Origin of the sequence: Tardiphaga sp. 841_E9_N1_2 (genome assembly GCF_051811065.1) — a bacterium.
In the GTDB taxonomy this organism is placed as follows: domain Bacteria; phylum Pseudomonadota; class Alphaproteobacteria; order Rhizobiales; family Xanthobacteraceae; genus Tardiphaga; species Tardiphaga robiniae.
Genome location: NZ_JBPWQC010000001.1, coordinates 6,201,335 through 6,259,005, shown reverse-complemented (window position 1 = coordinate 6,259,005; position 57,671 = coordinate 6,201,335). Strand labels below are relative to the sequence as shown.

Sequence of the window (57,671 nt, the reverse complement as noted above, 5' to 3'; positions counted from 1 at the left end):
AAATGAGCGTCGACCAGCTCAAGAACAAGACCACCAGCCAGCTCGCCGAACTCGGCAAGAAGTCCGACGCCATCAACCGCATGAAGCTTGAGCTCGGCGAAAAGAACGCCACGATCTTCGCGCTGGAAGCCCGTGAAGCCGCCGTGAAGGAAAAGCTTGGCCTCACCGAGGCCGACTTCACCAGCAAGACGGAAGCGTTGCGCGCCGCCGAAAAGGCCCTGAGCGACAAGCAAAGCGAGCTCGCCAAGCTGAACCACGACCTCTCGGACCGCTCCATGGTGGCCGACACCCGCCAGGTCGAGCTCATCGCCCTGCGCGCGCAGGTCGAGGAATTGAAGGGCCGCGTCGGCGATGCCGAAAAGGAATTCGCCAATACGCAGCACCGACTAGAGCTGCAGCGCGGCGAGTCCGACACCGCAACGCGTGAACTCACTGAGGCGCGCGCGCGCGTCGAGAATCTCAGCCAGCGCGTGACTGATCTCGATCAGCAGCTCACCATTCAGGTCCGCGAAGCCGAACAGCTCGGCGCCCGCGTCACCGATCTCGAGAGCCAGCTCTCGACCCAGACCAAGATCCTGGCCGAACGCGATTTCGAGAACAGCCAGTTGCGTCAGGCCAATGAGGCCGCCGAACAGATCGCGCGCGACCTGCGCGTCGAGCTCGCCGCCATGAACGGCGCCAAGGGATCGCCCGTCATCGAGAAGCTGCGCGCCGAGAAGGCCGCGGTGGAGACCGAGCTCGCCGCCGCCCGCGAGGAGCGCGCCAAGCTGCAGCGCGACCTCAACGGCGTCCATCAGCAGGCCGAGAGCGCATGGGCCACCGAGCGCATGGAAAACGCGCTGCTGCGCGAGCGCATCAACGACATCGCCGCCGAAGTGGCCAAAATGGCGATGACACTGGAAGGGCCGAATTCGCCCATCGAGGCAATTTTGGCCGCCGCTCCGGCGCCCGCGGCCCAGCCGCGCCCGGCCAATGACGCAGGTTTCGCCCCCAACAGCACCCTCGCCGACCGGATCCGGGCGCTGCAGTCCCATGCCTCCCGCGCCACGCAGCCGGGCTAAATCACGGGCCAGGAACCCAAATCGCCCGCATGGCCGGATGGGGAGACTTATTGTGCGGAGTTGCGGCAGGGTTTGCTTGACACCCCCGCCCCCTATTCCCTAAATCGCGCCACTGACGTCAGTCCCCGCCGGGCCATTACCGCCCGGCCTTTTGGTCTGTACGGCATCCCGGGCGCATAGCTCAGCGGGAGAGCGTTCCCTTCACACGGGAGAGGTCCAAGGTTCGATCCCTTGTGCGCCCACCATTATTCCATCACATTCAAGTACTTAGCGGCCTTATTCCCTCAAAGTGTGCCCCGGAAAAGCTGGGGCACAGCAGGGGCACACTCGTTTCGGCGCTTGATCATCGTCATGGATTGCCGGCGCAGCTCTCTAGCCGCCAAGTTAGACTTTCGTGAAATCGGGCTTTCGCTTCTCTGCAAAGGCAGAGAAGGCCTCGCGAGCTTCCGCGCTCTGAAGCCGCTCTTTGAAAAGAGCGCTCTCTTCAGCGATCCTTTCAACCATTTCCTGCTGCTCCCGCATCAAAAGCTTTGTATGGCGAAGTGCGCCTGTCGGACGCTGCGTCAAAGTCAGGGCGGCGGTCGCCGCCCTCGCACGAACATCGCCGATAGGGACGACGGCATTGGCAAGTCCGCATTGAAGTGCGGTTACCGCATCCATCGGCTCTCCCAACGCGAACATGGCATACGCCCTCACGTGCCCGATCCGCGAAGGGAGCAACCAACTCGACGCGGCTTCGGGCACCAGCGCCAAGTTGACGAAAGGCGTGATCAGGCGCGCATTCTCCGCCAGGTAGACCAGATCGCAATGCAGGAGCATCGTGGTTCCGACACCAACGGCGTTTCCCTGGACGGCCGCGACGAGCGGCTTGGTCGCCTTTGCTAAATTGCCGATAAAGCGAAACGCGGGACTGTCAGTGGTTTCGTTTGCCGTGGACTGGGCGGCAAAGTCCGCCAAGTCGTTGCCGGAGGTGAAGCTGTCGCCGTCGCCCTGAAACAGAACGACCTTGACGGCAGGATCCCTTTCGGCGCGTTCGAGGCCTTCCGACATCGCGTCGTACATCGCTCCGGTCAGCGCGTTCTTCTTCTCGGGACGCGAGATCGTGAGCGTCATCACGCCATCGACGACATCCGTCTTCAAATGATCCGTCATGCCATCGTCCTCAGCTTGCGGCGCGCAGGGGTTCGCAGGCAGAGGCGTTAAGAAAACCGGTCAAGCGCTGGCGGATGATGCGTTCGGCGTCCGCCATGATGCGATCGATCAGTTCCTTGACGGTCGGGATGTCGTTGATGAGGCCCGCAACCATGCCGCAGCTCCAGGCGCCGGCGTCCATGTCACCGTCGACCATGACTTTCGGATACACGCCCGCCACTTCATTGATGATGTCGCCGATGACCAATGAGTCGCCCTTAGCTTGTTCGGTTGCGATCAGCCGCTCGACTCCGGCGTTATTGAGAACGCGCTCGGTATTCCTCAGCGAGCGCATCACTAGACGCGTATCGAGTTCCGACGCCTTGACGATCGCATCCTTGACGTTCTGATGGACGGGCGCCTCTTTGGTTGCCACGAACCGGGTGCCCATGTTCATGCCCGCAGCGCCCATCGCGAGCGCCGCAACCAGACTACGCGCGTCGGCCATCCCTCCCGATGCAACGAACGGGATCTTCAGTTCTTCGGCAGCGCGCGGCAGCAGAATCATGTTTGGCATGTCGTCTTCGCCGGGATGACCACCGCATTCGAATCCGTCGACGCTGACGGCGTCGCAACCGATCTTCTCCGCCTTCAACGAATGGCGGACGGATGTGCATTTGTGGATAACTTTGATGCCCGCCTCCTTCAGGGCCGGCATGTACTGCTCAGGACTTCGGCCAGCGGTTTCGACGGCCTTGATGCCACCTTCCTTGATCGCGGCGATGTATTCCGGATATGGCGGGGCGTCGAACGTCGGCAGAAACGTGAGGTTCACGCCGAACGGTTTGTCGGTCATGTCGTGACAGCGCGCGATTTCCTTCGCGAGGTTCTCGGGCGTCCGCTGGGTCAATCCAGTGATGATGCCGAGGCCACCGGCGTTCGAGACGGCCGCGGCGAGTTCGGCAAAGCCCACATAGTGCATGCCGCCTTGAATGATGGGATGTTCGATCCCGAACAGGTCTGTGATCGCGGTTCTCATGATCGTCTCCGACTCTCGCTGTTTAGGTTTCTGATTATCAGTGAACGATTTCGAGCAGGCCGGCCGCACCCATGCCGCCGCCTACGCACATCGTGACCACCGCGTACTTCGCCTTGCGACGACGCCCCTCGATCAGCGCATGACCCGTCAGCCGCGCGCCGGTCATGCCATAGGGGTGACCGACAGCGATGGAGCCGCCGTTGACGTTGAGCTTCTCGGGATCAATGCCGAGCGTGTCGCGGCAGTAGATAACCTGGACCGCGAATGCCTCGTTCAATTCCCAAAGGTCGATGTCGTCGATCGTGAGACCATGGCGCTTGAGAAGGCGAGGCACTGCGAAGATCGGGCCGATTCCCATCTCGTCGGGCTCGCAGCCCGCCGACACAAAGCCGCGGAAGATGCCAAGCGGCTTTAGGCCCTTTTGGGCGGCGAGCTTGTCGCTCATGATAACGGTGGCGCTGGCACCGTCCGATAGCTGGCTCGCGTTGCCGCCAGTGATGGAGTAGCCCGGCCCTTTCGCCGGCTTGACTTTGGCCAGTCCCTCGGCGGTCGTGTCAGGACGCGGGCCCTCGTCCGCCGAGAGCGTGATCTCGTTGTAGGAGATGGCGCCGGTCTCCTTGTTAGTCACGACCATCGTCGTCTTGATCGGCGCCAGTTCGTCATTGAAGCGGCCGGCCTGCTGCGCGGCTGCGGTGCGGCGCTGACTTTCGAGACTGTATTCGTCCTGCGCGTCCCGAGAGATGTTGTAGCGTTTTGCGACGTTTTCGGCCGTATCCAGCATTGCGATGTAAGCGTCGCCTTTGATCGCCAGCAGCTCTGGGTCAACCGCGTGCCACTGGTTCATATGTTCGTTCTGGACGAGGCTAATGGATTCACCGCCTCCGCCGACCGCGACCTCTACGCCGTCGAAGATCACCGACCGGGCGGCAAGCGCGATCGCCTGGAGCCCCGACGCACACTGTCTGTCGATGGTGGTGCCGGCGACCGTGACAGAAAGACCGGCGCGAAGCAGAGCCTTGCGGGCGATGTTCGATCCCGTCGTGCCCTGCTGCATGGCGCACCCCATCACCACGTCCTCCACCTCTCCGCCTATGATGTTCGCGCGGATGAGCGCCGCCGAAATGGCGTGTCCCATCATGGTCGCACCTTCGGTATTGTTGAGCGCGCCCTTATAGGCCTTTCCTATCGGGGTGCGGGCGGTCGATACGATTACGGCTTCGGTCATTTATTATTTCCTTGGCTGGATGGGACGGGCGTGACCGCGCGTCATGCGGCGTGGGCGAATCGCATCAGATGGAAAGCGGGGTCGCCGAACTGGATGTCGATGGCGCCGATACGTTTGAAATAGTGACCGACCTTGAGCTCGTCGCTCATGCCCATGCCACCGTGCAGTTGGATCGCCTGTTCGCCGATGAAGCGCGCAGCATATCCGACCTTTGTCTTCGCACCGGAGGCGAGCTTCGTGACATGGGCGTCGTTGGACGCCAGCGTCAGGGTCAGATGCTGCATCAACGAGACGGCTTCCTGCAGCGCGATAAACATGTCGACCATTCTGTGCTGCAGCACCTGAAACGATCCGAGGGTCACGCCGAATTGCTTGCGGGTCTTGCTGTAGTCTAGCGTCGCCGCATTCAGCTCGGTCATTGCGCCTATAGCCTCGGCACACAGTCCGCCGATGCCGCGGTCGCGACAGCTCTCGAGCGCGACGACTCCCTGGCCTTCGCGTCCGAGCAGGTTGACCGCCGGGATGCGAACATCCTTCAGCGTGACCTCGGCGGCGCGCCTGCCGTCGACCGTCCGGTAGCTTTGCATGTGTAGACCGGCCGCCCGGCTGTCGACGATGAACAGGGACACGCCGTCACGATCGCCATCTCGGCCGGACGTTCTCGCGGAGACGATCAGCCGGTCGGCCCACGGAGCACCGATCACGGCGGCTTTCGTTCCCGACAGGACGTAGTCATCACCACTTCGGTCCGCAGACACCGATACCTTGTTGAGGTTGTACCGAGATCCCGGTTCGGCCCAGGCCAACGCCCACGTCGCCTCGCCCGCTGCGATCTCGGCGAGCAATTCCCCGCGTTGGTCGTCGGTCCCCAATGCCTCGATTAGCCCTCCCGCCAGCACGACCGTCTCGAAATATGGCTCGACGACGAGGCTGCGGCCGAACTCCTGCATAACGATCATGGTCGTCAGCGGGCCGTTCCCGAGGCCGCCATATTCCTCCGCGAACGGTGCCGCCAGAAGACCGAGGTCGGCGAACTTTGCCCACACCGCGCGACTCCAACCATCTTCGCCCGCGACGATCTTCGCTCGGTCATCGAAGCCGTATTCATCCTTCAGGAACCGTTGCACGCTGTTGCGGAGCAATTCCTGGTCTTCGGTCAGTTCGATGTCCATGGACGCCTCTCCTGGTGCGGGTCAAAGACCGAGCACGGCTTTCGCGATGATGTTGCGTTGAATCTCGTTGGATCCGCCGTAGATGCTGAGCTTGCGCGAGTTGAGGTATTTTTCCGCCGACGTATGCCCATAGTCAGGCCCGGGCATGAAACGGTTCCCGCTGACGGGATGCTCTCGAAGAGCAACGCCGTAATTGCCCATCGCGCGGTGCGTGAGGTCGGTAATGCGCTGGAAGATCTCGGTGCCTCTGATCTTGAAGAGCGATGCGGCCGGGCCGGGATCGATACCGCGCGACATCTGCGCGACAACCCTCAATTCCGTCGCTTCGAGGGCCAGCACATCCAATTCGACACGGGCGATCTCACGGATGAACTCCGCGAAACTCGGATCGTCCTCGGGAATTTCCGCCCTGACGATGTCCTTGAGCCGCCGCAGGTACCGCGTCGAACGACCAATACCCGCCATGCTGGTGCGTTCGTTGCCGAGGAGGAATTTTGCGTAGGTCCAGCCCTTGTTCTCCTCGCCGATCAGATTCTCGATCGGCACCCGCACGTCCTCAAGGAAGACATCGTTGACCTCATGTGAGCCGTCGATCGTGATGATCGGCCGAACCGTCACACCCGGCGTTTTCATGTCGATCAGCAGGAACGAGATTCCTGCCTGGGGCTTCCCGGACGGATCGGTGCGGACGAGGCAGAAGATCCAGTCCGCGTGCTGCGCGAGAGTGGTCCATGTCTTGTGCCCGTTGACGACATAATGATCGCCATCACGAACCGCCTTGGTCCTGACCGAGGCTAGATCCGACCCCGAACCCGGCTCCGAGTAGCCTTGGCACCACCAGTCCTCGCCCGACAATATGCGTGGCAGGAACCTCGCCTTCTGCGCCTCCTTCCCGAACGTGTAGATGACCGGGCCGACCATCGTCACGCTGAAGGCGAGCGGAGGAAGCGTCCCCGCACGCGAGGTCTCCTGGTCCCAGATGAAGCGCTGGGTGAGAGACCAACCGGGTCCGCCATACTCCTTCGGCCAGAGCGGCGCGATCCAACCCTTCTTATGTAGGATCTTGTGCCAGAGAAGCGATTGCTCCTTGGTCAGGTCGGTCTCCGGGTTGGCGACGCGCATTTCCTTGGGGTAATGCTCCGCGATAAAGGAGCGAACCTCATCGCGGAAGGCTGCATCTTCGGCAGAGAGATTCAGCTCCATGGCAAGCTACCACTTCTCGCCAAATGGCCGGATCTCGTGCTCGAACGTCCATGCGTCACGCGGCTGCTGGTAAAGTGCCCAGTAAGCCTCGGCGACAGCAGCCGGCCGCATCAAACGGTTCGGATCGAGGTTTTCCATCGCCTTCGGCCCTTCGCGGCTGGTGATCAGCTGCCGCACCCATTCCGTATCCACGCTCGAGTCGATGATCAGGTGCGCGACGTGAATGTTCTTTGGGCCGAGCTCCCTGGCCATCGATTGCGCAACGGCTCGGAGACCGAACTTGGCGCTGGCAAAAGCGGCGAAACCGTTGCCGCCCCGCAGGCTTGCCGTCGCGCCCGTGAAGAAGATGTTGCCCTTTCCGCGCGCCAGCATCGCCCGCGCCGCCTCGCGGCCGGCCAGGAAGCCGGAGTAACACGCCATCTCCCAGACCTTGCGGAACACACGTTCGGTCGTCTCCACGATCGGAAAGTTGACGTTAGCACCGATGTTGAAAACACAGATCTCCAACGGCGCATGGGCGTCGGCGTCGGCGATGAATTTCACCATCTCCTCTTCCTTGCGCGCATCGAGAGCACGCCCAAATACGGTGCCCCCCGCGGCCTCGATCTCCTTGATCAGCGGCTCGAGCTTCTCGCCCTGGCGGCGCCCCACGAAGACCGTGAAACCTTCCGCAGCGAATTTCTTGGCGATCTCGCCGCCGATGAAGTCACCTGCGCCAACGACGGCTACTGTTGCATTGCGTTTTTTCAACTGAGTTCTCCCGGATGCGAGTACGCGGCGGCGAACGCCACCGCAATCTGCTTAGCTGCGCAGCGATTCCGCCAGCTTGTGCTTCAGAATCTTGCCCGTGGATGTGGCCGGCAGCGCCGGCAGCACGATGATCTCCGACGGGCGCTTGTAGGATGTGAGCTGAGGGCGGACATGCGCCATCAGATCGGAGGCCGTTGTCTCGGTCCCCTGAAGAAGCTGCACAAAGGCGACGACCTCTTCGTTACCGTCCACCGGGCGCCCCACGACCGCACACTGCACGACCGAGGCATGCGTACTCAACACCGCTTCGATCTCGGCGGGGTAAACGTTGAAGCCCGAGCGGATGATCATTTCCTTGGTGCGGCCGACAATGAAGAGACAATCCCCCTCGAAGCGGGCCAGATCGCCGGTGTTGAACCAGCCATCCGGATCGATCGCCTTCGCGGTCAGATCCGGCGCCCGATAATAGCCGCGCATCACATTCCGCCCGCGGACATGGAGCTCGCCGACCTCGCCGGCAGTCTTGTGCGATCCGTCGAGACCCACAATCCTGGCCTCGACACCAGGCAGCAGCGGGCCAACCGCCTGATCGTCGCGCGGCGCATCAATGCGCACGCCGGATAATCCGGGTGAGCACTCGGTGATGCCATAGCCGTTCAACAGTGAGAGCCCGAGTTCGCGCTCGACGCGCGACTTCAGGTCCAGGTCGAGCGGCGCACCTGCGACCGCAATAAGACGCAACGAGCCTCGATCGAGCTTGCTCAAACCGGTAACCGATTTGTATTCCAGCAATCGCTGATAGGTCCCCGGCACGCCATTCAGGATCGTGATGCCTTCGTCCGAGATCGCCTTTGCCAGTGCGGCCGGATCATACTTGCTTGCCAACCGGACGGGCGCACCCGTCATCAAGGTCATCACCAGCAACGAAATGCCGACGATGTGCGAGATCGGGAGAACGATGTACTGCTTGTCGTCTGGCGTCATGCGACGGATGTCGGCCGTGGTCTTGGCGCTGAACAGCAGATTCTCGTGCGTCAGCATCACGCCTTTGGGCGTGCCGGTCGTACCCGACGTATAAATGAGAACGGCCACCTGATCTTTCGGGCTGTCCTCCACTCGCTCGGGTGACGTGCCCTCGTTGAGAGCGGTAACGGCCACCTCCGATAGCGGGCCGATCCGATGCGTTTGGGCTTCATACCGCGCGGCATGGCTCGCAGCTTCCTTGGACACGCCGACCGTCAGAAGCACACGGCGTGCGCCGCTGTGATCCCTGATCTGATCCAGCTCACGAGCGGAAAGCCGTGGATTGACGACGATCGCCCAGACATCGAGGCGACTTGCCGCGAGCAGCAGACCTGCGAGCGGAATGCTGTTTTCGCTGACGATCATCAGGCGGTCGCCGGGCCTGATGCCGAGCTTGGTGAGGTCAAAGGCAATATCCGCGACGGCCTTATGCAACTGACCATAGGTCATGCTGTCCCCGTCGTCGATCAACGCTATCCGATCGGGTGTTTCGACAGCATGGCAATCAATGACCTGGTCGATGCGGCGCGGCAACGCGGAAAGTATGCGCGCTGCCTCATCGGTTTCCACCGTCTTCAACATCTTCGTCCTCCCGGGAAAAGAGCCGCTTAGTCGCAGCTTCTGGATTGTATGGTCAGGTAACCTAGGCCGTCCTCGTTTTCAGGAAAGAAGCCTGCTCAACGATCGCCTCTTCCACATCCCTGAGACTGTCCTTGCCGAAGAATATCTCGTTGCCGACGAAGAACGTCGGCGACCCGAATGACCCGCGAGCAACCGCGTCATTCGTGTCCTTGATGAGTTTCTGCTTGACGTCGTCCTGCTGCGCCCGCGCGATCAACCTGTCGATGTCGATGCCGGAGGACTTGAAGGCCGCGGCGAAGACTTCGGGGTCGTCCATCTTCTTCGGCTCTTCCCACATATGGTGGTAGGCCGCCCTAAAATACGGATCGAACACACCTTCGAACTTAGCCGCGACAGCGCCGCGCATGAGCATAAGCGTGTTGACCGGGAAGAACGGATTGCTGTTGAACTTGGTGATACCGTGGCGCCGGATGAAGCGCTCGGACTCCAGCCTCTGATATTCAGGCTTGTTCTTGATGCCGCGCAACGACTCCGCAGGCGACATATTACCGGTAGCTTTGTAAATCCCGCCCAGCAGGACCGGAATATATTGAAATTTGACCTTGGTGCGTTGCTCGATACCCGGGAGTGCGGCTTCGGCGAGATAGGCGTTCGGGCTGCCGAAATCGAAATGGAATTCCGGCTGTGATCGATCGGTCAACGGCGCCTCCCCTTTTATCTTGATGGGCACGATCAAATGTCCGCCCCGACCGAACGCTAGAGTTCTATTTTAGAACTGTCAACGGCGAAACCTGCTTTGAAACTGGAACGGCGACAACGGTATTGTTTTGAGGTCCATGCCAAAATAGAATGCGCGGAATGGGAATGCCGGAGACGTGGGATGAAATGGGATTCGCTTGAGGAAGAGCCGTGTTCGCTGGCCCGCACCGTCGCGGTGATTGGCGACCGCTGGACGCTTATGATTTTGCGCGAATGCTTCCTGCGCAAGCGTCGCTTCGACGCTTTCCAGACATCGCTGGGAATTACACGGCACCTGCTCGCCGACCGCCTCAAGAAGCTGGTTCGATTCGGTGTGCTCCGGCGCATTCCCTATATGGATGCACCCAAGCGATACGAGTATATTTTGACTCAGAAGGGACTGGACCTTTACCCGATCATCATGTCGGTCGTTCATTGGGGTAACATCCACATGGTCGACTCGCGGGGGCGACCGATGCTTCACGAGCACAAGTCATGCGGCAAGCACTTCGATCCACTCATGATCTGCTCAGAATGCGGCGAGCCGGTGCTTGCCAAGGAGGTCCACGTCCATCCAGGACCTGGCGCTCGCGAAGCTGTAGCCCCCAAGCCCCACATTTCAAAGGCCCGCACAACCAAAGCCAATACGAGCAAGGCCAGTCGCGCGTAAAGTACCAGGTCCGTGCCGAAGTCGGCGCGGACCTGGTGGCGACCTCATCATTCCGAAGTCGCATCAAGAAGACCGCCGAACTGCTCCCAGGAAGTTCCACTCCAGCGCTGCAACTGAAGCTGGGTATAGGCCATGCTGTTCTGTGGTCCGGTATTGATGGTAATTCCCGGCATCAAGGTCGGCAGGGATAGATCTCGAATATTGCGCGCCTGCTTTACAATATTCTCGCGGGAATAATCGCCAGCGCACTGTTTGAGAATCTGCTCCAATATCTGGCCCTGCTCCGTGCCGTACACATAATTTGCATCACCGATGTCGGCGCCGGGCAGATATTGCGCGAAGTGAGACTTGTACCATTGGATGCCGGCATCATTCTCCCATTTCTTGTCGCTTGGGTCCTTTGCGATGGTCGCCGCGACAATGCCGATTGCCTTTTCGGGCCCCGCCGGCACGATTGTCGAAGCGACCGAGCTTGAAACATAGTTGATCAGGAACAGCGGCTTCCAGCCAATGTCGAACGCTTTCTTGATAGCCTGCGCGGCGAATTTCGGCGTGCCGGCAACAAGGAATGCTCCGGCGCCTGATGCTTTCAGATTCACGACATGCGTATCGACGGTCGGCTCGCTCAGTTCGTAGGCGGACGCCACGACTTTCTTGTCGAAGCTGTCCTTCAAATATCCCTTGAACGCAGCGAGGAAGTCCTTCCCCAAATCGTCATTCTGGTAGAGCAGCGCGATCTTCGCATCCGGCAGCGTCTTCGTGATGTATTTCGCGTAAATCTTCCCCTCGGTGTCGTAGCTCGGCAGGCCGGTCGTCGTCATCGGGAATTCTTTGAAATTCGTGAACTTGTTGACACCGCTCACCACAAACAAATGGGGCACTTTCTTCAAGTTTACGTATTTGATGGTGGCCGCGATTCCCGGAGTGCCCAGCGGACTGAACATGAAGGCAACTTCATCGCTTTCCACCAGCTTACGCGTCTGCTCGACCGTTTTTGGCGGACTATAGGCGTCATCATAGGTAATGAGATTGATCTTCTTGCCGCCAATGCCACCGCGATCGTTGATCGAGTTGACATAGGCAATGAGCCCCTTGCCGGTATTGCTCAACGGCGACGCCGGGCCGCTGAACGGAAAGGTTGCACCGATCTTGATTTCGGTATCCGTGACACCGACAGTCTCGGCTCGCACCTGCAGTCCGAACAGCATCACTGCCATTGCAACGCCAACAAACATTCTTCTCATCATTGTCTGCTCCCTCCTGTACCGCAAGCTTGACTGCCTGCCATTTGAAATTCTCGAATGAGGAGTTCCCCCGGCGCTGCTGCACGAGAAACAGCACTGCTGCGCGGGATCTGTCGATGTCCGCGAGCTGACGTCCCGATCGACGGCCATCTCCGCCGCGCCGTAGCTCGTCAGGGCAGAGACCGGCCAACCCCGGCGCCGCTGCGTCGTTCAAACCGGGCGGCCCTCGAAATGAATTTGGCTGAATCGATCTATCCGATGGGCCGTTGACGCACGATCCCATCGGGACCGATCATCGCGCCACGCCGCGCCGCGCGCGGCCTGCGCCGCCATCGGCATCACAGCCGACCTTCGCAGCCTTGCGAGCAATCCAGACCGTCAACGCTGTCGTGATCCGACGCATCATACCCTCCCCTTGCTCACCGCGATTTTAGCGGCGGCATGCAATCATTTGATCGCAATTATTGGTCAGCGACCTTGGTGATCAAGGTCAGTTCTTTTAAAGAACTTGTCAATCGCAAAATGACCGCCGCGCAAGTGGCGAGCTGACGCGACGTCGCCGCTAGGTTTTTCGATCTGCAATCGCTTGCCTTGCAAGCTCGATCCAGACTGGCGCTTCCCGCGCATAGAGCTCGCGCGTCGCCTGCATCGACATCGGTCCTTCATCGATTCCAAACGTCTGGAACATCGTCCTGACCTTTTCGGTCTGCGCCGCCCGCATGATGAGATCCGACAGGCGTTCGACAATGGCCGTTGGCGTACCGGTGGGCACCGCGCAGCATTGATAGGTCAGCAGACCGAACAGCGGCGAATCCGCCCCCTGCTCGGCAAACGTCCTGACTTCCGGAAAGGTCGTGAGCCGCTTGCGCGGCACAGCGACGACTGCACCCGACCCGCTCTGCAGGACCGGCTGCGCGCCGACGATCGTACCGACACCGCCGTCGACCGTCTGTGCCAGCATATCGGTGAACATCGGTGCCTCACCACGGTAGTGGATCGGCTCGATGTTCAGGCCATATTGCTTGTTGAGCGCGAGGATCGTGAGGTGCGGAGGTGAGCCGACCCCGAACGTTCCGAGCGTCATGCGCCCCGTCGCGCGTGCATGACGAACGACGCCGTCGAGGTCGGTGATGCCCAACTGCTTGCGCATGATGAGCGGCAGTCCACCCGTCGGCATCGCCGAAACCAGCTGAAAATCCTTATCCGTGTCGTAGGCAAGATCTTTGACCAGCACGCGGTTCACAGTCATCGCGCCAGACGTATTGAACAGGATGGTATAGCCGTCCGGCGCTGCCCGCTTGACCTCGGCCCCGGCAATCGAACCGAGCGCGCCGGTCTTGTTCTCGACGATCACTGGCACGCCGGTCTGGCTTCCGATGAACTCGGCATACATCCGCGCATAGACGTCGGTCTGTCCGCCCGGGGCGAAGCCGACGACGATCCTGATCGGTCGCTGCGGCCAGGTGTCCGCCGCCGATCGTGCGATCGACGGGACTGCAACGGTGGACGCCGTTGCGGCCAAGAAAGACCGGCGCGTTATTTTCATTCTTCATCCTCCCTCTGATAGGCGTCGTCATTTTTCCGTCCGCGTCATTGAGGCCTGTTCGGCTGCGGATCGTCGTCTTGAGACCGGCGCAATTTCGCTTACGCGCGGCCAGCGTCGCCGGTGTTACGGCTGCAACGCCGCCCGGTCTTGTCGGAGCGATCAGCCCGGCTTGTTGGCCGCCGAGGCATCCCGATAGGCGGGGCGATTCAGCACACGGTCGAGATAGGGCGTCGCGCTCTCGCAGATCGCTACCTGATAATCGATGGCCCAGGTCAGACACGTGGTCAGCAGGATGTCTGCGGTGGTGAACTGTTCACCCAGGAGATATTCCCGCCCGTCGGACAGCGCCGCATCGACGTGCTTCAACTGCTTCCTGAAATACTCCGCAGCCTGGGCGACAACGCCCGGTGCATCACCATAGATGTGAGACAGTCCCTTGATCTGCCCATGCCGCCTCATGACGTACAGGCTCGTGGAATCCAGCTCGGTGACGATGAAGAAACACCATTCGAGCCACTTCGCGTAAGTCTCGGAGTCTTTCGGAATGAGGGAGGCGGCCTGGTCGGGATAGGTCTTGGCTAGATAGGCGATGATCGCAGCGCTCTCGCCGATGACGAGCGTGTGGTCCTGCAACAGCGGCACCTTTTGCCGGGGATTGAGGGCCGTATATTCCGGCGTTTCGGTCTCCCCCGTCCGCGGCAGGATCGGCTTTCGGGTATAGGGAAGCTTCAATTCATGAAGCGCCCAGTGAGGTCGGATGGTCCGGCTGGTGCCAACGCCCCACAACACGAGTTCCGGGTTCATCACCATTTCTCCGCAGCCGGCCGAAGATCGAGCTCATGCGTCCATCCGTCTCGCTTCTGCGCATGGGCGAACCAATAGGCTTCCGCAATCGACGCCGTCGTGGTGAGGCTGTCGGGCTGACGGGCGGCAGGATCCAGGCCACGGCTCCTCATCCGCTCATGGATCGCCTCACTGTCGACGCCGGCATCGATCAGCAGGTGCACGACGTGGATGTTCTTCGGTCCGAGCTCTCGCGCCATGGCCTGCGCAACGGCCCGCAGACCGAATTTCGCTGCCGAGAAAGCGGCAAAGCCGCTGCCGCCGCGCATGCTGGCCGTCGCGCCGGTGAACAGCATCGTGCCGGCGCCGCGCGGCACCATATGCTTCGCTGCCTCACGTCCCACCAAGAAGCCGGCATAGCAGGCTAGTTCCCAGGCCTTGAAGAACAGCTTCCCGGTCGTTTCGAGGAGTGGCTTCTGCACATTGGATCCGGCATTGAACAGGCACACCGCGATGGGGCCCATCTCATCTTCCACCGTCTGGAACAGCCGCTGCACCTCCTCCTCGTTTCGGGCGTCGATCGATCTGGCGTGGACATCGTGGCCCTGCGCGCGCAGCTCCTCGACCAGGCCCGCAGACTTTTCAGCATCGCGCCGCGCGATACAGACCGCGTATCCCCCCTGTGCAAATCGCCGCGCGACGGCCGCACCAATTGCATCCCCCGCTCCCACCAGGAGCGCCACCTGCTTCTTGTCAGTCATGTCAACGTCCCTCGCCTTCAATTCGGACGACCTTCGACAGGATCATCTCGGTGATTGCCGCATCGTCGAATCCAAGATCACGCAGGATCTCCCGACTATGCTCGCCAATGCGTGGTGCCGGCCCGCCGATGGCCGCCGGGCGCTCTTCGAACCGGGCCGCCGGTTTCGGTTGACGGACGCGGCCGACGGACGGCTGCTCCAACTCTTGGATGATGCCGCGCGCCACCACCTGCTCGTTGGCGACGATCTCGCTACGGCGCAGCACCGGTGCACATGGCACGTCCGCGGCGTCCAGCCTGGCAAGCCATTCGGCCGTGGTCCGGGTGGCGATGTATTCCTGCATCTTGTTGATGCGCGCGGTGGCATTGACCGAGCGCCCCGCAGGCGTCGCGAACCTCTCGTCCTTGACGAGCTCAGGGTCGTCGGTGGCGCGGCAGAAGCCCTGCCACTCGGAATCCGAGATCGTGCCTGCGGTGATATAGCCGTCCACGGTCTTGAAGATCAGATCGGGGCGATCATTAGGATCCGGCGACGAGGCCTCCGCGCCGACGACGGTGTGTTGCATCATGCCTTCGGGCCACAGGAACGACAGCATGGCGTCCAGCATCGCGACCCGAATGTGATCGCCGCGTCCAGTCTTCTCGCGCGCATAGAGCGCCGAGGACACGGCCTGTGCCGTCAGCACAGCCGTCGTCTTGTCTGCGACGATGGTCCGTATCATCTGAGGTCGGTTGGTGCCGGCCTGCGACTGGATGTCGGCGAAACCCGACAGCCCCTGGACGATCGGATCGTAGACGCGTTTCTTGGCGTATGGCCCGGTTTCACCGACCCCGCTGATCGATACGTAGATGAGGCGCGGAAATTGGGCCCGGAGTTCGTCGGCTCCCAACCCGAGACGCTCCATTGTCCCCGGGCGAAAGTTCTGCACGAGGACATCGGACTGGGCGACGAGCTTCTTGACGATCCGCGCACCGGCTTCGCTTTTGATATCGAGCGAGATCGAGCGCTTGCCTCGGTTCGACGAGATGAACAGCGCCGAGAACTGCCCGGCCTTGTCGATGGCGGCCCGGCTGCGGCGCGTGATGTCACCGCCCAGCGGCTCGATCTTGATGACCTCAGCGCCCTGGTCCGCCAAGAACATGGTTGCAAATGGACCCGACACGACGCTGGTCAGATCAAGTACGCGAACTCCCAAAAGAGGCCCTGGCATGCGTTCCATTCCCACTGCATTCGGCGCACGACGCACCGTTGAGTGGATCTGTTAGAAGAACGCGGGCGACCAGGCTTGCCAGATAGTGCCGGATCTACGTGAAAGCGACATTGCTTTCCGACTTTGCTAATGCCGCACCGCGGCGCGAAAGCCCGACGGACAAAGACCAGTGTGCTGTTTGAATTTCGTCGTGAAATGTTGCGAATGGCTGAAGCCAACTGCAAGGCCAACTTCCGTCAGCGAACACTTCTCACTAATAAGAAGGTATTTGGCGCGCTCAATGCGCCGACCGATGACATACTGATGCGGGGTATCGCCGGTACTTTCGGAAAATGCCCTAATGAAATGTCGAGTGCTCAATCCGACCAGCGAAGCCATCTCCATCAATCCGATCGACCGACCGAGGTTTTCCTCGACGAACTCGGAGATCCTTTTAAGATTGCAGTGGGTGAGACCGCCTCGGTTGCCAAGCGGCGTCTTGGTGCCGCTCATCCGCTTTAGAACAGCGAGTGTCTGGGTTGCCCACCCCTCTGCCATCATCGCATAGACATCGTCGTCATGATGCGGCTCGCTGCACAGTTCTTCCAGTCCGAAGGCGATTGCCGGGTTATCGAAGCCCAGTCTCGGCGCTGCCGCAAAGCTCGGAAGTCGTTCCGATATGAACGTCTGGTCGAAGAACACGACTGTATAATCCGACCTTGCCGATGTGACGGTGAATTCGCCATCGATCTCCAAGCCAGCCGGATAGACGGCCAAGTTGCCGGCAAGTTGCTGGTCGAACGACTTACCATCCATCTTGCCGCGCAGCTTCCGCGCACCCCTCCTATAGAAGAAGAGCGCTAGTTCTGGCTGCTTGAAATGCCATTGAACCTGCTTCGACACGTCCCTGCGGAAGCTTTCAATCCGGATTACGGGCGTGCGGACGACGGTGTTAGACAGCACGCGACCGCCGACGATCCTGATGAATTCTCCATTCTCGGATACATTGCTCATGCGACTATCGCCCCTGCGCGTCGATGCACAACTCGCTCGGCAACCGCGACGCCTGGATGGCTCGAGATGAGGATGCTGTTTCCACGCGACCGGGCACAACATCGCTCCGTCGGAAGTCCATCGGACTTCACGGACAGACCGCGCATCTATTTCCTCCCGACGGTCATTCAGCTGACCGTCTTTGACAATCGGCTCAAGCGGAGACGATCCTGCCTTGCAGCCTCTTGCTCGAAGACTATAGTTCTATTTTAGAACTGTCAATTTTCAAACAGTGCTCGACGGGGAGACTCTTCATGACGACCTTGACGCCGGTTTCGGTCGAAACGGGAACGGACGAATTGCTTTGTCATATCGACCGTCGGGTCGCCGTGATCACGCTCAATCGCCCGGCGGCCCGCAATGCGCTGTCGGACAAACTCACACCCGCCCTGCGCCGGATGATCGTATACTGCTCGACCGACAATGGCGTACGCGCGGTGCTGATCACCGGCGCCGGCGAGGCTTTTTGCGCGGGTGGCGATGTGAAAGGCATGGGCGACCGCAGCAGCACAGACGAACTAACCTTTGGTCAGAAAGTAACGCGTCTGATCGAACGTCAACGCACTTTGACCGGCGCGCTGTTCGAGATGCGGAAGCCGACGGTCGCGGCCCTTCCCGGTGCGGCTGCAGGCGCAGGCCTCTCGCTCGCATTGGCCTGCGATATCCGCATCGCAGCTGAGCAAGCATTCGTCAGTACGGCCTATGCCAGAATCGGGCTGAGCGGCGACTACGGCATCGCCTGGCTACTCACGCGAACGGTGGGAGCCGCCCGCGCAAGAGAACTGATGTTGTTGTCCGACAGAGTCGATGCACAACGCTGCGAAACTATGGGATTATTCAATCGGATCGTAGCGGCCGACAGGCTTGCCGAGGAGGCGTTCATGATCGCGTTGAAATTGGCGAATGGACCCACGAAGGCCTACAGCGCCATGAAAGACAACCTGGACGAGGTGCAAAACGTCGGCTTTACCGCATCGCTAGACAAGGAGGCCGAGCGGCTGGTCCGCTCCGCGCAGACCGAGGAGCATCGCGAAGCCGTCAGAGCGTTCGTCGAGAAGCGTCCAGCGGTGTTTCGGTGAGCGCAGATGGCAGACAATACGCATTGCCTGAGATGCCGTTACCAGATGTCTTTAGATCGACACTGCAAATACGACGACGGGGTCGAGGTGAGAGTCTACCTATGCAAGATCTGCACGTATATTCACGTCGAGACCGCAAAACTCGACGACGCTCATAACTGGCACGGCGTGCACTACGTCATTTGACGCCGACCACTTTTCGTTCACCTGTTCACCGCTCTTCCACATCTAACTGTACACCACCGCGAGTTCGACACTGATACCGAGGATGTGCGACGATGTAGACCTACACCAGAACCGCGACCGACGTCGCGAGCAATGAAGTATGGGTCCAGCTTACAATCGCCAAGAATTAATCGCACGGCAGGCTATCGCTAGTTGAAACCAACGTGTTGATGCTGTGCGGCCATCCGAGCGGCAACGATGCTACGAGGGAGATTTCGTGGGTCAACGATGTCCGCATTGCGCCAATTGCTGTCACTCATATGTTCGTCGACGCTTGCAGCATGGCGCGCCTATTGCACTGTCCCCATCCAAATCGGGCGAACCGTCCGATTTGGTACTAGGCGCAACTGGCCGACGCTTTCCAGATCACACCGCGCTCACCCTGGCCTGAGACATAGCTCCCGACATTGCCATGATCGCGCAATTGGATAGATTGCTTGCTCCGCCGGAAAGGGTGAAAGGTGGCATCCAAAGAAGGGCACAACCTATTGGACGATTCCGCGAACCAATGCGCGTATTGCGGGTTCACGATGCAATTGGAGGCACGCTTTTGCGGTGGCTGCGGGCGGCCAAGGGCTGCTCCAACTGCGCTTGGCGTTCATGCACTCTCATTCCTGCAATCGCAAATCCCGCCAGAACTCGCTGAGCGTATCATGCGGTCCGGCACATCCATGCTGGGCGAGCGCAAACGTGTCACCGTCCTGTTTGCCGATATCCAGCGGTCGACCGAACTCATCGACCAGTTGGACCCAGAAGAAGCGCTGGAAGTTATTGGCCCAGTGCTCAAGCGGCTGATGGACGCCGTGCATGAGCACGATGGGTTGGTCAATCAAACGCGCGGTGACGGCATTATGGCGCTCTTCGGCGCCCCCATTGCGAGCGAAGACCACGCCGTCCAGGCCTGCCGCGCAGCACTGGCTGCGAGAAATGCGATCATCGAATTCAATCGTCTGCATCAGCGCTCGATCAGTATCAGAATTGGCCTGAATTCCGGACAGGTCATCATTCATTCGATCGGCAACAATCTGGCGATGAACTATGACGCCGTTGGAAAAACGGTTCACCTCGCCGCCAGAATGGAAGCGCTTGCCTCCCCTGGCTCGATCAAGTTGTCGTCCGACACCTTCCAACTCGCGAAGGGCTTCATCAGCGCATTGCAGCTCGGGCCCGAAAAAGCCAAAGGGGTCGCCGAGCCGGTGGAGACCTATGAACTGGTGTCGATGCGGCCGCGCACGCGCTGGCAGGCTCGCTCCTCCGGCGGCCTCAGTCCGCTGATCGGACGTCGGACAGAATTAGATTTCCTCAAGAAACTGCTGGATAACGCCGCTGCGGGACACGGACGCGCGGTGACCATCGTCGGCCCTGCCGGGATCGGCAAATCGCGTCTGGTCCATGAGTTCATCGCCAGCGTCCCAGAAGAATGGCTCGTCCTGCAGACGACCTGCGCTTCTCAACGCGCGAACTCCAGCTACTATCCCGTCAGCACGTTGATACGTGAGCTCTTCGGCGTACGCGCCGAGGATAGCCCCGCCTCAGCTGCCAGCCGGACCAGCACCCGTATTGCCCGCCTCGATCCAAATCTGCCCCCACATCTTCCGGCCATCCTCTCGCTCCTGGATCTCAACAGCGAGGACGAAGACTGGAAAAAGCTCGAGCCATCCGAAAGACGCAACAAGGTCATCGACGCCATGAAGACGCTCGTCTTCTCGCAGGAACGGTTGACGCCCTTGCTCATCCTGATCGAAGACATCCACTGGGTCGACGCCGAAACCCAGCTCATTCTGAACAGCATCATGGGGATGCTCGATAACGCCCGGGTCCTCGTGGTCGTCACGCAACGCCCGGAACGCATCTGGTCCGGCCGAGCCGTTGAACGCCTTGACATCGCGCCGCTCAGCGAACCGGACGGTGATCAACTGCTTGTATCGCTGTTGGGCGATGACGGAAGTCTGGGCTACATCAGACGACGTGTCCTCGCGAAAGCGCAAGGCAATCCACTCTTCGTGGAGGAACTGGCCCAGGCACTCAAAGATACGAAGGTGCTAGTCGGCGATCCGGGCCGCTACAAAGTCAGCGATGGATCGTCTAATATCAAAATCCCCGAGACCATTCATTCCGTTCTGGCATCGCGTATCGACCTACTCGATCAAGCGACGAAATCGCTTTTGCAAATGTCCGCCGTGATCGGCAAAGACATCTCATTGATCCTGCTGTCCGGCATGGTTGGAACTGATCCCGACGAACTGGCTCCTCGTCTTCTGGCGCTGGAGTCGGGGGATTTTCTCAGAATGGCCACTGCCTCCGGCACCGTCGAATATTCGTTCAAACATGAGCTCACGAGAGAAGTGGCCTACGGCATGATGCTACTCAGCGTCCGTCGCTATCTCCACGCCAAGGCGATCGAAATTATCGAGCTTCGATTCGCCGACCGTCTCGACGAGTATATCGACCGACTTGCCGACCACGCGTTTCTCGCTGAGCTATGGCAAAAGGCAGTTCCGTATCAGTTGCGGAGCTGCCGTCGAGCAATCAAGCGTGGCGCCAATCAGGATGCGATCGCCATTTACGAGCGTGGCCGCGAAACGCTGGCGCATTGGCCGCCGTCATCGAAGAAAACCATCTCTGAAATAGATCTGCATCTGACGGTGATTACGGCGCTCGAACCAATCGGCATGCATCAACGTATTGCCGACGTCTTGCGTGAGGCGCGCCGGCTGGCCGAAGAATCCCGGGAACCATGGCGGATTGCGGCGGTGAATTGTCAGTTGACAGTCGCACTCTGGAGACTTGGCTATCACGTCGAAGCCATGACCGCTGCCCAAACGGCACAGTCGATCGCAGAGAAGATCGGCCAACCCGTCCTAACCTTTGCCGCTCTCCACAATGTGGGCATCATCCACCATGAAACCGGCGACTTCACGCAATCGCTTGCGTATCACGAAAAATGTCTCGCGATCGAAACGCCAGAGGTCGACGAGAAGCGCGCTGGATGGGCCGCGCTTCCCAGCGTGATGCTTCGGACCTTCATGGCCGATTCACTGATCGATCTCGGTGACTTCTCTCGCGCAGAGGCTCTTGCAAAAGAGGCAAGGCTGTTGGCGGTGGCGGCGAACCACTCGTATTCACGCGCCAACATTAATCATGTTTTTGGTCGGCTCCGGATCGCGCAAGGGCGCCCTGTCGAAGCGCTCGCGCTGCTGAATGAGAGCTGGCAGACATGCCTCGATCTTGAGATGAAACAGATGTACCCGGTCTTCGCGTCCCGGATGGGCGAAGCCTATCTCGCATTGGGCGATGTCGAATCTGCACTCAACATCCTCGCAGTGCCTGAAAAGCTGGATATTCCGCTCGCTGAACACGCATTCGGCTGGCGCTTTCTCTTCATCGCTCAAGGTCGTGCTTTCCTTGCCGCCGGCCGCAGCAAGGAAGCCAAAGCCGTAGCTGAAAGAGCGCTAGCACTGGCGGAAGAGCGCGGAGAATTGCCGCAGCAAGTCTACGCCAAGAAGCTTCTGGGCGACATTGCCCATATTCTCGATACGAGCAACACGACCACCGCAGAACGATACTATCGCGAAGCGCTCGGTCTCGCCGAACAGTGCTCCATGCAGCCTTACACGACGCTCTGCAATGATGCGCTTGCCACCTTGGTTGCCTGAATCAGATCCTGGCTGCGAGCTCAATCGGCCAGGGCGCGGATGGCATTGATGCCCGGCAGGAAAAAGTACGCCCCACCGCGCACCGTGACAAAGGGGCGAGGTTTTTCGATATGGAGATTGAACGGTCTCTGCTGAATGACGAGTTCATCTCCGTCATGGGCAACATGGCTAATCGGATCGGTCCCGACGGGCAGTCCTCCGAACTGAGGATTGTTCAGCCACGAATGCTGGATCATCTCGAACTGGCCAGCGATATCGGCGTTCAACGCGATGAACGCCGTCCCGCGCCGAGAACCCTTGCCGGTTGTCTCGTCCTGCTCGCCGCGCCTGGCTCCATACGGCCGGCCGCGCCTGATAATGCGATGCATCTTGGACAGCTTCAGTGCGACATCCGGGTCGGAGCCAATGGCATCGCGCGGATTGGCACGGCGAATATGCGCGCCAATCGGACAGGCCATCCCTGACTCGTCTTCGTAGGCGTAAAGAAAATCATTGCGTTCGGGTGCCGACGGTGAATCGGCGCCGGCACGCACCAGCGGCGCACCGTTGCGGTACCGACCGATCAGCCGTGCCGCAACCTCCTCTGTCGCCTCGACATCGGCTTTGCCATGCATTCGGGTAGCGAGGCTGGCAACAAATTTCTCGAAGGCGTCCACGTCCTGCTCCAGTTGCCGGAACACCAGGTAGGTTCCGTTACGCAGCAGATCGCGCAGATTGGAGCCGGGCTTCACGGATTGGCTGCTGATGCGCTCCCGACGTTCATTGCGATAGCCGAGCACAAATTCGCCTGGCTTGACCAGGGAGATGCGGCGGTCTTTTGCGCTCAGGACCTTGTCTCTTTCGCCACTGCCCGCGGGGGTGTGACAAGACTTGGCTTTTTTCTCGTTCTTGGCGTTTTCCTCGCTTCGGATAGCCAGGGGCGACCCCTCGATGATCGGCTGCGAGATGCCGTCGACGAAGCCGAAATGCTCCTTGGCATCGTCATAGAGGCGGCCATGGACGATGACGGGCCGGCCGTTGCCTTGGTCACCAGTCACAACAACGTCAGCAATGCCGTTCATCGCGCGCTGCTCCGCCTGGACTAGGGCCTGCAACACATGTTCTTCGGATGCATAAAGCAACAGCATGCCGTGCACCTCGGCGGACGGCCCCCATCCACCCCACTCCCATCGGCACGGTGAGCTTTCTCCCGCGTCGCCGAGAAGGCCGGAGCGTCGGGGCATCCGTCTGCCAGACGTCGGCTTCGGCGCCATGCCTTCGAGAAATTCCACGGAGAAGTCCGACAGCTGATGCTCGTCGAGATCTAGCTCCTGGAGGCCGCTGGCAGTGATGGCCAGATTGATCGCCGTCCGATCGCCAACACGCATGGCCTTAAGTGCCCGGATGTTCGTCGGCGGTAACTGCAGATCCGTCGCGCCGTCATCTTCCCCCTCAATCCTGTCCGCGCGCATCAATCGCTCGGCCAGATCGCGCAGCCAGCGCTTGGCAGCATCCCGCTGGCCTGGAAGAAAGTGCCAGGCCACATAGGCGGAGTACGGCAATTGCGGATAGCCGCTTAACAGCAGCCCCTGCACATCATGCCATTCGATTTTTTCCGTGTTCATGGTTTTTCAAAGACGTTGGAGGAATCGATCGATAGCCGGCGAACTCAACGGAGCGAACAGATCTTGTCTGGTATCGGTGTTCGCATTGATGCCGACAACACCGAGCATAGGATAGGCGCCGTACCAGACGATGGTTTCCACTTGGCTCTGCCGCACATAGGCCTTGAACGGCCTCGCATCCTGCGCGCCTTGCCAGAACAGAAAACGCGTGGGCGGAAAACCGTAGCGTTTCCCTGCCGCGTTCACGAACGTATTGGTCCAGATCGCATTCAGCCCCTTCACGGCGGCCAGATCGATGAACTCGTTGAGGTAGCTCTCCCAGGCACCGCCGAAATTGTCGAGAAATAGCAGACGCCGGCCACCATCGATCAGCACCCAGCGCGCCGAGAGGATGGTTGGGATGCCGCCAAGCTCACCCTTGTTGAACCAGAATTTCGCGAGAACATTGACGGCGAACAGGGCCAGTCGAAGGATCCAGTATCGAAGGACACCCGGCTTCACACAGGTGATGCTGGCCAGATGATTCTGGTACCGGTTAATTCCGGCTTCCTCGCGCGCATATTTGCGCGCGTTGTCGCGAGCCCGGATCAAAAGACCCGCGGGATGTTCAAACGTCGTCCTGTCGCGATACTCGAGTGCCCCAACCGCGCACAGAGCCAGCAGTCCGACGAGATAGCCGGCCATCACGCCGCTCCATCCCAGCAGAACCATCAGAAGCCAGCCGTAAGTGAGCGATCTGGCCATTCCAGCCACGTTGCTGATGACCGTTTCCGGCAGCAGCGCTGCAACGAGCAGGACGCCGACCGAGACCAGAAGGAACATGGCGAACTGGATGACGTCCAATGCCATACGCCGCAGATTCTCGCGCGTCTTACTGAGAGGCTGAAGCTCGACCATCAACTGCAGCGATGTCGTGCAATACCAGCCGACGAGCAACAGCCCCCCAATACAGACAAGCTGGAACATGACCACCAGCACCGCACCCAGCGACATCAGGATCCCACTCGGACCATCCACCAATATCCCGGCCCATGTCGGTGATCTGTCAACGCCGGAGATGACCGCGAGCGTGACAACACCGATGAGCACACCGAGCAGCGCGTATCGTGTAACGACCGCCAATTGCAGCGGAAAGCGCCAGAACAGATGCTGGTCGCGGGTATTTTTGCTCGCACTCCGGAGAAGAAGTTCTGCCGCCCGGACCACCAGCCACATTACGCTCAATAGCATCAAGCCGGTCAGCGTTGCCGGCTGTATGACTTCGGTGAGCTGTGAGACCCACGGCAATGCCGATACCTTTTTATCGAGATGCTGCGTTGCGTGACCGACCGTCTCAAGCCATAGCGGCAACACCGCGTAGAGCGCTGATGGTCGATAGCCCAAAGCCCAGCACACGAGTGCGCCCAGAGCGCATGCCAGCAGCGCAACGACGATACCAGCCGCAACGGCGATCTGGGTTCGAAGCGTCATCTGCCATGGCAATTGCGCCGGCTGCTCTGCCCAGCGATTGTCGGCACTGCCGCGAATGCACTCTCGTGTCACGAGATCGAGCAACCCAGCCGGGCGACCGGGCAAGATCGCATCGACGAGAAATCGCGCCGAAAGAAACGACACGATTCCCTTCCGAACGCTGTTCTCGCCTTTGACCTGCACCACCGTGCGGCCGGGACTGCCACTAAAGAAGGTATTCGCACCGACGTCATGGCGCTCCCAATACTCCCGGACCAGATTTGGGGTCGTTGTTCCTGACAAGGGATAGCCGACACACCGGCGGTAGACCTCGTCGAAACCAATTGGTGCATACCTTAACAGCTCATCCAGAAAACCCGCTCTCGGGCCATCGAACGTTGCCTCGAATACGAGACAAGGCCCGCCCCCGTCGGCAGCGTCCAGGATGACAAAACTACAAAAATGCAGACCTGCAATCTTGTCGAATGGAAACAATGGGCGGCACTCAAGAAACGCTGCCTCACCGCCAAACTGCGGGTCGGCATTGTCGCGAAGATAGCCCCTGCACCATTCCACTTTGGACGGTTCGATCGGCGTGATGATCGTTGTGAAATTCGGATTCAATGGACGGGCTCCGATCCATTCGCATTGAACGTCACGCGCAGCGAGCAAGGTGCTGGCCCGTCGTAGCCGACCTGACCGCCCTGTCCGGGCGCGCGCGCCAGACCCGGCAGGCGCATCAGCGCGCGGACGATCTCCAGCATGACCACGTCAGCAATGTATTTGCCGAAACAGTGGCGCGGCCCGAAACCGAAATGAAAGTAACTCTCGATGGGACGATCGCGAAATGTGAGCGGGTCTGGAAATGCTTCGGAATCGAACATGGCCGCCAGCGGCGGTGCCAAGACAAGCGTCCCGGCAGGCACCCGCCGGGCCCGCGGGGTGCCGTTGGCGATGATCGTATCACGCGGGCATGTTCGCACCAGCAAAGGCAGCATCGGACGAAACCGCATGGCTTCATAGATGCAGCCACGTAACGCCTCCCGCGCCGCTGCGAGCTGGCCATTCGGCGCATCAGCAGTGATCGATGTCTGATCGTGGTGGATCGCACGCTCGAGTGCGGCGGACAGCTCCTGGGCATGCGCCAATGCCCCGGTCTGCTCCAGCAGTTGATCCACGGCATGGGTGACACCGCGGATGATAGTGGCTCCACCTGTCGCGACCAGCCCGGTCAGATAGCAGCGAATCCACTCCTCATCAAACCAGGGCGAGTTGCCCGGCTGACCATGGCGGCGCTGCAACCGTGCCAGCAGGCTGTGAGCGGGAATGGATGGGTGCGATGCAGCGGCAGTAGTGGGGCCGCCGGATCCAAGCTGCAGCGTCAGTTGACAGGTCAGATCTGCGATATCGGCGCGAGACCGGCTCCACGGAAGCGAACCAACTGGCGGGTTGACCATAATGATGCCGGCCAGATTCCGCATAACGCCTGCCATTCGCTGCCGGTCTCCATTCAGTGGAGGGACGCCAAAGTATTCGGCTAGGACGGCAACCATCACCGGCTCCGCCAGATCGGCGACAACGTCGATCTGACCCGAGTCCTTCAATGCCTCGATGCAGGACTGGCAATTCTCGGAAGCGATCGTCCGGATGAGCCGGGCATCAGTCTTCTCGACCACGCTCTGCAGCATTTCCCTCTCGCGGGCATGCTGCTCTCGCCCATCGACCGTCATCAGAAACGGTCCCCAGGGCATTCCGGGCTCGATGGTGTCGCCCAGTTCAAAGTCGTCGAAGCGTTCGAGCACGTCGCGTACATCGCTGGCTTTTGTCGCCACAAGGACATTGCCGACGATCGTGATGGGCCGCACGACGCGCAGCACCACGAAGACCGCCTTGAACAACCAAAGATGGGAGAGCACATGGCAGGACAGCCGGTATTTAACGAGCTCGCCCCACATACGGATGCGCCATCCGAAGCGATCCACGGCGCTGACGCCACCTGGATCGAGTCCATTGGGATCAGTCAGCTTCGAGCCGGATGTGCCGGTTGCCGACTGATCCGGCGTATCGTCGCCGACCACCTGATCCCGGAATAGTTTCAATGAATGTTGATCCTGGCCGTCTGCCGGCAGCACCAGATCCTTGGTCTCGCGAATCCCATGCATCGGTGCGCCTATTCGGCTCGGGTTGGAGTGCTCAGCATTAGAACAAGAGCGTTTGTAGTTGTAGAACTATCTATATTCCATCGAAGACAGCTCGCCAAAACTAGGATTGTTGTCAGATTTTGCAAGCCGCAACAACCAGCCGCTGGCCAGCGCCATCATGGCCGACACGTTAGCTGCCGCATTTCCCCGCGTCAGTGAACTAGATCACAGACAGCCGTCCATTCATTCGCATAGTAGCCTTATGGAGGCCAAATGCGACCAACGACAACACAACAACTTGCCATCGAAGCCATGCTCAACAGCCTGCTGGGGCCGCGTGTTTACGACCGCTTGTGCCTGGGTATGAAAGTCGGAGGAATGGATGAGGACGTCCTCTACGTCTTTGTCTCCAATGAAGCCTGCGCAGCGGAGATCGAAGCGGTTCACACGGATGATTTTGCCCTGGCCGCCGAACACGTGCTGAATCAGCCCGTCCGCTGCGTGAACGTCATCCCATACGATTTCTCGGATCTATCGAGCCCATAGCGGGCGCGCCTCACCTTTAGGGGGAACCAACCCTTCGCGTTAGCGAGCTCACTGTCGCCACACGCAGACGAGCCGCCCTTCGGGATGGGAGCTCCCACCTGTCCGGCGTCTAGAAGCTTTTTATCGGGTTGCCGAGCAGCACCGTGACAGCCAACACTACAACGATGCCGTAGAGGATAAACACCCCGAGCGTGAGGCGTCGGTAAATGCGGCGATAGGTTTGCTCCAATTCGTCGACGGATGCCATGCCGAATACCTCCTGATACCCGGCCACTAATGGGCCAAACACCAACGAAGTCATGTGAACCACATCACACCTTGAACGGTCGCCCCGACGCATCAAGGGTTGCAGGCTCGGCTTCGGCAACAGCCGCTAGCGCCTTCGGCTTGAGGATGGCGATGCTGCCGGGCTCAAGGCGGATCCACCCTTTCAAGGACCAGGCACGAAGTTGCTTGTTGATGCTTTCTCTAGTCACTCCGACCATCTCGCCGATCTCTTGTTGAGTGACGATAAAAGGACGGCCGACGTCGGAAGGCTCGTGCTTCGAGGCCAAACCGATCAGCAGGTTCGCTAGCCGCGCAGGCAGGTCCTGCAGAATGACATGCTCGACCTGTTCACTCGTCCAGCGCAGACGAGCGCAAAGCAAGTGAATGAACTTCATGGCCAGCATCGGTTGGGATTCGATAAATGGAAAGAAATCTCGCCGGTCGATCACGATAAGCTCGCAATTGGTGTGAGCGATCGCATCGGCCGTTCGCGAAAGCCCATCGAGCAAGGCGATCTCCCCGAATATCTCACCTTTCGTCACAAGATTGAGGATAGCGCTGCGTCCCTCAGATGAGGCGACGCTCATCTTGACAGCGCCGCTCACCACGACGAAGAGACTATTGCCGGGATCTCCTCTCACAAAGACGGTCGCCCCGCGTTTGAACTTTCGGAAGCTCGCATACTGGCATAGTTGATCTAATGCCTTGGCGTCGAGATCAATGAAAAATGGATGACTGCGTAGTATCGACAATCGGGGATTGATCTGAGAAACGCCTCGCGCCATCACAAGTGCTGCTCCATCCCAGAAAAACTCAAAACAAGGCTAGGCACACTGGTATTGTGAAACGAAGCCCCCTCTCAAGAGTCATAGCCTGCCATGAAGACTTTAAGAAGTAACGCAGGATTTTATGGCGAGCGATGGAAGAAAACGACGAGAATTTTTGCACTGACGCCAATGACTTCTTTGCGCCGAGAAGCTGCTATTCGAAGTCAGCCGGCGAACTGTATAAAAAATGTCTGTTTCTTATGCAGCAGTTCAGTTTACGTCAAAGGTCGCCACCGAATGGACAGGCTAAGAAAGGCCACTTTCACCTGCTTCGCGCTATCTCGCGTCTTGAACCACACTAAGCATGTCTGCTTTGCGGCAGGAGAAGCCATCGGCATAGTTTGGCACGTGGCCGGGCGCCGCTGCCGTTTCGTCTTCGATCTAACGAGACAGCACGAAAGCGAAAAACGCGATCCAACAACGCTTCCAGACTGTCGATATCGTTGCGAAATCGCATCCTAATATATCTCAGCAGCCCGAAAGCGCGGTTACCCCTGGCGTCGCCGTGGCACCCGTGGCATTGGCAGCCGCCATCATGCCGGGAGCGGCAAGGTTCATCGAGACGGTCTCGTTGCAGGCCGTCGCGTTCGGTGTAGGCATCGTCGCCGACGGGGCGATACTGGTGTCGCCGAGGATGGCAGTCGGCGCCTCAAGCGTGCCGGGTAGGACGCTGGAAATCAGCGGAGTCGTGAGCGGCAACGATGAGGGGTCGCTTGGGCTGGTATTCCCGTTCAGAACACAGCTGCTGGAGTCCAGCGGGCTACCAACCGGCGTGGTCGGGGTGGCCGCACCGGTCGCGCTACCGAGATTCGTCGTCGAGATCGTTCCCAGGGCGGCAGCGGGTGTCGCTGCACTTGGCGCTGTGGTTGGCGCGCAATTGATAACGGTGCCCGGCGTTGTTGGGTCCGACGCCAGCGGCACCGGAGCCAAGCTGGTATCTGCCGCCCCCGGAAGCGTCGCCGCGGAGAACGGACTCGGGCCGTTGAGCGGCGAGGAAACCATCGTACCAGGAGTGGTCGGAAGCCCCATCGACGTCGAGCCCATGGTCGAGACCTGCGCCAGAACCGCGTCGCAGCCTAACAGCGATAGGATCAAAACGCCCAGCAGTCGCACCATGGCTACGTTTCCTTTCTTGCTCACGCCGCCTGCTTGTGGGCCTTCACCTTCTGACCTTCGGCCAGATTCACCATGGGATTCAGCACCACCTGGTCGCCGGCCTTGATGCCATTGCGTACTTCGACGGAGGTGCCGAAGTCGCGCGCGATGGTGATCTTGTGCATATGGACGATGCCATTCTCCACAACGGCCACTTGCGTGCCATCGGCGTTGAAGATCACAGCATCTGCGGGCACGATAAAAGCAGACGTCTTGCGAGGAACATGCAGATCCACGGTGCAATAGACGCCCGGCCTGAGCGCCCCGTCCGGGTTGGGGATGTCGACTTCGGTCAACAACGTCCGGCTGCCGGGCTGCAACGCAGAAGCGATCCGCGTGACCGTGCCGTCAAACACCTGATTGGGAATTTCCGGGACGTGGACGCTCGCTTTCACGCCGGGAGTCACACCGAACGCCGCGTCCTGCGGCACGAATAGCTGAACGCGGATGACATTGCTGTGCATCAGCGTATACATAAACGTGGATCCGGACTGAACTAGGCTGCCGTTATCGATATTGCGCTGGGTGATGACGCCGTCAAACGGCGCGATCACGCGCTGATAAGCCTTCTCCTGCGTGAGTATTCGAATTTGCGCCTCTTGCGCGGCGATGTTGGACTGCGCGACTCCGACCGCCGCCTGCTGGGCTGCCAGCGTCAGCCGGTCGTTGTCGCCCTGCTGCAGCGTCAGCCAGCCCTGTTTCACGAGCCTGCTGTCACGGCCGTTGGTGGCGTCCGCCAGATCGCGGCTGGCCTGGGTCTGCTGCAACGCAGCCTGGTTCTGTTTCAGCGTGGCCTGAGCCTGAGTGATCTGGTGATCGAGTTCCGGCGCGGTGATCTCGGCCAAAAGGTCGCCAGCCTTGACCCGATCGCCAATGTCTACATAGCGTTTTTCAACATAGCCGCTGGTTCGGGCAAAGATATTCGCCGCTTCGAACGCCGTGGTGGTGGCCGGCAGTGAGATGTCGTTGCTGCCGGTGCTGTCGCTGATAACCGCGACCTTAACGTCCGGGACCAGATCGCGGAGTTCCTTTGCTGCGTCCGCAACGGCCTGCTGCGCCTGCTCATGCCGCCAGAAGCCGAAGCTGAGACCACTGCCGAGTAACAACAGAACCGCCAGAACCAGCATCAGTCGGGCCTTGGAACGAGGCCGCACCGGCGGCGGATCCGCCTGCCGACTTACCACGGATGGCTCTTCTTGCGTCCGCGCCTCATGCAACCTCTGAATCCCGGTCATGAACTTGCCTCCTCAAAGACGCCGTGTTGCGGCTGGCCGTCGACGCGTTTGCGCAACAGCGAAAACAAATACGGCACGATCAAAAGCGTGGTCGGCGTCGCAAACAGTAATCCGCCGATCACCGCACGGGCGAGCGCTGCATTCTGTTCCTCCCCGGCACTGCCGATCGCCATCGGAATCATGCCGACGATCATCGCCGCCGCGGTCATCAGCACCGGCCGGATCCGGGTGTGGCCAGCGCTGATTGCGGCCTCGAACGCAGAATGGCCTGCGAGTTGCTGCTCGCGCGCGAAGGTAACCAACAGGATCGAATTCGCCGACGCGACGCCGACCGCCATGATCGCGCCCATCATCGACGGCACGTTCAGGGTGGTACCTGTGATGAACAGCATGGTGACGATGCCGGCCAGGGTCGCCGGCAACGCCAACATTACGACGAAGGGATCGCTGAAGTTCTGGTAGTTCACCACCATCAGGAGGTAGACGAACACAGCCGCGAACAGCAAACCGATACCGAGGTTGACGAAGGCATCGTTCATGCTCTGGATCTGCCCCAGTACGACAATGCTGTTTCCGGGCTTCATCTCCTTCTGCAAATCGGCCGTTACCTTGTTGATGTCGGCGGAGATCGCCCCGAGATCGCGGCCCTGTGCGCTGGCATAGACGTCGTAAACCGGCTGCACGTTGGCCTGGTTCAGGTTGGTGGGCAGCGGCTCGCGCTTGAAGGTCGCGACGTTGCTGAGCATTCCCGGCACCGGCTGGCCGCCGACGGTCAGCGTGCTCGACACCGGCGTATTGCCGTAGGCGTTGAGCGAATTGACTCGGTATTCGGGTGTCTGCACGGCGAGATAATAGGGAATGCCAGATGTCGGATCGGTCCAGAAGTTTGGCGACACCTGCGACGAGGAACTCAGGCTGACATTGATATTCGTCGCAATCGTACTGGCATTGAGTCCCAGCTGCGCCGCGCGGGTACGGTCGATCTCGGTATAAAATGACGGCGCGTCAGTTTCCTGCTGAAGATGCGCATCGACAATGCCGGGGATCGCCGCGATGCGCTCCCGCAGCTTCTGCGCGATAGCATGGTCACCAGGATCGTAGCCTACGGTTCGGACGTCGATCTGCGCCGGCAGCCCGAAATTCAAAATCTGCGTTACGATATCGGCAGCCTGGAAGTAGAACACATCGTCGGGGAATGCCGCAGGCAGCACCTCGCGCAGCTTGCGAACGTAGTCAGCGGTCGGCTTGTGACCTTCTTTGAGCTCCACCTGAATAATGCCGTCATTGACACCGATGGTTGAGCCGTCGGTAAAGGCAAGATTATAGGGTCGAGCAGGCAGGCCGATATTGTCGACGATCAGACTACGCTCGCTCTCCGGAACGATCTGGCGGATCTTGTCCTCCACCTGCTGAAAGATTTTTTCGGTGGCGTCGATCCGCGTGCCGGCAGGGGCACGGACGTGGAGCCGGATCTCGCCGCCGTCGATCAGCGGGAAGAAATCGCGGCCGACCGAGACCAGCATGACGCCGCCGAGACCGATGATCAGCACCGCAGCCACCGGCACGGCGACGCGATTCTTGAGCAACTGGGTTAGCAGCGCGACGTAGCCAGTACGCATTCGTTCGAAGCCGCGCTCGAACGCACCCGACAGCCGCGCGAACAGCCCCGTCGGATGGCCATCGTCTGGGCCGTGCTTTTCGTATCGCAGCAGCAGTCCGATCGTGATCGGGGTGAGCGTCCGCGACAGGCCGTAGGATGCCAGCATGGCGAATACGACCGCGAGGCCAAGCGGCGTGAACAGATATTTCGCGGGGCCATCGAGGAACACTACCGAGGTGAAGACGCAACTGATAGCCAGCGTCGAGACCAGCGTCGGGATCGCGATGCCGGCTGCGCCATGCAGAGTCGCATCCGGCAACGCCATGTGCTCCTCAGTCAGAAGCCGATGCGTGTTCTCGATCGTTACCGTGGAATCATCGACCAGAATGCCGACCGCAAGCGCGAGGCCGCCGAGCGTCATCGTGTTGAGCGTTTCGCCGAGGAAATACAACACGACGAGCGACGACAGAATCGCCAGCGGGATCGAGATCATCACCACAAGCGTTGAGCGCCATGATCCCAGGAAGAGCAGGATCATCAGCGCTGTCAGGCCGGCGGCGATCGCGCCTTCGTGCAGCACGCCCGTCACCGATGACTTGACGAATACGGACTGATCGAACAATTCGTTGATCTTTAACCCGGCGGGCGCTGCCGCCCGCGCCTGTTTAAGCACATCCTTGACTGCGTTGACCACAGTCAGCGTCGAGGCGTTACCGTTCTTGATGATACTTAACAGCACCGAACGCCGGCCGTCCTGGCGCACGATATTTTGCTGCACTGCCGACGCGTCACGAACCTGGGCAACGTCCTTCAGAAAGACCGTCGCGCCGTTGACAAACTTGACCGGGATCATGTTGAGGTCAGCGATGCTGGCGGGCGTCGCGTTGGTACGCATCGTATACTGCTTGTCGCCGATCTTGGCGGTTCCGGTCGGCAGCGTCAGGTTCTGAGTGTTGACCGCGTTGACGACATCGAGCGGCGTCAGTCCGCGCGACAGCAGCTTGTCAGGATCGAGATCAACCATAATCTGGCGATACTTGCCGCCAGCCGGGGTAGGTAGCGTCACGCCATGCACCGGCGCCAGCTGTTGCCGGACTCTGTAGATACCGAAATCATACAATTGCTGTTCGTTGAGCGTATCGGAGTTGAGGCTGAGCTGCAGCACCGGAACGCTGGAGGCATTGAACTGCACCACGATTGGCGGCTGGATGCCGGGCGGCATCAGCGCACGGATCGCATTTGTAGCCGAAACGATCTGCGAAATTGCGAGGTCGAGATTGACGTCGGGTTGGAAGTAAATCTTCTGAATCGAGAGCCCGTTCAGAGTTTGTGCTTCGATATTCTTGATGCCGTTAACGTTCGCGCTGATGGAGTACTGGCTGTAGGTCGAGACCCGATCTTCCATCTCAGGTGTCGAGAGACCCGTATAGCTCCAGATCACCGTTACGACGGGAATCCGGATCTCTGGAAAGATGTCGGTCGGCATCGAGCGGATGGCAACGCCGCCGAGAAACAGAATCAGCACCGCCACCACGTAATAGGTATACGGAAATCTCAGTGCAAACCGCACGATGCCCATTGCTCGCTCCAAGATTGTCCGTACGTGGAATAATTCTGCGACTGCCCCTAAGCGCCGCGTGAAGGCAGAACATCAGCACCGGCAGATGTTCAGCGACTTGTCGAGCTGCTCGTCCAGCAGATGCTGCTGCGCATCGAACTTCGAAAGTCGCTGCTGTTCGTCCGCGTTCGCATCTTCGTCTGACAGAAAGCCATTCGGGGTCGGCTGGGCATGCCCCACCGGAGCCGGCAGGGGTTTCGATGCAACGATGGGTTCACGGGCCATCGCGGCATTCGGAGCTGCTGCGATGGCGATCAACGCGATGAAGACTGCCGACACTACTGGCATGAGATTTGAGCGCATTGGATCATTCCTTCCTTGACGCCCGACCGGATTGGCAATCCAGCGGCGCGCGACAGTTGGGTCTTCGGAACACATAATGATGCGATGCGGCGGGCCAACTAAATAACGATTTAGGAAACGGCGCACCGAGCAACGGACAGCGATCTCGCGGCGATGTGATCGCGATCTAGACTTTTGTCTCGGAAGCGTCAGGGAATCCAATTTCGATCACGCACCCCGCCCCCGAAAAGATCGTCAACCGAAAGCCGTGCAATTTGGCAATCGTGGCAACAAGAGTGAGGCCAAGCCCAAGACCTGGTGTCTTGCGAAACGCATCGGAGCGGTAGAACCGCCGCAGCACCGCACTCCGCTCGTGTTCGCTTATCCCCGCGCCGGTGTCCGTGATGCGCAGGATACTCTCGCCGTCGCCGGACACGGTCGTGATCTGGACCTGCCCACCCCGCGGCGTGAACTTGACGGCGTTATCGACCAGATTGGCGATCGCTTCCATCAGCAGATCACGATCGCCCTCGACGATCGGGGCATGAACGATATCGGTGCGCAGCGTGATGCCCTTGTCTTCGGCGATCGGCGCATAGAGATCGCGGACCTCATGCAGCAGTTCCTCCAGTGCGACCTTGCCGAATCCGGTGGAGCGACGGCTGTTCTCGATCTCGGCCAGCCTCAGCAGCGCTGCGGCAATCGCCAGCGACTGGTCCATGCTCAAGATGGCCTTGTCGACCACAGATCGCAGTTCGGGCAGCGTCCTGGCGTTGTTCCGGCCGCGCTCCAGGGCCAGGCGTGCCCGGGTCAACGGGGTCCGCAGGTCGTGCGCGATGTCATTGCCGACTCCGGCAATCGTGTGGATCAACGTTTCGATCTCGTCCAGCATGCTGTTGACCATGGCGGCGAGCTGAGTGAACGGATCGCGGCCGCGATCAACCGGGAGCCGTTCATGCAGACTACCCGCCACGATGCGCTGAATGCGCTCATTAACTCCGGCGATCCGACGTTCGGCACGCAGACTGAGCAGTGCGCCCAGCGCAAGGCATAGCAGCAGAGCCGGAATCAGACCGAGAGCCAGAGCCTGGCTGACAACCATCGACAGCTGAATCGCCTCATCGACATAGCGGCCGATCACCAATATTTCGCCGTCCGGCAACTGCTGGCCGATGGCCTGAACGGTTAGTTGCTCCGGGCCAGCGGGGCGCGGCCTTATGATCTCGACGGTCTGCACCGTGGCGTCCAGCCGCAGCATCGCCGGCGGGCGCTCAAGATTGCCGGCGACCCGGCTTCCATCCGCCCGGAACAGGCCGACGAAATGCACGTCGCGCGAATCCTCGCTGAGTTGCAGATGAAGCGCGTCGAGCCTGCGTTCATTCGGCAATGCGGCCACCGTTTGCAGCTGCAAGGCGATGACATGGTCGGAGCGGGTCACTAGCAGGCGGTCGGTCTTCCAATAGATGAAGCCGAACAGGACCAGCACGAACAAAGAAAGTGCGACAGCCGCGACCGTAGCGGCGCGGAAGGTTGAACTACTCGCAAACTCGGCCAGATTCATCGCGTGAGCGGCCCGTGAGGGATATTTGGGCCGCCAACATAACGGATTTCCCACGCTTGCGCGATTCGTCATCGTCCGCCGGAATGACGCAATTCAATGCGTTGCCAGCGCCGGGGCGCGGGTGTGACGTCGATCGTGCGAAAGCTTGCGCGCCGCCGATTGCACCTTCTCGAACGCCCGCTGCTCGATCTGGCGGATCCGCTCGCGCGACAGCCCATAGTGCTGCGCGAGGTCTTCGAGCGTATCCGGCTCGTCGACGAGATGACGCGCCTCGAAGATGTGCCGCTCGCGCGCATTGAGTACGTCGATCGCGCGCACCAGAACCTGGCGGCGATGATCGATTTCGTCCTGCTCGACCGTCATCAGTTCTGGCGTGGGCGCCTGGTCGATCAGATAGTCCTGCCACTCGGCGGCCCCCTCCTCATCGTGCACCAGCGCGTTGAGCGAAGTATCGCCGCCGAGCCGACGGTTCATGTCGACAACGTCCTTCTCGGGCACGCCCAGATCGGTGGCTATCAGGGTCACCTGGTCGGGCCGCAAGTCGCCGCCTCCCAACGCCGAAATCCTGCTCTTGGCCGAACGTAGCTTGAAGAACAATTTCTTCTGAATCGCGGTGGTGCCGATCTTCACCAACGACCATGAGCGCAGGATGTAGTCCTGGATTGCCGCACGGATCCACCACACCGCATAGGTGGAGAAGCGGAATCCCTTGTCCGGGTCGAACCCGTCAAGGGCCTGCATCAGGCCGAGATTGGCCTCCGACATGATCTCCGACAGCGGCAGGCCGTAACCACGATAGTTCATGGCCATCTTGGCAGCGAGGCGTAAGTGGCTGGTGACAAGTTGCTCGGCTGCAGCACGGTCGCCGCGATCGCGCCAGCGTATCGCCAGCACGTATTCCTGCTCGCGTTCGAGCATCGCAAAACGCCGGATGTCGGTTCGGTAATTCAGGGCGCTGCCGGCTGCCGCGGGCGATCGAAGCCCGATCGGAGCCGCCAGGCCAGACCCCGGTGTGGAATACTCCGTCGACATTCCATCGGTATTCATGTCAGCCCCTCCGCTATGATTGATCTGTTGCTGATCGATGTCCGGGGCCGATGTCACGGCCTTTGCGGACGATCCTGAAAAGATAGCGGCGGCGATCACGGGAACCATTAAATTACAGGTTAAGGATATAAATTCGAATTCAGGTTCGGCTTGCGGCACGAACAAGGCGGGCGTGACGTGGCTTCCGCAACGTCACGCCCGCGATGCCTTGCAGGACGGTTCGTCAGCTGCAGCCGGCGACCCAAGGATAATGGTTGGGATGCAGCGGGCCGTAAACATACGGACAGCTATAGCCGTAATCGTCGTAGTAGCCTGGGAAGCCGAAGCCACGACCGGTATGTCTGACGAGGTGATGTCCGGCAAAAGCGTGCGATCCGAATCCGCCTCCAGCGAAACGCCGGCCGCCGATTCCGCCGAGATGCTCGCCGCCGATTCCACCCACATGACCGGCGGCGATGCCGCCCGCCATGTGCCCCCCACCGAAGCCGCCGCCAAAGCCGCCCATATGGCCACCACCGCCGCCGAAACCACCACCGTGGCCGCCTCCTCCGCCGCCGCCGCGCGCATCAGCGGCGGTAGCCAGCAGGCTCAACGCCAGCGCAGCCGTTGCGAATACCTTGAATGTACGTCCTTTCATGATCTCATCCTTTCCATCGATGCCGTTGTTGCCGTAAGCGCCCATATGGCATCGAGGCAACAGCGCGATCTACGAAACATGGTGAGGGGACACGGCGAGACGATTAAAATGCCCTTTAGACAGATCACCTTTCCGGCAATGGACAGGCGATCTCCGCGACGCAGCCGGGACCGGTCGACAACGTCAGCCGGAATCCATGCAGCTTGACTATCGCGGAAACGAGGCTGAGGCCAAGACCGGTGCCAACAGTCCTACGACTCTTGTCGGAGCGATAGAACCGCCGCAGCACTGCTTCACGCTCGTCTTCTCCAATGCCGGGTCCAGTGTCCGATATTCTGATAATGACATCGCCGGGCCCTCGCACCAGAGCCAACCGGACGCATCCGTGGGGCGGCGTGAACTTGACCGCGTTATCGACCAGGTTGATGATAGCCTCCTGCAGCAGATCGCGGTCGCATCGGACAATGGCATCGTCGTCGACATCGACGCGCAGGCTGACCTGCTTGTCTTCAGCGATCGGTTCGTAGAGGTCGCAGGCCTCACGTAGTAAACCCGCCAGCACCACATCGCCGAATCCCCTGCGGTCGCCATAATGTTCGATCTCCTGGATACGTAGCAGGCTGGTGATGATGGTCAGCACTTCGTCCACGCCAGTGATCGCGCGGTCGGCGACCGCCTGCAGGTCCGCGACCGTCGTGGCATTGGCGCGGCCACGCTCGAGACCAACGCGGACACGGGTCAGCGGCGTGCGCAGATCATGCGCGATCTCGTTGCCAGTCCCCGCCATTTCGGTGACCAGCACCTCGATCTCGTCGAGCATACCGTTGGCGATAATAGCCAGCTTGTCGAAGGGGTGGTCGAGGTTGGCCGTCGGAAGTCGCTCGCGCAGGTCGGCATCGATAATGCGCCTGACCTGTGCATGGAGTTCATCGACACGACGCTGCACCCGCAGGCTGAGCACACCACCGATCGCGAGGCTGAGGGCGCCCGCCACCGGCAGACCGAGCAGCAGGGCGCGGCCGATCGCCGCCGCCAGTTCCTTGAGTTCGCCGCTATGGCGCGCAATGACCAACACTTGGCCGTCAGGCAAGCGACGACCGATGGCACGCACGGACATCGACTCCGGCTTGTGCGGATCGATCCTGACCACCTGCGTCGCATGAATCCGCGCGTCGATCGCCAATTGCGGCGGGATATCGCGCAGATTGCCGGCGATCCGTTTTCCGTCAGCTGTGAACAGACCGGCCAACCGGGTCCGGCGCGGATCGGACGCCAGGCGGTCCTCGATGGCGATGACCCTGCGCTCCGGCACGTCCGCAGCGATCGCCTCGCTCGCCTCCGCGATCGAAGCGTCCATGTCGGCCCGCATCGAACTGCCAGCCTCCCAGTACACGAAGGCCGAGAACAAAAGAATGCAGAGCGCGATCGCGATGGAAGTCCACCGGAACGTCGTTGTGCGGACGAAATCAGGAAGGCGCACGAAGAATAAATCCTGCGCCGCGGACATTGTGGATCATCGGCGGATCGCCCGGCGTGTCTACCTTGTGCCGCAGCCGCCCCATATGAACATCGACAAGATTAGTGTCCGGGACGAATTTATAGTTCCAGACCTCCTCCAGCAACATCGCCCGCGTCAGCAGCTGCTCGTTGCGCTGCATCATGTATTCGAGAAGGCGGAATTCCCGCGGCAGCAATTCGATCTCCCGCTCGCCACGCCGCGCTGTGCGTTCGATCAGGTCGAGTTCGAGCGGTCCTACCCGCAACATGGTCTCTCGCGTTTCGATCGGACGGCGCAACAGGGCCTCGATCCTCGCCACCAGTTCGACGATCGCAAAAGGCTTGGTCAGATAATCATCGCCGCCCATACGCAATCCACGTACGCGATCATCGACCGCTCCGAGCGCGCTCAGGATCAGTACGGGCGTGCGAATCTGGTCATTCCGCAGCGCCTCGACGATGGTGAGGCCGTCCATTCCCGGTAACATGCGATCGACGACCATCAAGTCCGGCTTGATGGAGCGAGCCTTGTCGAGTCCTTCGATACCGCTCGCCGCATGTTCGACCTCGAAGCCGCGCTGCGTCAGTTCGGCCGCGAGTTCCTCGGCGGTCTCAACGTCGTCCTCGATCAGCAGAATCTTGGTCATCTGGAGTATCTCGGGCACCGTTTGATCTGAAGACACGACAAGGTGCGACCGCGCCGTAGCATAGCGGAAAACGTCGTCATCTTGTCGAAACTCGGTCATTTCGTCCATCCGGTCGGTACAAGCCTCACCACTGCGACAGGGACCAAGGATCCCGGGATCGCGTATGGCGTTGCTGCGGCATCGGTATGCCGTATCGCCATGATCTGCCGGGCCAAGCCGCAGAGATTTTCCTCGTGTCCTCTCAGCAGTCATCGGAACGCGCCCAACCGAACAGTAGACCAATGGCTACAACATCTTCGGAAGACCTGTGTTCTTCAATTAAATACGAATTTAACTTGCGACGCAGCGACGTCCCATGCGCGGCGATTGCCGGCCAGACACCTGCCATCGACATCCCCGGCAGCAACCGAAGCAGAGCGTCTGTCCGTTCTTAAATCGCAATTTAATCGCTCCGCGGACTTTCTTCGCTATCTCGACCTTTATCGGCCGGCGCTCATTTCGCCGGAGGCATACGGAGGGATTCCCTTGCCAGCAGTTTATATCAATCGTGTCGCAACGGCTGTGCCGCCTTACGACGTTCATGACACTTTTCGCCGCTTCGCACAGTCTACGCTCCATCTGGCCAACCCGCGTCAGGCGCGGCTGTTCGAACGCATGGCCGACAAGTCCGGTATCGAGCACCGCTTCTCGTGCCTTACGCCGAGCAATCGACCGGAAGGCGACCATTTCGATGCCGGCGGCTTCTATGCCCGTAGTGGTTTTCCCGATACGGCGACGCGGATGGAGCAGTATGAGCGGCACGCGCCCGAACTGGCGCAAGCCGCCGTCGATCGCCTGCATCTCGGAGCAGATCGTGACCGCATCACGCACTTGATCATCACCAGTTGCACAGGTTTCTCCGCGCCCGGCCTCGACCTCGATCTCATCGCGCGTTGCGAGCTTCCAACGACGGTCGAACGTACCGTTATCGGCTTTATGGGCTGCTACGCCGCCATCAACGCCCTGAAGCTGGCCTATCACATCGTCCGCTCCGAGGCGTCGGCGCGCGTACTGGTCGTGAACCTCGAACTCTGTACGCTGCATCTCAAGGAAACCGCCGATCTCGAGCAGATGCTCTCGTTCCTGCTGTTCGCCGACGGTTGTGCGGCAAGCCTTGTGAGCGCCGAGCCGTCCGGCATCGCGCTCGACAGTTTCCGCGCCATGCTGGTCCCCGATACCCACGATCTGATCACATGGAACATCCGCGATGCCGGCTTCGACATGGTTTTGTCGGGACGCGTTCCGGCCGTTATCCAGGACGGCCTACGGCGGAGCGCCGATGAAATCCTGGCTGGAGCGCCCGCGGCGGCGATCGACCTGTGGGCGGTGCATCCCGGCGGCCGGACCGTTCTCGACGCGGTGGAGCGAGCCTTCGCGCTGGCGCCGACCGCACTGGCGGCGTCGCGCGACGTGCTGCGCCGTTATGGAAACATGTCGTCGGCGACGGTCATGTTCGTGATCGAGCGGTTGATGCGTTCGGGCGCACGCGGCCGCAGCGGGTGCGCGATGTCGTTCGGGCCCGGACTGATCGCCGAAACCATGCTTTTTCGAACCGCGGCCTGACCCCATGAGCACATTCAGCACCACCCACGCTGCAGCGACGGACCTGTCGCAGCGAAGTACCGAAGCCGAATGGCTGGACAGCGCCGACGCAAGTCCGGAAGAGCTCGAACTTGTGCTGCGCGACCTCGCCCGCTTCAACGGCGCGATGCTCGGGCACAGGGCGGTGATCGCCTGGCTGGACGCCGCCATCCAGCGGATACCTGAAAGCACCGAGCTCACGCTCGTCGATGTCGGTTGCGGCTATGGCGACCTGCTGCGAGCGATCCGCAGCTGGGCCGCCGGGCGCGGCCGGCGGATCAAGCTGATCGGGCTCGATCTCAATCGCGAGACGGTCCGCATCGCGCAGTCGGCGACAGGAAACGATCTCAATATCGAATATCAGGTGATGGATATCTTCAATTTCATCCCGCCCTCCCCCATCGACTTCGTCGTCAGCAGCCTGCTCACGCATCATATGTCCGACGAGATGATCGTGACGTTCCTGTGCTGGATGGAGAGGAACGCGCAGCGCGGCTGGATGATCTACGATCTGCAGCGCCACCGGGTGCCGTTCCATTTCATCGGCCTGATGGGCTGGCTGACGCGGCTGCATCCCATTGTCATTCACGACGGCCGGATCTCGGTTGCGAGAGCCCTCACCCGCACGGAATGGATGGCACGGTTACGCGATGCCGGTATCTCGCCGCGCGCGGTGCGCCTGCGATGGTTCCTGTTCCGCTTCGTGATCGGACGTGTGCGATGATCCAGGTCGAGACAATCGTCATCGGCGGCGGGCCGGCCGGCAGCGCGGTGGCCTGCGGTCTGGCCAGTTATGGCCACGACGTCATGCTGATCGAGCGCACGGCGACCTCCCAGCATAAAGTGTGTGGCGAATTCCTCAGCGTCGAGACACAGCTGCTGTTACGGCGGCTGGGCGTCGATCCGCTGGCGCTCGGCGCCGTGCCGGTCGATGAGGTGGCATTGTATTCCGCTCGCCGCAGCGTGACCTCGGCACTACCGTTTCACGGGCTGTCGCTCTCGCGTTATCGTCTCGACGCTGCGCTGCTGCGACACGCGCATTTCAGCGGCGCCCGCCTGCATCGAGACGTGACTGTGAAAACGGCGAGACCCGATGGATCCGGCTGGCTGGTCGTGTGCGACAATGGCCACACAATCAGTTGCAGAAATCTCGTACTGGCCACCGGCAAGCTGGGTTTGCGCGGCATCGACGACACGCGCGACGGCTCGCAGGTCGGGTTGAAAATGCACCTGCGGCCTGCCCCCGACATTCGCCGAGCGCTTGAGGGTCGGGTCGAGCTTTACTTTCTCGAGGCCAGCTATATTGGCCTAGAACTGGTCGAAGACGGTATCGCCAACCTCTGCTTGGTGCTGCCGGGTGAAACCATGAGCCAGTTCGGATCCGGCTGGACCGCGCTGCGCAACCATGTGGCCGCGACATTTCCCGCACTGGCGGAGCGGCTAGCAGACGCCGAGCCGCTGTGGGACAAGCCCAAGGCCGTGGTCTGTCCCAGCGGCGGGCATCTTCATCGCGAGCGGAACGCTGCAGCCTATCGGGTAGGCGACCGTCTCGCACACATCCCGCCCTTCACCGGCGACGGCCTTGCCATCGCCCTTGGATCGGCCGCGCTGGCAGTCGCTCATATCCGAGGGGGACTTTCACCTGATGTGTATCTGGCGGCCGCGCGAAAACTCATTGCCGGACCGATCCGACTGGCGAGCATCGTCTCCTGCCTTGCCGGACATCGCATCAGCCGAAACCTGATGTTCGCCGCGGCCACGCACGGCCCGGACCTGATCAGCTCGATCGTCCGCCGCACCCGGTTGACCCATGCGATGGATGGCCTTGACCCTGCCGTGCTGCCAGCCCCACCGCTCGTGAACCCATGACGACGCTGCGCACCGAACTGCCCCTCGCCGACACCCGCACATGGTTTGGCTTTGTCCTGATGTGCCTTGGGATGTTCATGGCGATCCTCGACATTCAGGTGGTCGCAACATCGCTGCCGACCATTCAGAATGCCCTAGCCATCTCCCCGGAGACGATGAGCTGGATCCAGACCTCCTATTTGATTGCCGAGATCATAGCCATTCCCCTGACGGGCTGGCTAACGCATGTGCTCTCGATGCGCTGGCTGTTTGCCTCCGCCCTCGCTCTCTTCACGCTGGCGTCGATCGGCTGCGCCGCGAGTGGCACCTTCGCCGCCCTCGTGTCGTTTCGTGTGCTGCAGGGATTCGCGGGCGGCACGCTCATCCCGGCGGTGTTCGCCGCGGTCTTCCTGCTGTTCCCGCCGCGCAGCCAAGGTATTGCCACGACGATAGCCGGCATTGTGGCGGTGCTGGCGCCGACGGTCGGACCTGTGGTCGGCGGCTGGATCACGCAGAGCTGGTCCTGGCACTGGCTGTTCCTGATCAATGTCGTTCCCGGGCTGATCGCTTGCGTTGTGGCGCCTCCTCTGCTGCCCCGGCAGCAGCTGAACTTTGGCGACGTTGCGGAAATCGATTGGCGGTCGCTGGTTCTGATGGCGATGTCGCTGGCCACTCTGGAGATCGGACTGAAGCAATCCCCCCATGATGGCTGGGTGTCGGTCACATGCACGGGCCTGTTCACAATCAGCGCGCTCTGCGGTGGCCTGTTCATCCGACGCACATTGCGCGCTGCCCATCCCGTCGTGCAGCTTGGCCCATTCCGAAACCGCTCATTCGCGATCGGATGCGCGTTGAGCTTTTGCCTGGGCGTGGGCCTGTACGGCTCGGTCTATCTCATCCCGGTTTTTCTGGCTTACGTCAGGGGTCATGACGCCCTGCAGATCGGTTCGACGATGCTGGTGACCGGCGCCGCGCAACTGGCGATGTCGCCCATCGCCGTCGCGCTGGAACGGCGACTCAATGCGCGCTGGCTGACCGCCGCAGGTTTTGCGGTGTTCGGTATCGGACTCGCCCTCAGCATGTTTCAGACTCGCGACACCGATTTCAACCAGATGTTCTGGCCACAGATCGTTCGCGGCATCGCTATCATGTTCTGCCTGTTACCACCGACCCGCCTGGCGTTGGGTTCGCTGCCGGAAGCGCAGGTGCCGGCAGCGAGCGGCCTGTTCAATCTGATGCGCAATCTGGGCGGCGCGATCGGCATCGCGCTGATTGACACCATCCTATACACCCGCGCTCACATCTACGCCGCTGCGTTGCATATGCGGTTGTTATCGGGAGACCCCACGGCGGCAACGGCCATTGGCCTCGATCCCGCATCGCTGACAAGCGCTCTCTCCGGCCCACCCACTCCTGCCATGGAAGCCCTGGTCCGGCCCATGATCGAAAAGACGGCCTTTATCTGGAGTGTGAACGATGCTTGGGCAATGCTGGCAGCAACGGCGCTGCTTGCCGTGCTGCTGGTGCCATTCGCGTGGGGCGGGCGCGAACGGTAGTTCGGCCCGGGGCGAGCGGCGCTGCTGCCACCATCTCGAGAAGCGATAGACGCGCTTCACGGCGCCCCCTTTTCAAGATGATCTCGTTTTCCGCACAAGAGATTATTATCGACCGGGCTGTGCCGCTCGCGAAGGCGCTCAGTACCGGGCACGCCACCCGTCGGGCGTTCGCTCATAACTACCGCGGAAATCGATGTTCTCCACGCAGTTGGCGTGCATGTCGGCCGCGGCCTGCAGACATTCCTGATAATCATAGTAGCCGCAGATCTGCGGTGCCCCCCCCGGACCATTGGATGAGCCTGGCAACAGACAGAACGGCGACGCGTCACGGTGCAGTGGCGTAGCTTCGGCGGGTTGCGAGCTCAGCGCTGCGAACGAGAGCACGACGGCAACGGCAAAGGCCGCGGTGAGATATCTGGATTGTCGATCGAAAATCATCATCCATCTCCATCTGCTGTGAACCTCAAAGCGTGCCGCTCGCGGTCCCGCAGTCGCATCGATCGGGAGATCGCGATTGCAAAGCCTGCCAGATGGGCAGCCAAGGGCTACGTTTCCGAGATCATCGTGCGCTGGAAATTCAAGATTTTCTTCGCACAGGTCCCATACCAAAGAGATAGGAAATCCTATGAATTTCCCGAATAAATACGTGTTTAACTTTCGAAAGCGCTCGGAGCGACCCCGATCGACGTTCCGAATGAAGGTCTGACTGACGGCGGAAAATCGGCCTCTCGAATTTTCCGCAGCGTTTCGAACAGCCGCCATCATCTTCGGCACAAAGCGGCCATCACGCTGAAAAAGGGTAACTAATGCGGATGGAGGTTCTGCACTTGATCAAGGCGGATCAGGTCGAAGCACTCCTTGCCCGTCACTTACTGGCTAGGGCTCACGCCTTCCCCCGTGCAAACTTGAGGGTGCATCGAGGCAGGTCGGATCACACCTACATTTCACACCACGGCGCGATGCCAACGGATATTGACGTGGTTGTTGTCCGAGAGCGCAAGAACTGGAAGGGCGCGCGGTTGGTTTTGTGCTCCGAACGATAGGTTTGGAAAAGCATTTTAAGACTCAGTCAAAGCCCTCGAAATTCATAACGGTAAAGAGTAGCTCAAGAAGCCCGCGTGCGTTTGTTTTGCACCTAGCAACCGTTGGCAGTCTGCACTCGGGCCAATCGCAACCGGTGTCATTTGGCACTTCGCTGCCCTCGAATTTTCCGAAGGTCTGCTTTGCGCCAGTACCGTACATTGTTCGCTGTGAATCAGGCAGCCGCCGCGGTTCAGACGCAAGGTGGGAACTTTCGTCCAGTGGCTGAAGGGCCAGATCGGAGCTTTCATCACCTTAACGGCCGAGAAAATCCGAAGGCAAACAGCATCTTTCCTGACCAAATAGGAATCGGGGCGTCGGTCGCGTTTTGATGATAGCCGTTGCCATTATCCTTCGGGCGCGAAACGCCCAGATAATATGCACCTTATCCCGATCGCGATTGCTCGCGAAACTGCCGCGGCGTCACACCGGAAATTCGCCGGAAGGCGCGGCTGAAATGTGCCGGATCCGTGTAACCGGACGAAAATGCGATATCGATAATCTTGGAATTACTGTCACGCAAAAGCTTGCTCGCATTCTCATATCTGACGGTGTCGAGCAGATCAGAATAGCTCAGGCCGACATCCGCGAGCTTGCGCTGAAAGCTGCGTGTGCTGACGCCCGCCATCTCTGCGACTTCAGCAAGAGCTGGAATTCCGTCGTCCAGATAAGACGGCAGCATCAGCTTTAGCAGTTCAACGATGTCATAGCCGGAAGGGCCGTCCTCGTAAGCTTGCGGCGCAGGGCTCACGTCTTTCCGATGGTTGGTGAGACTGAGATACGAGATCGGCACGTCGATCCACGCCGCATGCTGGCCTGACAGGAACCGCACATTCGGCCACAAGGATTGCGTCGCCGGACGTGGCGTGTAGCGCGCTTCAAAGGCGATCGTCGCCGGCATCCAGTCCGCTCCCGCGAACTGCCGGACGATGTGTATTGAGAAGATGTTCTGGATCCATTGCAGATGCTCCATATGCAGGAGTCCGTTTGTCCCGGCGAGCGTGGTGCAAATCCGCGCGTGATCGTCGTCGTGCTCGATCCACATGCTCAGGATCGTATCCTCCCGCGGCGCCCATGTGCAGGCGTGCCGCAGCGCAACGAGCAGTGTCGGAGAGTGAGCGATCAGGGCCCGCGTTTTCTCGCGCATATGGGAGAAATGCAGCCGTTGGCTGGCTAGGAAGCCGAATTCTTCAATGCCCTGGCTTCTCCGGGCGGTTTCCATGAAGCGGATTGCCGGCATCAGCGGGACATAGAGATCGCTCTTGTCGACCAGAGACGACGGAAGCCGAAACTTGGTCAGAAGCGAACTCGTCGGCGCACCGGTCTCATCGAGAATCCCGACGAAGGGCAGAAGAAACTGGCAGCGCGTCAAAGGGATGTTGGCCATTGGGTCTCGTTGCGATCATCAGTAGGTACTTTGCATCAGCCACAATTTCATTCGAATCGCTACTGGTGAGCCCGGAGAATGTCACCGTTCTCTTGCCGGCACCTGTCGGCCTCGAATTGCAACGGTCGCCGCGTCGTGTGCATGCGGCAAGAATTCACCTGCAAATGACATGATCGGCCGCGATTGGCGCGAAGTGGCAAGACGGCCGGCCCTCGTCTGCACGAAATGACCCGGACAGGGTGCACCTGTCGATCGGAAGGCAACCGGGCCGGGCGCAGGCCCCGGCTCCCCCAAGATTCCGCCCACGGAACGTCGGCACCGGCCCGGCTTTGCTTCCACCTTCACAATGAATCCGGCAAGTAAACTGGAACCACCATATTGAGAACGCTGACCTGCGCAGAAACGGCTCAGACGGATTTGCGATCGGAGCGTGTACGAGACGGCATGATCTTCGTGAGTGCCGGAACGTTCTGGATGGGTTCGGATCGGCACTACCCCGAAGAGAGGCCGGCTCACCCCGTCAGTGTCGATGGGTTCTTCATTGACGAGACTCCTGTCACCAATACTCAGTTTGCCGAGTTCGTGGCCGCAACCGGATATCGCACGGTTGCCGAATCCGTGCCCGATCCAAAAGATTATCCCGGCATAATGCCGGAGATGTTGTATGCGGGCTCGCTGGTTTTTCGCGAGCCGACCGGGCGTGTCGGTCTTGATGACTGGTCGCAGTGGTGGTCGTTTCTCGAGGGCGCCAACTGGCGTCGTCCCTATGGTCCGGTTAGCAGCATCGAAGGACGAGATGATCATCCCGTCGTCCACGTCACCCACCAGGACGCGCTGGCCTATGCACGATGGAAGGGCAAGGATCTTCCTACAGAAGCCGAGTGGGAGTTCGCCGCCAGAGGCGGTCTCGAACAGGCCGAATTCGCATGGGGATCGGAGTTAATCCCCGCTGGCCGACATATGGCCAATACCTGGCAAGGATCGTTTCCGACGGTCAATCATAACCAGGACGGATACGCCCGCACGTCACCTGTGAAAGCCTTTCCGCCCAACGGATACGGTCTCTACGACATGATCGGAAACGTCTGGGAGTGGACATCTGACTGGTACTCTTCGCAGCACGAAGTAGACATGACGAAGGCCTGCTGTGTACCCAGGAATCCCCGTGGGGGGCTTGAGTCTGCCAGCTACGATCCATGTCTCCCCGAAATAAGAATACCGCGGAAGGTCCTCAAAGGCGGCTCGCATCTGTGCGCCCCGAATTATTGCCGCCGCTATCGGCCTGCAGCTCGCCATCCGGAAGCAATCGATACTTCGACAAGTCATGTCGGGTTCCGATGCATTGTTCGAGACGGAGAATCGAATGAATAAGCCTATTAACAATCATCTCAGGACACGCTGGTTGGGCGTGAGCACGACTCTCCTGTTGTTGGGAACGCCCGCTGTCGCCCAGGAATCGCTGCCGTTCCCGCCCACGCCATCAGGAAGCAAGGCTGGTCCGACGATCGCGCGGTCGACCTACAACCCGGTGCTGCCGCAATCGCGCCTTCCAGCCAATGCACCGAACATCGTCGTCATCATGCTCGACGACGTTGGTCCGGCACTCCCCAGCACCTATGGCGGCGTGATCAAGACAGACACGTTGAGCCGTGTTGCCGAAGGCGGCGTGTCGTACAATCGCTTCCACAATGCGGCGATGTGCTCCCCAACGCGCGCAGCGTTGCTGACCGGGCGTAATCATCACCGCGTGGGGTTTGGCCAGATCGCCGAACTGGCAAATGATTGGGATGGCTACTCCGGCCACATCCCGGCGACATCCGCGGCCGCGCCGAAAGTGCTTGGCTATTACGGCTATGCGACGGGTGCATTCGGGAAGTGGCACAACACGCCGGCGAACGAGACCACGGCCGTCGGTCCCTATACGAACTGGCCAGCGGGGCGCGGCGTTGGTTTCGACTACTTCTACGGCTTCCTTGCCGGGGAATCCTCCCAATGGGAGCCCGCGGTCGTTGAAAACACGGTTCGCCTGGATCCATCCGCGGGCAAGAAAGAATATCACTTCACCGAGGACATGACCGACAAGGCTGTCTCATGGATCAAGCAGGTCCATGCGCTGACGCCGGATCGTCCGTTCTTCATGTACTGGACCCCTGGCGCCTCCCATGGTCCGCATCACATTTTCAAGAACTGGGCGGACAAATATAAGGGCAAGTTCGACGACGGCTGGGACGTCATGCGCGAGCGCGTCTTCGCCCGTCAGAAAGAACTCGGATGGATACCGAAAGACACCGAGCTGACGCCGCGGCCAAAAACGCTTGCGGCATGGGCCGATATCCCCGACGAGGAAAAGCCATTTCAGCGTCGGCTCATGGAAGTGTTCGCCGGATACACCGAGCATGCGGACGCCCAGGCCGGTCGACTGATCGATACGCTCGACGAACTCGGCATTCGTGACAACACCCTCATCTTCTACGTCTGGGGCGACAACGGGTCGAGCGCCGAAGGTCAGAACGGGACCATCAGCGAACTTCTGGCACAGAATGGCATTGCTTCCGAGATGAAGGATCACCTCCGCACCCTGAAGGAGCTGGGCGGCCTGGATGTGCTCGGATCGCCCAAGGTCGATAACATGTACCATGCCGGCTGGGCTTGGGCTGGCTCTACGCCTTATCAGTCCACCAAACTGATCGCCGCGCATTTCGGCGGGACGCGCTCGCCGATGGCGGTTTCCTGGCCAAGCAAGATCAAGCCGAACAAGACACCGCATCCGCAGTTTCATCATGTCAACGATATCGTGCCGACGATTTACGACATCCTGAAAATCACTCCGCCGAATCTTGTCGATGGCGTCACCCAGGATCCGCTCGACGGCATCAGCATGGTCTACTCCTTCGGGGCGCCAACCGCGCCCGGACAGAAGAAAGAACAGTATTTCGAGGTGATGGGCAGCCGCGCGATCTATAAGGACGAGTGGATTTCTTCCGTGTTCGGACCGCGCATCCCCTGGAAGGCAGGTCTCGATCCGGCGATCGCGCAATGGACGCCTGAGAACGACGTGTGGGAACTCTACGATCTTCGAAAGGACTTTTCGCAGGCGAAGGATATCGCGTCTGCCAATCCCAAAAAAGTCGAGGAGATGAAGAAGACGTTCGATGCAAACGCGAAGGCCAACAAGGTCTATCCTGTCGGCGGCGGCCTGTGGTCCGTTGTCTTCCATCCCGAAGACGCGCCATCCAATCCGGCCAAGGTGTTCGACTATACGCAGGAAGTCGTTGCCGTTCCGGAGTTCACCGCACCGAAACTCGGGTCACGAAGCAGCCTTGTCAGCATCGACGCAGAACTGAAGCCGGACTCGAAGGGCGTGCTTTATGCACTGGGTGCGATCTCGGGAGGGATTTCGCTGTGGGTCGAAGACGGCAAGCTCAGCTTTGAGTACAATCTGTTCGAGATAGAACGGACAAGGCTCGATACGACCGCTCCGCTCCCGACCGGAACGGTCAAGATCGAAGTCGAAACACACGTGGCCAGCAGCGTACACGCAGGTCCTCTCGACATCGTCATCCGCGTCAACGGCAAGGAAGTGGCCAAGGGCCGCGTGCCTCGCTCAACCTCGCTCGGGTTTACTGCCAATGACGCTTTTGACGTCGGCCGTGACAGCTATTCGCCAGTCTCGTTCGCATATTTTGACCGCAAACCATTTGCGTTCAACGGAAAGATCAACCGTCTACGGGTTGAGTATCTGAACTGAGTGGCTTGATCCCATCAAGTCATCGTCGGCCAGGAGCGGAGATCGAAGGTGTTCGCCGCTCCCGGTCGAGAACGAACGTCACCACCCCTGCAGATAACGCCTCCTGAATCACGAGGGAAAACTCAATGATGAAGAAACTTGCTTTTGCTCTTGCTGTTGCGTGCGCAGCACCGCTGGGCTCGGCTCAAGCCCAAACCGAATTGAAGGCCTATGCCGATGCGGATGGCTACATCAACGTGCAGAAGCTGACTTGCGCGCAGCTCGCCGGAACGTATCAGGAAGACGCGAACTTTCTCGGCGTTTGGTACAGCGGTTGGTACAATGGCCTCGGAAAGAAGTCTTCCATCAACTTGCCTAGAGTTCGAGAAGGCATTCACGAATTGATCGTCTACTGCAAGGCCAATCAAGGCACGACGATCATCAAGGCCATCGATGTTCTTCTGAAGGCTGAAAAGGTCCGCACTGCCAAATGAATGTTGGTCCCCCCATCATTCCGACTTGTCGGCCCAGCTAACTAACAATTGACAGGAATCATCTCTTGAAAAGCCAATCCAGAACGCCCTTGAATGCGGCGCGCCGTTCGATCCGCTCTGTTGCCGCACTCCTGATCGCGTCGGGTTTATCTGCGACATGCATCGGAGCTGGCGCTGCCCACGCGGATGATGCTGCATCGATCCTGCGCGCAATGTCCGACTACATCGCGAATCAAAAGAATGTTTCGATATCGTATGATTCCGATATCGAGATCATGACCCCGGACATGCAGAAGATTCAGTTTGCCAGTTCCGGGCAACTCACCATCCATCGGCCGGACAAGCTCCGCGTGACACGGACCGGCGGCTACGCCGACGTTGAGCTCGTGTACGATGGCGCCAATTTCACCGTTTCTAATCGTGCCCGCAAAGTCTACGGGCAGATGCCAGCCACCGGTACGATTGATCAACTCGTCGACAGCATTCGTGACAAGTCCGGCATCGAGGCGCCGGGTGCCGATCTTCTTCTCGCCAATTCCTATGCGGCCTTGATCGATGGAGTCTATGACGCCAAGCATATCGGCAGGGGCGTCATCGATGGCCATGAGTGTGAACACTTGGCTTTCCGTACGCCGGATACCGACTGGCAGATCTGGATAGAACCAGGCGCGACGCCGATTCCGCGCAAATACATCATCACCACCAAAACGGTGACGGGCGCGCCTCAGTACACGCTCCGAATTAGCAGCTGGAAAACCAGCCCCGACACCACTGCCGATGCATTCGCTTTCAAGCCGAGCGCAGACATGAAGAAGCGCGAGATTCAGAATCTCGGCCATATCGATGAGATTCCCCCAGGAATCAGCCCCAGCGGAGAGAAGAAATGACTGGATTGAAAAGCAAGCTGCTGAAGATCGCCCTCGGAACGAGCGTGGCCATCCTGTGTCTGTCGGTCAGCGAACAGGCGTCGCTCACGCATGGCGGTACCTTCATGACCTCGGCTGAGGCACTCATCGGAGCTCCGCTCACGCCCCTGAGTTACGCCGGCGTAGCACGGCGAACGACGCGCCGAGCCATCGTGGGTGGAGCCGTCGTTGGTGGAGCCATCGTGGGCGGAGCAATCGCGGGTGCAGCCGTCGTAGCCGTGCCACCCTCTTGCGTTCAGGCGGTCGACGTCTACGGCCGAATTTATAACCGATGCTACTGATCGCACTCTGACCGAGAGCTATTTCAGCAGGCCGTTGTTGTCGATCTACGTCGAACAGTGACTGCTACGGTGTTCTCAACGTTCCTGAAAATGCTGGAGCGCGTTCCCATCGGAAAGCGCTCCAGCTTTTTTTGACGCATCCCGTCTCAGAGCGAATGCGTTTGTGCTGGAATGGCCCGATTCAAGATCGGGTCCCTTAGCGTGGTGTAGCTTTTCGATGCAAACGCAACACCCTGCCAATAATGTAAGTAGCGCGGGAATTCGGTGTGACGAATATCGATTTGCGCGTATGTCGATCCAGTTTTGATTTGTGCTGTTTTGCCACGCGGAGTTTGTTGATGCGCTTCTCTTTGACGATGACGGTCGCTGCCAGCGCCATGCTGTGCTGGTCACAAACGCCAGTCATAGCAGCCGAAGGCGGCGTAAGTGTCTCCCTCCTCGGGTCACACGCAACCGGCGCAGGCATTACGCCGCCGCCCGGCGTCTTCTTTCAGAACGACTTTTATTATTACGACGGCAAACTCAGCGGCGGTCGAACTCTGCCGACCGGTGGTCTTCTCGTTGCAGACGTCTCGGCCCAGAGCTGGATCGAATTGCCAACAACACTCTGGGTTACACCTGCCAAGATTCTCGGCGGCAATCTCGCATTCTCGTTGACGGTGCCCGTTGGTGAGCCGCGCGTGAATGCAAATCTGCTGGTGAACTCGCCGCGCTTCGGGCCGATCGGTGTCGGCGTGACGGACAAGAATGCTAACCTCAGCGACTTCTTTCTCCAGTCCTTTGTCGGGTGGCAGTCGGGCAACTTTCACTGGCAGCTCGGCGTCAGCGGTGTGATCCCGTCCGGAACGTACGTCGCCGGTCAACTGTCGAACGCCTCGCTGAACAGACCCGCGCTCGACGTCTTCGGCAATTTCACATGGCTAGATTCTGCCATTGGCTGGGATCTCTCCGCCGCGGTCGGCGTCACCTTCAACCAGACCAACACGGCGACCGACTACAAGAGCGGCGATGAATTCCACCTCGAATGGGCAGCAACCAAATACATCACCAAGGAATTCACGCTCGGGCTCGTCGGTTACTATTACCAGCAACTGACGGCGGACTCCGGAACAGGCGCGAGGCTGGGCGCCTTTGAAGGTCGTGTCATCGCACTCGGCGTCTCGATTGGGTACACGTTCGAGGTCGGGAAGCTCCCGATTTCAACGCGCCTGAAAATCTATCGTGAATTCGATGCCGTAAACCGCATGGAAGGCACTGCCGGATACTTTACCGTGTCTGTGCCCGTCGCGTTGGATACCAATGTAATGGCGCTCGCCGATGGGCGCTCGATAAAAACAAAATTCTAGCTCCTTCGACTGGGACGCCTCCAGGCTTGTTCTTTGTCGATGTTCTGAGGAACGATGGATAGGATTTGATGACGGGCATATCAGTCAGGACACACCGGCTCACAAATTTCGAAGAACTCAATGCCGCCGTTTATGGAGCACACATCAGCGGGACGTAGAGATCGCTAAATGGCTTGACCGGTCGCGATTGGCGCGAAGTGGCAAGACGGTTGGCCTTCGTCTGCACGAAATGACCGGATAGGATTCGCCTGTCGATCAGAGGCAATCGGGCCGGACGCAGGCATCGGCGTCCGCGAACGATCCGCTCCACGGAACGTCGGCACCGGCCCGGCTTTGCTTCTGCCTTCCCAAGGATTCCGACAATTAAACTGGAACCACAATCTTTACCGCCTCCGCTTCGATTGCTTTTTCACGGGGCAACTGGTTGTGCCGAAAAAGTCAGGTGGCAACCATGTTCAGAGCACTGATCATTGCAGCAACCTACCGTTTTTGATCGGCGGCTCTGACTTACCTTCTAAGGGGCGGCTCGGTCAGATGGCGGGAACCCGCATTCGAGGAAACTCAGTCGCCTGATGATCCCGGCACTCTTGAAATGAATAGAGACTATCCATGACCGCAAACCTGGTTCGGTCCGCAGGCCCATCCATCTTCGTGTTGCTTATGATTTGCGGGCAGGCCGTCGCGCAATCGAACGAAGCCCAATCGAAGGTCACCGATCCCCATTTCAAGATAGCGCCCGGCTATCTGAAGCCGTCCGAGCTGCCAAACAGCCTGGTCCTGCTCGGTCCGCCCCCCGAGCAGGATTCGGCTGCCCTAGCCAGGGACGAAGAAGCACGCAAAGCAACGCTCCCCCTGCGAGGCACCGACCGCTGGAAGCAGGCCTACACCGACGCCGATCTTGCTTTCCCGCAGGCTGCCGATAACTTTTCCTGCGCGATGGGCATCAAGATCGACAAAGAGCAGACCCCGCAGCTCTATGCCATGATGCAGAAGATGTTGTCCGATTTCGGACTGTCGACCTATGGCGTAAAGAACAAGTACAATCGCGTCCGCCCCTTCGTCGTTCACAACGAAGCCACATGCAGAGCAGATCAGGAAGCAATCCTACGGGGAGACGGCTCCTATCCGTCCGGCCACACGGCTGCAGGCTGGGGATGGGCCCTCGTCTTCGCGCAGATCAATCCCGAGCGCTCCAATGAGCTATTCACGCGCGGCATCGCTTTCGGACAGAGCCGCGTGATCTGCGATGCGCATTGGCAGAGCGATGTCGACGCGGGGCGCATCATGGGGGCCGCGACCGTCTCGCAGTTGCAGACCAACGCGGCCTTCCTTGCGGACCTCAAAGCTGCGAAGGTGGAGGTAAAGGCAGCGAAGGCGAGGCGCGCTGCACCGGTTTGTGCGGCCGAAACAACAGCCTTGTCCACGCAATAAGCGGGCCTCGACTTGAGCAGCAGACGTCTTCGACCGATCTATGGATGGCTTCTGGTTTGCGCCGTTTGCATCGGTGTGACCGATGCTGCCTTCGGCCAGGACGACAACGATCAAGCGGCTCAATTCACCCCGCCAAGCGTCTATCTGGATCTCCGAACCACCTACGCGACAGCCCCCGGCGGGGCAATCGGAATAGGCTTCGGCAACACGTCGCTGTTTTCGGTACTGGGGGCGATCGCGCTTGCGGCCGGCCACACGCCATCGACCGTGCCGCCCCATAAAAAACTTCCAGCGGTGCACGCGGTCACAGTCGATATCCCGCTCACGGTCGACCTGAACGATCGGGTGTCGGTCTATGGCGGTGTTTCAGTGAACGCCAACACGATGCCGCTCGGCGGCTGGACGAATATCGACATCGCGAGCTGGAATGTCGGCTTTCAGGCCGATCTCTATAAGCAAAACGGTGGCATGCTTCCCACCATCACCGTGCAATCGACCATCACGCAATCACTGCCGAGCGGGCCGTTCGCGACGACGAATTTCAACAACGTTATCGAGTTCGACTATGCATTGGACGAGGATCAGACGAGAGGATTTCTCTTTGGCCTCCAGGACACCCGTGTCGCGATTCAAAGCGCATCAGCGGAGGTCCGTCCGAGTATGATCGGATATGCCGGTGGCTACTACCAGTGGCCAAGCAACTGGAAAATTTCCGCGCGCATCGGCGTGCAATCATTCGGCGGCGTCGAGCTCCTGGACCGAACGCTGATCCAGCCCTTTACCCAGCCCGTCCTACGCCTTGACCTCGACCGAATGGACGACAACGACAATCGCTTGTTCGGTTTGATGGTGCAGATCCAATGGATCCCGCTGCCGTCTTATCAATTGACGTTCAGGACGCCGCTTTATCTGACGCAGAACTAGCTAGTCCCCCCCCGCGGCGACGGATGTCCATTGGCGCGAAATGGCAAGACAAGTGATCCGAGATGCTCGAAACGCTCGGAGGCAATGCCTACCGATTACGCGTTGATCGCTTGGATGGCATTTAAGCTTCAAGGTGCCGTGCCTGTGGAATGCCCCTGCGTCGCCAGTCAGATTGAATGAAGAGGTATGTCGATGTTTCGCTCGGTTGGGATTGGTTTCGCATTGGCTTCGGTCGCACTGGCCGGAGGAGCGTTCGCCCAGGCTCTGGACGGCAAACTGCCTGTCACCGTCGATAATTTTGCCCGCGCCGAAACCGACCGCTACCTCGCGGTGAATGCAACGGCCATCGGCGGACTCGGCAAATTCCAGCACTCGCGGGAGCCTGTATCCATCGACAAACAAGCGGTGATCCGAATGAACCGGGATACGCTGTACTCATTTGCGGTGTTTGATCTTGCTGGCGGGCCCGTAACGCTCTCGCTGCCCGACACGGGCAAGCGCTATATGTCGATGATGGTGGTCGATCAGGACCACTACCTGCCAATCGTCGCCTATGGCACGAAGCCGGTGACGCTGACGCAGAAATCAGTTGGTACGCGATACGCCTTTGTCGCTGTCCGAACGCTGGTTGATCCCAACGATCCAAAGGATCTCGCCGAGGTCCACAAACTTCAGGATGCCATCAAGGTCAGCCAGAAGAAGACAGGCACGCTGGACCTTCCAAACTGGGATCAGGAGGAGCTAACCGACATCCGCAATGCGCTGCTCGCGCTGGCAAAATATCAGACGTCGTATCACGGTGCATTTG

At 59.9% G+C, this 57,671-nt stretch carries 49 protein-coding genes and 1 tRNA gene (2 of these 50 running past the window's edge); 20 read left to right on the top strand and 30 right to left on the bottom strand.

The window, feature by feature from the left end; genetic code table 11:
• Positions 1-1,061: the 3' portion of a hypothetical protein gene (locus AB8A50_RS29885; protein ID WP_439079881.1), read on the top strand. The gene continues 202 nt to the left of window position 1, outside the view; only the last 1,061 of its 1,263 coding nucleotides appear in the window; its start codon lies off the left edge, out of view; the stop codon is at positions 1,059-1,061.
• Between the two features lie 170 nt (positions 1,062-1,231).
• Positions 1,232-1,306, top strand: a tRNA-Val gene (locus tag AB8A50_RS29880).
• Between the two features lie 139 nt (positions 1,307-1,445).
• On the opposite strand, the gene AB8A50_RS29875 is transcribed toward AB8A50_RS29880, so the two are convergent.
• The 8 genes from AB8A50_RS29875 to AB8A50_RS29840 all read right to left on the bottom strand — a co-directional run bounded on the left by AB8A50_RS29875 (position 1,446) and on the right by AB8A50_RS29840 (position 9,922).
• A complete protein-coding gene (locus AB8A50_RS29875; RefSeq protein ID WP_089267526.1) occupies positions 1,446-2,213 on the bottom strand; it encodes an enoyl-CoA hydratase in 768 nt (255 codons plus the stop codon).
• Between the two features lie 10 nt (positions 2,214-2,223).
• Positions 2,224-3,231, bottom strand: coding sequence for an NAD(P)H-dependent flavin oxidoreductase (locus AB8A50_RS29870; protein ID WP_439080059.1), 1,008 nt, complete (start codon positions 3,229-3,231; stop codon positions 2,224-2,226).
• Between the two features lie 37 nt (positions 3,232-3,268).
• A complete protein-coding gene (locus AB8A50_RS29865) occupies positions 3,269-4,456 on the bottom strand; it encodes an acetyl-CoA C-acyltransferase (protein ID WP_439079880.1) in 1,188 nt (395 codons plus the stop codon).
• A 41-nt stretch (positions 4,457-4,497) separates the two neighbouring features.
• The gene (locus AB8A50_RS29860; protein ID WP_439070653.1) at positions 4,498-5,628 is read right to left on the bottom strand and encodes an acyl-CoA dehydrogenase family protein; all 1,131 of its coding nucleotides are present in this window, start codon (positions 5,626-5,628) and stop codon (positions 4,498-4,500) included.
• Between the two features lie 21 nt (positions 5,629-5,649).
• A complete protein-coding gene (locus AB8A50_RS29855; RefSeq protein ID WP_120288904.1) occupies positions 5,650-6,831 on the bottom strand; it encodes an acyl-CoA dehydrogenase family protein in 1,182 nt (393 codons plus the stop codon).
• A gap of 6 nt (positions 6,832-6,837) precedes the next feature.
• Positions 6,838-7,581, bottom strand: coding sequence for an SDR family NAD(P)-dependent oxidoreductase (locus AB8A50_RS29850; protein ID WP_089267531.1), 744 nt, complete (start codon positions 7,579-7,581; stop codon positions 6,838-6,840).
• Positions 7,582-7,632: 51 nt separating this feature from the next.
• The gene (locus tag AB8A50_RS29845; protein WP_439079879.1) at positions 7,633-9,186 is read right to left on the bottom strand and encodes a class I adenylate-forming enzyme family protein; all 1,554 of its coding nucleotides are present in this window, start codon (positions 9,184-9,186) and stop codon (positions 7,633-7,635) included.
• A gap of 61 nt (positions 9,187-9,247) precedes the next feature.
• A complete protein-coding gene (locus AB8A50_RS29840) occupies positions 9,248-9,922 on the bottom strand; it encodes a 2-hydroxychromene-2-carboxylate isomerase (protein WP_439079878.1) in 675 nt (224 codons plus the stop codon).
• A gap of 144 nt (positions 9,923-10,066) precedes the next feature.
• On the opposite strand from AB8A50_RS29840, the gene AB8A50_RS29835 reads away from it, so the two are divergent.
• Positions 10,067-10,594 carry a winged helix-turn-helix transcriptional regulator gene (locus tag AB8A50_RS29835; RefSeq protein ID WP_439079877.1) on the top strand — a complete coding sequence of 176 codons (528 nt, stop codon included), beginning with the start codon at positions 10,067-10,069 and terminating at the stop codon, positions 10,592-10,594.
• Between the two features lie 47 nt (positions 10,595-10,641).
• Here the strand turns inward: AB8A50_RS29835 and AB8A50_RS29830 are convergent, their stop codons facing one another.
• From AB8A50_RS29830 to AB8A50_RS29805, 6 genes are all read right to left on the bottom strand, one after another.
• Positions 10,642-11,841 (bottom strand): ABC transporter substrate-binding protein, encoded by a 1,200-nt coding sequence (locus tag AB8A50_RS29830; protein ID WP_439080058.1) that lies wholly within the window; start codon positions 11,839-11,841, stop codon positions 10,642-10,644.
• A 559-nt stretch (positions 11,842-12,400) separates the two neighbouring features.
• A complete protein-coding gene (locus AB8A50_RS29825; protein WP_439079876.1) occupies positions 12,401-13,384 on the bottom strand; it encodes a Bug family tripartite tricarboxylate transporter substrate binding protein in 984 nt (327 codons plus the stop codon).
• Positions 13,385-13,543: 159 nt separating this feature from the next.
• Entirely contained in the window at positions 13,544-14,188 is a 645-nt protein-coding gene (locus AB8A50_RS29820) for a glutathione S-transferase family protein (protein ID WP_439079875.1), read from the bottom strand.
• Positions 14,188-14,928 (bottom strand): SDR family NAD(P)-dependent oxidoreductase, encoded by a 741-nt coding sequence (locus AB8A50_RS29815; RefSeq protein WP_439079874.1) that lies wholly within the window; start codon positions 14,926-14,928, stop codon positions 14,188-14,190. The genes AB8A50_RS29820 and AB8A50_RS29815 overlap by 1 nt, the downstream gene beginning before the upstream one ends.
• Before the next feature lies 1 nt (position 14,929).
• The gene (locus tag AB8A50_RS29810) at positions 14,930-16,138 is read right to left on the bottom strand and encodes a CaiB/BaiF CoA transferase family protein (protein ID WP_439070646.1); all 1,209 of its coding nucleotides are present in this window, start codon (positions 16,136-16,138) and stop codon (positions 14,930-14,932) included.
• Between the two features lie 126 nt (positions 16,139-16,264).
• Positions 16,265-17,131: a helix-turn-helix domain-containing protein gene (locus AB8A50_RS29805; protein WP_176454723.1), complete on the bottom strand. Its 867-nt coding sequence runs from the start codon at positions 17,129-17,131 to the stop codon at positions 16,265-16,267.
• A gap of 293 nt (positions 17,132-17,424) precedes the next feature.
• On the opposite strand from AB8A50_RS29805, the gene AB8A50_RS29800 reads away from it, so the two are divergent.
• Together AB8A50_RS29800 and AB8A50_RS29795 are read left to right on the top strand one after the other, a co-directional pair.
• Entirely contained in the window at positions 17,425-18,249 is an 825-nt protein-coding gene (locus AB8A50_RS29800; RefSeq protein ID WP_439079873.1) for an enoyl-CoA hydratase-related protein, read from the top strand.
• An 878-nt stretch (positions 18,250-19,127) separates the two neighbouring features.
• Positions 19,128-22,130, top strand: coding sequence for an ATP-binding protein (locus AB8A50_RS29795; protein ID WP_439079872.1), 3,003 nt, complete (start codon positions 19,128-19,130; stop codon positions 22,128-22,130).
• 20 nt (positions 22,131-22,150) lie between these two features.
• On the opposite strand, the gene AB8A50_RS29790 is transcribed toward AB8A50_RS29795, so the two are convergent.
• From AB8A50_RS29790 to AB8A50_RS29780, 3 genes are read right to left on the bottom strand one after another with little or no spacing between them, the layout of a single operon-like run.
• Positions 22,151-23,734 (bottom strand): Dyp-type peroxidase, encoded by a 1,584-nt coding sequence (locus AB8A50_RS29790; RefSeq protein WP_439079871.1) that lies wholly within the window; start codon positions 23,732-23,734, stop codon positions 22,151-22,153.
• A gap of 6 nt (positions 23,735-23,740) precedes the next feature.
• The gene (locus AB8A50_RS29785) at positions 23,741-25,807 is read right to left on the bottom strand and encodes a hypothetical protein (protein ID WP_439079870.1); all 2,067 of its coding nucleotides are present in this window, start codon (positions 25,805-25,807) and stop codon (positions 23,741-23,743) included.
• Positions 25,804-27,063: a cytochrome P450 gene (locus AB8A50_RS29780; RefSeq protein ID WP_439079869.1), complete on the bottom strand. Its 1,260-nt coding sequence runs from the start codon at positions 27,061-27,063 to the stop codon at positions 25,804-25,806. Before AB8A50_RS29780 ends, AB8A50_RS29785 begins: the two co-directional genes overlap by 4 nt.
• Positions 27,064-27,099: 36 nt before the next feature.
• On the opposite strand from AB8A50_RS29780, the gene AB8A50_RS29775 reads away from it, so the two are divergent.
• Both AB8A50_RS29775 and AB8A50_RS29770 read left to right on the top strand, forming a co-directional pair.
• The gene (locus AB8A50_RS29775; protein WP_439079868.1) at positions 27,100-27,276 is read left to right on the top strand and encodes a hypothetical protein; all 177 of its coding nucleotides are present in this window, start codon (positions 27,100-27,102) and stop codon (positions 27,274-27,276) included.
• A 321-nt stretch (positions 27,277-27,597) separates the two neighbouring features.
• Entirely contained in the window at positions 27,598-27,870 is a 273-nt protein-coding gene (locus AB8A50_RS29770) for a hypothetical protein (protein ID WP_147421613.1), read from the top strand.
• A gap of 109 nt (positions 27,871-27,979) precedes the next feature.
• Here the strand turns inward: AB8A50_RS29770 and AB8A50_RS29765 are convergent, their stop codons facing one another.
• The 11 genes from AB8A50_RS29765 to AB8A50_RS29715 form a co-directional block, all read right to left on the bottom strand.
• Positions 27,980-28,117, bottom strand: coding sequence for a hypothetical protein (locus AB8A50_RS29765; protein ID WP_439079867.1), 138 nt, complete (start codon positions 28,115-28,117; stop codon positions 27,980-27,982).
• A gap of 64 nt (positions 28,118-28,181) precedes the next feature.
• Positions 28,182-28,922 (bottom strand): Crp/Fnr family transcriptional regulator, encoded by a 741-nt coding sequence (locus AB8A50_RS29760; RefSeq protein ID WP_439079866.1) that lies wholly within the window; start codon positions 28,920-28,922, stop codon positions 28,182-28,184.
• Positions 28,923-29,432: 510 nt separating this feature from the next.
• Positions 29,433-30,080, bottom strand: coding sequence for a hypothetical protein (locus tag AB8A50_RS29755; RefSeq protein WP_439079865.1), 648 nt, complete (start codon positions 30,078-30,080; stop codon positions 29,433-29,435).
• 20 nt (positions 30,081-30,100) lie between these two features.
• Positions 30,101-31,354, bottom strand: coding sequence for an efflux RND transporter periplasmic adaptor subunit (locus tag AB8A50_RS29750; RefSeq protein ID WP_439079864.1), 1,254 nt, complete (start codon positions 31,352-31,354; stop codon positions 30,101-30,103).
• Positions 31,351-34,533, bottom strand: coding sequence for an efflux RND transporter permease subunit (locus AB8A50_RS29745; RefSeq protein ID WP_439079863.1), 3,183 nt, complete (start codon positions 34,531-34,533; stop codon positions 31,351-31,353). Before AB8A50_RS29745 ends, AB8A50_RS29750 begins: the two co-directional genes overlap by 4 nt.
• A 72-nt stretch (positions 34,534-34,605) precedes the next feature.
• On the bottom strand, positions 34,606-34,875 hold the full coding sequence (locus AB8A50_RS29740; RefSeq protein WP_089267548.1) for a hypothetical protein: 270 nt from the start codon (positions 34,873-34,875) through the stop codon (positions 34,606-34,608).
• 166 nt (positions 34,876-35,041) lie between these two features.
• The gene (locus tag AB8A50_RS29735; RefSeq protein ID WP_439079862.1) at positions 35,042-36,415 is read right to left on the bottom strand and encodes a sensor histidine kinase; all 1,374 of its coding nucleotides are present in this window, start codon (positions 36,413-36,415) and stop codon (positions 35,042-35,044) included.
• 93 nt (positions 36,416-36,508) lie between these two features.
• A complete protein-coding gene (gene rpoH / locus AB8A50_RS29730) occupies positions 36,509-37,462 on the bottom strand; it encodes an RNA polymerase sigma factor RpoH (protein WP_439079861.1) in 954 nt (317 codons plus the stop codon).
• Positions 37,463-37,685: 223 nt separating this feature from the next.
• Complete coding sequence (locus tag AB8A50_RS29725; RefSeq protein WP_199712136.1) at positions 37,686-38,099, bottom strand: hypothetical protein; 414 nt, start codon at positions 38,097-38,099, stop codon at positions 37,686-37,688.
• 124 nt (positions 38,100-38,223) lie between these two features.
• Positions 38,224-39,606: a sensor histidine kinase gene (locus AB8A50_RS29720; protein WP_120292951.1), complete on the bottom strand. Its 1,383-nt coding sequence runs from the start codon at positions 39,604-39,606 to the stop codon at positions 38,224-38,226.
• Positions 39,566-40,243: a response regulator transcription factor gene (locus AB8A50_RS29715; protein WP_092144970.1), complete on the bottom strand. Its 678-nt coding sequence runs from the start codon at positions 40,241-40,243 to the stop codon at positions 39,566-39,568. Before AB8A50_RS29715 ends, AB8A50_RS29720 begins: the two co-directional genes overlap by 41 nt.
• Positions 40,244-40,324: 81 nt before the next feature.
• On the opposite strand from AB8A50_RS29715, the gene AB8A50_RS29710 reads away from it, so the two are divergent.
• The 4 genes from AB8A50_RS29710 to AB8A50_RS29695 are packed head-to-tail and all read left to right on the top strand — an operon-like array spanning position 40,325 to position 45,267.
• Complete coding sequence (locus AB8A50_RS29710; RefSeq protein ID WP_439079860.1) at positions 40,325-41,845, top strand: type III polyketide synthase; 1,521 nt, start codon at positions 40,325-40,327, stop codon at positions 41,843-41,845.
• A 4-nt stretch (positions 41,846-41,849) separates the two neighbouring features.
• Complete coding sequence (locus tag AB8A50_RS29705) at positions 41,850-42,587, top strand: methyltransferase domain-containing protein (RefSeq protein WP_092144976.1); 738 nt, start codon at positions 41,850-41,852, stop codon at positions 42,585-42,587.
• The gene (locus AB8A50_RS29700; RefSeq protein WP_158596874.1) at positions 42,584-43,732 is read left to right on the top strand and encodes an FAD-dependent monooxygenase; all 1,149 of its coding nucleotides are present in this window, start codon (positions 42,584-42,586) and stop codon (positions 43,730-43,732) included. The genes AB8A50_RS29705 and AB8A50_RS29700 overlap by 4 nt, the downstream gene beginning before the upstream one ends.
• A gap of 59 nt (positions 43,733-43,791) precedes the next feature.
• Complete coding sequence (locus tag AB8A50_RS29695; RefSeq protein WP_439080057.1) at positions 43,792-45,267, top strand: DHA2 family efflux MFS transporter permease subunit; 1,476 nt, start codon at positions 43,792-43,794, stop codon at positions 45,265-45,267.
• 138 nt (positions 45,268-45,405) lie between these two features.
• On the opposite strand, the gene AB8A50_RS29690 is transcribed toward AB8A50_RS29695, so the two are convergent.
• Positions 45,406-45,705 carry a DUF3551 domain-containing protein gene (locus AB8A50_RS29690; protein ID WP_158596872.1) on the bottom strand — a complete coding sequence of 100 codons (300 nt, stop codon included), beginning with the start codon at positions 45,703-45,705 and terminating at the stop codon, positions 45,406-45,408.
• Between the two features lie 1,027 nt (positions 45,706-46,732).
• Positions 46,733-47,734 (bottom strand): helix-turn-helix transcriptional regulator, encoded by a 1,002-nt coding sequence (locus AB8A50_RS29685; RefSeq protein WP_089267557.1) that lies wholly within the window; start codon positions 47,732-47,734, stop codon positions 46,733-46,735.
• A gap of 444 nt (positions 47,735-48,178) precedes the next feature.
• Between AB8A50_RS29685 and AB8A50_RS29680 the strand changes: the two genes are divergently transcribed.
• The 9 genes from AB8A50_RS29680 to AB8A50_RS29640 form a co-directional block, all read left to right on the top strand.
• Positions 48,179-49,105 (top strand): formylglycine-generating enzyme family protein, encoded by a 927-nt coding sequence (locus AB8A50_RS29680; RefSeq protein WP_093759108.1) that lies wholly within the window; start codon positions 48,179-48,181, stop codon positions 49,103-49,105.
• A complete protein-coding gene (locus AB8A50_RS29675) occupies positions 49,098-51,482 on the top strand; it encodes an arylsulfatase (protein ID WP_439079859.1) in 2,385 nt (794 codons plus the stop codon). Before AB8A50_RS29680 ends, AB8A50_RS29675 begins: the two co-directional genes overlap by 8 nt.
• 125 nt (positions 51,483-51,607) lie before the next feature.
• Entirely contained in the window at positions 51,608-51,955 is a 348-nt protein-coding gene (locus AB8A50_RS29670; RefSeq protein ID WP_089267559.1) for an HdeA/HdeB family chaperone, read from the top strand.
• 65 nt (positions 51,956-52,020) lie between these two features.
• A complete protein-coding gene (locus AB8A50_RS29665; protein ID WP_439079858.1) occupies positions 52,021-52,842 on the top strand; it encodes a DUF2092 domain-containing protein in 822 nt (273 codons plus the stop codon).
• Positions 52,839-53,162, top strand: coding sequence for a hypothetical protein (locus AB8A50_RS29660; RefSeq protein ID WP_244558542.1), 324 nt, complete (start codon positions 52,839-52,841; stop codon positions 53,160-53,162). The genes AB8A50_RS29665 and AB8A50_RS29660 overlap by 4 nt, the downstream gene beginning before the upstream one ends.
• A 266-nt stretch (positions 53,163-53,428) precedes the next feature.
• Positions 53,429-54,508 carry a SphA family protein gene (locus AB8A50_RS29655; RefSeq protein WP_439079857.1) on the top strand — a complete coding sequence of 360 codons (1,080 nt, stop codon included), beginning with the start codon at positions 53,429-53,431 and terminating at the stop codon, positions 54,506-54,508.
• A 609-nt stretch (positions 54,509-55,117) separates the two neighbouring features.
• Entirely contained in the window at positions 55,118-55,939 is an 822-nt protein-coding gene (locus tag AB8A50_RS29650) for an acid phosphatase (RefSeq protein WP_439079856.1), read from the top strand.
• Positions 55,940-56,014: 75 nt separating this feature from the next.
• Positions 56,015-56,863: a hypothetical protein gene (locus AB8A50_RS29645; protein WP_439079855.1), complete on the top strand. Its 849-nt coding sequence runs from the start codon at positions 56,015-56,017 to the stop codon at positions 56,861-56,863.
• Positions 56,864-57,049: 186 nt separating this feature from the next.
• Positions 57,050-57,671 carry the 5' portion of a DUF1254 domain-containing protein gene (locus AB8A50_RS29640; protein ID WP_439079854.1) on the top strand. The gene runs 419 nt beyond the window's last position, so the window shows 622 of its 1,041 coding nt (coding positions 1-622); the start codon lies at positions 57,050-57,052; the stop codon falls past the right edge of the window.

What these genes read in the sequence shown, in the direction of transcription:
- AB8A50_RS29875 (WP_089267526.1), bottom strand. Translation starts at nt 2,213, where the DNA reads ATGACGGATCATTTGAAGACGGATGTCGTCGATGGCGTGATGACGCTC.
- AB8A50_RS29870 (WP_439080059.1), bottom strand. Translation starts at nt 3,231, where the DNA reads ATGAGAACCGCGATCACAGACCTGTTCGGGATCGAACATCCCATCATT.
- AB8A50_RS29865 (WP_439079880.1), bottom strand. Translation starts at nt 4,456, where the DNA reads ATGACCGAAGCCGTAATCGTATCGACCGCCCGCACCCCGATAGGAAAG.
- AB8A50_RS29860 (WP_439070653.1), bottom strand. Translation starts at nt 5,628, where the DNA reads ATGGACATCGAACTGACCGAAGACCAGGAATTGCTCCGCAACAGCGTG.
- AB8A50_RS29855 (WP_120288904.1), bottom strand. Translation starts at nt 6,831, where the DNA reads ATGGAGCTGAATCTCTCTGCCGAAGATGCAGCCTTCCGCGATGAGGTT.
- AB8A50_RS29845 (WP_439079879.1), bottom strand. Translation starts at nt 9,186, where the DNA reads ATGTTGAAGACGGTGGAAACCGATGAGGCAGCGCGCATACTTTCCGCG.
- AB8A50_RS29835 (WP_439079877.1), top strand. Translation starts at nt 10,067, where the DNA reads ATGAAATGGGATTCGCTTGAGGAAGAGCCGTGTTCGCTGGCCCGCACC.
- AB8A50_RS29830 (WP_439080058.1), bottom strand. Translation starts at nt 11,841, where the DNA reads ATGATGAGAAGAATGTTTGTTGGCGTTGCAATGGCAGTGATGCTGTTC.
- AB8A50_RS29825 (WP_439079876.1), bottom strand. Translation starts at nt 13,384, where the DNA reads ATGAAAATAACGCGCCGGTCTTTCTTGGCCGCAACGGCGTCCACCGTT.
- AB8A50_RS29820 (WP_439079875.1), bottom strand. Translation starts at nt 14,188, where the DNA reads ATGAACCCGGAACTCGTGTTGTGGGGCGTTGGCACCAGCCGGACCATC.
- AB8A50_RS29815 (WP_439079874.1), bottom strand. Translation starts at nt 14,928, where the DNA reads ATGACTGACAAGAAGCAGGTGGCGCTCCTGGTGGGAGCGGGGGATGCA.
- AB8A50_RS29810 (WP_439070646.1), bottom strand. Translation starts at nt 16,138, where the DNA reads ATGCCAGGGCCTCTTTTGGGAGTTCGCGTACTTGATCTGACCAGCGTC.
- AB8A50_RS29805 (WP_176454723.1), bottom strand. Translation starts at nt 17,131, where the DNA reads ATGAGCAATGTATCCGAGAATGGAGAATTCATCAGGATCGTCGGCGGT.
- AB8A50_RS29800 (WP_439079873.1), top strand. Translation starts at nt 17,425, where the DNA reads ATGACGACCTTGACGCCGGTTTCGGTCGAAACGGGAACGGACGAATTG.
- AB8A50_RS29795 (WP_439079872.1), top strand. Translation starts at nt 19,128, where the DNA reads ATGCGGTCCGGCACATCCATGCTGGGCGAGCGCAAACGTGTCACCGTC.
- AB8A50_RS29790 (WP_439079871.1), bottom strand. Translation starts at nt 23,734, where the DNA reads ATGAACACGGAAAAAATCGAATGGCATGATGTGCAGGGGCTGCTGTTA.
- AB8A50_RS29775 (WP_439079868.1), top strand. Translation starts at nt 27,100, where the DNA reads ATGGCAGGACAGCCGGTATTTAACGAGCTCGCCCCACATACGGATGCG.
- AB8A50_RS29770 (WP_147421613.1), top strand. Translation starts at nt 27,598, where the DNA reads ATGCGACCAACGACAACACAACAACTTGCCATCGAAGCCATGCTCAAC.
- AB8A50_RS29765 (WP_439079867.1), bottom strand. Translation starts at nt 28,117, where the DNA reads ATGGCATCCGTCGACGAATTGGAGCAAACCTATCGCCGCATTTACCGA.
- AB8A50_RS29760 (WP_439079866.1), bottom strand. Translation starts at nt 28,922, where the DNA reads ATGGCGCGAGGCGTTTCTCAGATCAATCCCCGATTGTCGATACTACGC.
- AB8A50_RS29755 (WP_439079865.1), bottom strand. Translation starts at nt 30,080, where the DNA reads ATGGTGCGACTGCTGGGCGTTTTGATCCTATCGCTGTTAGGCTGCGAC.
- AB8A50_RS29750 (WP_439079864.1), bottom strand. Translation starts at nt 31,354, where the DNA reads ATGACCGGGATTCAGAGGTTGCATGAGGCGCGGACGCAAGAAGAGCCA.
- AB8A50_RS29745 (WP_439079863.1), bottom strand. Translation starts at nt 34,533, where the DNA reads ATGGGCATCGTGCGGTTTGCACTGAGATTTCCGTATACCTATTACGTG.
- AB8A50_RS29740 (WP_089267548.1), bottom strand. Translation starts at nt 34,875, where the DNA reads ATGCGCTCAAATCTCATGCCAGTAGTGTCGGCAGTCTTCATCGCGTTG.
- AB8A50_RS29735 (WP_439079862.1), bottom strand. Translation starts at nt 36,415, where the DNA reads ATGAATCTGGCCGAGTTTGCGAGTAGTTCAACCTTCCGCGCCGCTACG.
- rpoH (WP_439079861.1), bottom strand. Translation starts at nt 37,462, where the DNA reads ATGAATACCGATGGAATGTCGACGGAGTATTCCACACCGGGGTCTGGC.
- AB8A50_RS29725 (WP_199712136.1), bottom strand. Translation starts at nt 38,099, where the DNA reads ATGAAAGGACGTACATTCAAGGTATTCGCAACGGCTGCGCTGGCGTTG.
- AB8A50_RS29720 (WP_120292951.1), bottom strand. Translation starts at nt 39,606, where the DNA reads ATGTCCGCGGCGCAGGATTTATTCTTCGTGCGCCTTCCTGATTTCGTC.
- AB8A50_RS29715 (WP_092144970.1), bottom strand. Translation starts at nt 40,243, where the DNA reads ATGACCAAGATTCTGCTGATCGAGGACGACGTTGAGACCGCCGAGGAA.
- AB8A50_RS29705 (WP_092144976.1), top strand. Translation starts at nt 41,850, where the DNA reads ATGAGCACATTCAGCACCACCCACGCTGCAGCGACGGACCTGTCGCAG.
- AB8A50_RS29700 (WP_158596874.1), top strand. Translation starts at nt 42,584, where the DNA reads ATGATCCAGGTCGAGACAATCGTCATCGGCGGCGGGCCGGCCGGCAGC.
- AB8A50_RS29695 (WP_439080057.1), top strand. Translation starts at nt 43,792, where the DNA reads ATGTGCCTTGGGATGTTCATGGCGATCCTCGACATTCAGGTGGTCGCA.
- AB8A50_RS29690 (WP_158596872.1), bottom strand. Translation starts at nt 45,705, where the DNA reads ATGATTTTCGATCGACAATCCAGATATCTCACCGCGGCCTTTGCCGTT.
- AB8A50_RS29685 (WP_089267557.1), bottom strand. Translation starts at nt 47,734, where the DNA reads ATGGCCAACATCCCTTTGACGCGCTGCCAGTTTCTTCTGCCCTTCGTC.
- AB8A50_RS29680 (WP_093759108.1), top strand. Translation starts at nt 48,179, where the DNA reads ATGATCTTCGTGAGTGCCGGAACGTTCTGGATGGGTTCGGATCGGCAC.
- AB8A50_RS29675 (WP_439079859.1), top strand. Translation starts at nt 49,098, where the DNA reads ATGAATAAGCCTATTAACAATCATCTCAGGACACGCTGGTTGGGCGTG.
- AB8A50_RS29670 (WP_089267559.1), top strand. Translation starts at nt 51,608, where the DNA reads ATGATGAAGAAACTTGCTTTTGCTCTTGCTGTTGCGTGCGCAGCACCG.
- AB8A50_RS29660 (WP_244558542.1), top strand. Translation starts at nt 52,839, where the DNA reads ATGACTGGATTGAAAAGCAAGCTGCTGAAGATCGCCCTCGGAACGAGC.
- AB8A50_RS29650 (WP_439079856.1), top strand. Translation starts at nt 55,118, where the DNA reads ATGACCGCAAACCTGGTTCGGTCCGCAGGCCCATCCATCTTCGTGTTG.